The following is a 56807-nucleotide window of genomic DNA, read 5'->3' as shown; positions in this document are numbered from 1 at the left end:
AGCGGCCACGACCGTCGCCCTGGTCAGATAAGGCACCCGGTGGCGCAGCAGCGTGCGGAAATACCGTGCTCCCTCCCGCACCTTGGCGACGTTGCGGGCGACCGCGAACGGATGCCGCGCGAAATTCAGCGGCGACCCGGCCTCGAAGACGCCGACCACGTCGGCACCCGCGGTCAGCAGCCCAGCGGCCACCGCCGGCAGGAACGGTCCGGTGCCTGCCACCGCGATCCGCTTGCCCGCCAGCACGCCGTGCCCCTTGAGCAGGGCCTGTACCCCACCGGCGGTGAACACCCCCGGCAGCGTCCAGCCCGGGAACGGGAGCTGGCGGTCGTAGGCACCGGTCGCGACCACCACCGTCCGGCTTTCGACGACACGGTTCGCCTCGCCGTCGGTGGTGTGTGTGGCGAAACCGTCCGAGGTCCGCTCGACATGCCAGATCGAGTGCCCGGCGAAATGGTCGGTTCCGCCGGTTTCCAGGGCGGCCCGGAAGCGCTGGAACCGCGCCCAGTCATGCTGCCCCCTGCCCGCGTCTCCGGGACGGTGCCGCCAGTACTGGCCGCCGGCGCGCGCCCCGGCGTCGACCAGCGCCACCCGGGCCCCAGCGGACGCCGCGGCGACCGAGGCGGCCAGCCCGGCGGGCCCGGCACCGAGGACGGCGACGTCGTAGTCAGCAGGCGAGGTCGGCACGGCCGGCTCCATCCTGGGTCTCGACCCGGTCGCCTTCGGTGACCTCGATCAGGCACGCGCGGCGGTTCGGGCGGCCGTTGACGGTGACCAGGCAGTCGAAACACACCCCGATTCCGCAGAAGACGCCCCTGGGCGCGCCGGTCCGCGTTCGGCGCCAGGTCCGTCGGCCGTGCGCGATGAGGGCCGCCGCGATGCTTTGACCGGGCTCGGCGCTGACAACGTGCCCGTCGAAGGTGAACTCGAAGCTCATGCTGTGTCCTCCGCGTCCTCCGCATCCTCCGCGTCCTCCGCGTCCTCCGCGACTTTGCGCGCGACCGCGATCGCGTCGACAAGACGCTCCTTACGACGCCAGATCACCCGGCTCGAAAAGATGCCCTGCTTCCTCGACAGCGGAAAGACGCGCACGCGGTGCTCGACTTGGCGGCCGCGGGTCGACACGGACAGCGTCATGCGTTGTCCTCCGCGAAACGGCCCGGGCGGAACGGCGCGAGGTCCAGCGCGGCCGGTTCGCCCGTGATCAGCTGGGCGATCAGCTGCCCGGTCCCGGTCGACAGCCCGATCCCGGCGCCCTCGTGGCCGGTGGCGTGGATCAGCCCCGGGGCGCGCGGATCCGCGCCGATCACCGGCAGGTGGTCCGGGCAGTACGGGCGGAATCCCAGGTAGCTGCGCAACAACGCCACTCCGGCGAGAAACGGGAAGAGGCCGATGGCGCCCGCGGCGAGCTTCCGCAGCACCTTCAGGGAAACCGAGCGGTCGAAGCCGGCCCGTTCGCGGCTGGCGCCGATCAGCACCGTGCCCGCCCGCGTGCCCTCGACCACCACCGACGTCTGAAGGCCCGCATCATCGCTGACCACGTTCGCCAGGTACTCGGCGGTGTAGACCTTGTGCCGGACCACCCGCGGCAGTGGTTCGGTGACCAGGACGAACCCGCGCCGTGGCAGGACCGGGACGGATGCCCCGGCGAGTTCGGCGACCTGCCCGCTCCAGGTCCCGGCGGCGTTGACGACCCAGCCGGCACCGAGGACACCCGAACTGGTCCGCACGCCGGTGATCTTCCCGCCGCGGTCGCGCACGAAACCGGTCACCTCGGTGCCGGTCATCACGGTCGCGTGGGCATGTCGCAGCAGCCGTGCCGCGGCGAGCGCGGGCTGGACCTGGCTGTCCTGGGGATAGAACGCTCCCCCGGCCACCGCCCGGGTCAGATTGGGCTCGAGTTCGAACAACTCGTCCGGCGACACGTCGACCGCGTCCACACCGGACGCCCGCTGGTCCGCGGTCAACGCCACGAGACCGGCCGCGGCCTCGGCGGAGGTGGCAACGACGACCCCGCCCTTGCGCTGGTACTCCACGGTTTCCGGGTTTAGGTCCCGCGCCAGCTCGTGCCAGAGCCGGTTCGACAGCGCGGCCAGTTCCAGCTCGGGCCCCGGAACCTTGTCCGAGAGCAGGATGTTCCCTTCACCGGCGGCCGTGGTTCCCGCGCCGGGAGCGCCCCGGTCGACAACGGTGACGCGAAGCCCCGCGGCCGAGCAGTAGTAGGCGCACGCGGCACCCACCATCCCCGCCCCGACGATCACGACATCGGATCCACCCACGGCAGTAGTATGTCACATTGCACAAGCACTCGCGCGACGCGAGCGGGCAACTCGCGGGGGCGGCAGCAGCGACATCGACGCCGCGGATTCCGTGGCGATCCAGAAGGCACCGATCGCCATGAGCAGGAAACCAGCGCCCAGCCGCGGGTTGTAGTCGGGGATCACGCGCGCCGTGAACGGCGCGAGCACGAGGGTGAACCCGTTCAGCAGCACGAAGGCGAGCGCGGACTGCGACGGCGTGAACTCCTGGATCGCCGCGAGCCGGCTGCTCGTGGCGTACGCGCTGCCGAGACAGGCGAACACGAACATCACCGCCGACCCGCCGGCCATCGCCACGCTTGCCCGCACGTCGATGATGACCGGCCGGTTGCGCGTGCCCGAACTGAACATCACACCGTCGCCGACCAGCTCATCCCGGTCGAGCAGGAAAACCGGTACGCCCAGCGGTTTTCACCACTGGAAACGCGCCTTTGCCGCGCCAGGCCCACATCCAGGGCACCGGGCGCCGCGCTTCCAGCCGTCGGAAACCATCGCCGCCCCCGCACGCACTCGAATCCCGGATCGCGACCGGTCGGTGGGGCGACCTCGCTGAACCGGAGCGACTCAATGCCGCCGCCGGGACGGGACGCCATGTGCGGTTCTTCCCGCCGTCGCTGATCCGCGGCCGACCCGGATCGTCCTCAAGAGACAGCTGTTCTTCACGCGAACCCCAGCTGAACCGGACCGCCCCGGCCGACGTGATTCTGCTTGCGAGGAGAAGGTCACCGGCCGGGAGGTTCCTCAGTTGGGTTCAGCGGGAAGAAAGATGGCCGTGGCCACTTTCCTAGCCGTCGCGGGCGTGCTCGCGGCGGTCATGATGGTGACCGCGGCCGTGGTCATCGGGGGTACCGGCTCCCCCGCGCCGGTCGCGGCCCGGAACGCGGCCGACCTCGTCCTACCCGCTCCGCCACCGGCGACTCCGCCGAGCCAGAAAGCGCTTACCGCCCCGCCGAGGGTCAGCCGGGCCGTGCCCCAGCCGAGTACGACAGGCCGGACCCGGGACGAGCGCGCGCCCGCCACGACGGCACCACGTGCGGATCTGGTCGTGGGCAGCACGGAGCAACGCCAGGGCAGGCACATCGCGCTGACCTTCGACGACGGGCCCGACCCCGTGTGGACGCCGAAAGTGCTCGCGCTGCTGGCGCAGTACCACGCGAAGGCCACGTTCTGCCTGATCGGCCGCAACGCGCTGGCCTACCCCCAACTCGTCCGCCAGATCGTCGCGGCCGGGCACGCGTTGTGCGACCACACGATGAACCACGACGAAGGCCTGTCCAAGCGGTCACCCCGGATGCGCCAAACCGAGATCGCGAACGGCCTGCGCGCGATCCTGGCCACGGCGCCCGGAGCGCAGGTCCGCTACTTCCGCGCGCCCGGTGGCGCGTTTTCCAAGCCGGATTTCCCGGATTCCCTGCAGCGCATCGCGGCCGGTCTCGGCATGCAACCACTCGCCTGGTCCATCGACGCCCGGGACTGGAAGCGGCCGGGCGTATCATCCATTGTGGACTCGATCGAGGACGCGGGCGACCACGACGTGGTGTTGCTGCACGACGGCGGCGGCGCGCGCGGGCAGACCGTGGCCGCGCTGGGCATCGTGCTGCCCTGGCTTGCCGCACACGGCTACGAGTCCGACTTCCCGGCCTGACTCCGCGGCGGGGTGGTGCTCGATCGCAGCACCAGTTCGGTCGGTACGCGCACCGCGGTCGCGTCGGCCGTCCCGGTGGTGATCTCGTCCAGCAGCGCCTCGACGGCACGGCGGCCGACCTCCCCGAACGACTGCCGCACCGTGGTCAGCGGCGGCCAGAAGAACCGCGACTCCGCCATGTCGTCGAAGCCGACCACGCTGACGTCGCCCGGCACAGAGCGGCCGCGCTCGTGCAGGGCACGCAGCAGGCCCAGTGCCATCTGGTCGTTGGCGGTGAACACCGCCGTCACCGCCGGGTCGTCGCACAGCCGCTGAGCCAGGCGATAGCCGGACTCGGCGGACCAGTCCCCGGTCAGCGCGTCCGGGATCGGGCGGCCGTGCCGGGCGAGCGTCGCCTGCCAGGACTTCCGCCGCCGCTCGGCAGCGTAGGAGTGCGGCGGCCCGGCGATGTGCCAGACCGTTTCGTGGCCGAGTGCCAGCAAGTGCTCGGTCGCGAGCACCGCGCCTTCGGCCTGGTCGGTGTCGACACTCGGGTAGTCCGACCGCGGGTTGGCGTCGATCACGACGACCGGCAATCCCGCGGGCAACTCGATTTCGCTCTCGTCGAGCTCGCGCTCGTGGATCAGCACCAGGACGCCGTCCACGGCCTGCTCGTCGAGCCGGCTGAACGCTCCGGTGACCTCGCGCTGGGTCGGATGGACGACCGGCCTCAGCGTGATCGAGTAGCCGCGGGCCACCGCCGCCGAGGCGATCGCTTCCAGGGTGCGGCTGCCGCCGAACGTCGACAGGGTCGACATGATCACGCCGATACTGCGGAACCGCCCGTTGCGCAGGGCGCGGGCGGCACTGTTGGGCCGGTAGCCGACGCGGCGCATCGCGTCCAGGACCCGCTGCCGGGTCTCCTGATCGACGTTGTCCCTGCCGTTGGCCACCCGCGAAACGGTCTGCCCGGATACGCCGGCTTCCCGCGCGACGTCCGCCATCGACGGACCGCGCCGGCCTCGCGACAGTTGCTGGCTCACCGGCACTCCCCCCGTTGTGGACATGTTGACGTCAACACGTTACTCTTCCCGGCGTCAATGTTGACGTCAACATGGAACTTGCGGCTTACCTGATGGCCGCAACGAGCAGCGGAGAGACAATGACGTCCACGACGGCCGCAGCGCCGGCGGGCCCGGTCAGCGCCCCACGCAGCCGGCGTGCCGGATCGCCACGCCGCAGCCGGGACCGGCGCGGCTGGCTTTTCGTCGCCCCGTTCCTGATCGTGTTCGCGCTGACCTTCCTCGCGCCGGTCGCCTACGCGTTCGGGCTGAGCCTGTTCCGTGACCAGGCTTTCTTCGGCGGCACCACGTTCGTCGGGCTCGACAACTACGCGGAAGTCCTGGCGGACGCGAAGTTCTGGGAATCCTTCCTGCGGGTGCTGGTCTTCCTGCTGGTCCAGGTGCCGGTGATGCTGCTGCTCGCGCTCATCTCCGCGCTGGCCATCGACAGCGCGCGCCTGCACGCCTCGGGCTTCTTCCGCATCGTGGTCTTCCTGCCGTACGCGATCCCGGCCGTGGTGGCGGCGCTGATGTGGGGCTTCCTCTACGGCGACAACTTCGGTCTCGCCGCCGACCTCAACCACCTGGTCGGCCACGACATCGTGCACCCGCTGTCCGGCAACTGGGTCCTCACGTCCATCGGCAACGTGGTCACCTGGGAGTTCACCGGCTACAACATGCTGATCTTCTACTCGGCCCTGCGGGTCATCCCGGGCGAACTGTTCGAGGCCGCGGCGATCGACGGCGCCGGCGCGTTCCGCACGATCTTCGCCATCAAGCTGCCGGCCCTGCGCGGGGCGCTCGTGATCGCCACGATCTTCTCGATCATCGGCAGCTTCCAGCTGTTCAACGAGCCCAGCATCCTGCAGACGCTCGCGCCGAACGCGATCAGCTCCTTCTACACGCCGAACATGTACGCCTACAACCTCTCCTTCAACGGCCAGCAGTACAACTACTCCGCCACCGTCGCGATCGTCATGGGCGTCATCACCGCGATCATCGCCTACGCCGTGCAGCTGCGGGCCTCACGGAAGGAAATGCAGTGAGCTTCTCGAGGCCAGGGAGCTTTTCGAAGCCACGGAAGTCGCGGGTGCTCACCGCGGTCATGGCGCTGTATCTGGTCTACACCCTGATACCGCTGCTGTGGCTGGTCATCAGCGCCACCAAGACGCAACCCGATTTGCTCAGCACGGCGGGACTGGCGACCGGTCACTCGTTTTCGCTGCTGTCCAACATCGGCGACACGCTGACCTACAACAACGGGATCTACCTGCGCTGGCTGGGCAACACGGTGCTGTACGTCGTGGTCGGCGCGGGCGGCGCCACCCTGCTGGCGACCGCGGGCGGGTACGGGCTGGCGAAGTACCGGTTCACCGGGCGCCGCGCGGTCTTCGCGGTCGTGCTCGGCGCGATCGCGATCCCGGGCACCGCGCTGGCCGTGCCGACCTTCCTGCTGTTCTCCAAGCTGGGGCTGGCCAACACGCCGTGGGCGATCATCCTGCCCTCGCTGATCAGCCCGTTCGGCCTGTACCTGATCTGGGTCTACGCCACGGATTCGGTGCCCGACGAACTGCTCGAGGCGGCCAGGATCGACGGGGCGGGCGAGCTGCGGATCTTCACCACGGTGACGCTGCGGCTGCTCGCCCCCGGCATCGTCACGGTGGCCCTGTTCGCCGTCGTGGCGACCTGGAACAACTACTTCCTCCCGCTGATCATGCTCAACGACCCCGGCTGGTACCCGCTGACCGTCGGCCTGAAGTCCTGGAACCAGCAGGCGATCGGCCCCAGCGCCCATCCGGTCTACAACCTGGTCGTCACCGGGTCACTGCTCATGATCCTCCCGCTCATCGCGGCCTTCCTTTTCCTGCAACGGTTCTGGCAGTCCGGGCTGAGCGCGGGCAGCGTCAAGCAGTAGGCGGCCACCCCTCGTCACCCCCCTTGAACGGACGCGCGTCGCGCGGAAGAAAGGAACGCAAATGGCACGTATCTGGCGCCACGGAAAGGTGGCGGTCGCGCTGGCCACGGTGCTGGCCGCAGGGCTCACCGCCTGCTCCTCCGGCTCGCCGGGGAGCACGAGCGGCGGCGCGACCGGCACCCAGGACTCGGTCGACGCGGCGTTGAAGGCCGGCGGAACCATCACCTACTGGACCTGGACGCCCCAGGCCCAGGCGCAGGTCGACGCGTTCGAGAAGGAGTACCCGAACGTCAAGGTCAACCTGGTCAACCCGGGGAAGGCCAACGACGCCTACACCAAGCTGCAGAACGCGATCAAGGCCGGCTCCGGAGCGCCGGACGTCGCGCAGATCGAGTACAAGGCGCTCCCCCAGTTCGCGCTCACCGGCGCGCTCGTGGATCTCGGCCAGTTCGGCTTCACCTCGTTCGAAACGGAATACACCACTTCCACGTGGAACTCGGTGCACGTCAACGGCGGCCTGTACGGGCTGCCGCAGGACTCCGGGCCGATGGCCATGTTCTACAACAAGCAGGTCTTCGACCAGTACAAGCTCACGGTTCCCAAGACCTGGAGCGAGTACCTGGACGCGGCCAGGAAACTGCACGCGGCCGACCCGACCAAGTACATCGCCGCGGACAACGGTGACGCCGGCTCCACCGAAAGCATGATCTGGGACGCGGGCGGCCACCCGTTCACCTCCGACGGCAAGAAGGTGACGATCAACCTGCAGGACGAGGGCACGAAGAAGTGGACCACGCTGTGGAACCAGCTCGTCCAGAACAAGCTCGTCGCGAACATCACCGCCTGGACCGACGACTGGTACAAGGGCCTGGGCAACGGCACGATCGCCACGCTGGTCACCGGCGCCTGGATGCCGGCCAACTTCGAGTCGTCGGTGCCGGACGGCAAGGGCAAGTGGGCCGTGGCCCCGATGCCGACCTACGACGGCGGGCAGCCGGTGACCGCGGAGAACGGTGGTAGCAGCCAGGCGGTGCTCAAGCAGAGCGGCAACGCGGCGCTGGCGGCCGCGTTCGTCCGGTGGCTCAACCACGGCAACGGCGTCAAGGTCTTCGTGCAGCAGGGTGGTTTCCCCGCCACGAACGCCGACCTGCAGGACCCGTCCTTCACCGGCAAGGCGTGGGACTACTTCAACGGCCAGCAGGTCAACCAGGTGCTGACGGCGGCGGCCGGCACCGTGGCCAAGGGCTGGACCTACCTGCCCTACCAGCTCTACGCCGACAGCATCTTCAACGACACGGTCGGCAAGGCGTACCTGAACAGCTCCGACCTCAACGCCGGTCTCCTCGACTGGCAGAAGGCACTCGTGGACTACGGCAACCAGCAGGGTTTCTCCGTCAACGCGAGCTGACCTTCCTGACTCACCGACTCGGCGGGTGCCCCCAGGCGGGGTCTGGGGCACCCGCCGAGCCCTGTCCACGAAAGGACCATCACGTGCCCGAGTTCGCCATCGGCGAGCACGACTTCCTGCTCGACGGCAGACCCTTCCGGATCCTCTCCGGCGCGCTGCACTACTTCCGCGTCCACCCGGACCACTGGGCCGACCGCATCGACAAGGCCCGGCGGATGGGGCTGAACACGATCGAGACCTACGTCGCCTGGAACGCGCACGCGCCGGAGCCGGGGAAGTTCGACCTCACCGGCGGGCTGGATCTCGACCGCTTCCTGCGGCTGATCGCCGACGCCGGGATGTACGCCATCGTCCGCCCCGGCCCCTACATCTGCGCCGAATGGGACAACGGCGGTCTGCCCGTCTGGCTGTTCCGCGACCCGGAGGTCGGCGTCCGCCGGTACGAGCCGCGCTACCTCGCCGCGGTCCGCGAATACCTCGGCCGTGTGCTCGGGGTCGTGACCCCGCACCAGATCTCCCGCGGCGGTCCGGTGATCCTGGTCCAGATCGAGAACGAGTACGGCGCCTTCGGTGACGACAAGCGGTATCTGGAGGCGCTGGTGGAATACACCCGGGCCGCCGGCATCACCGTCCCGCTGACCACAGTCGACCAGCCGACCGGCGAGATGCTCACCGCGGGCGGCCTGGCCGGCCTGCACAAGACCGGGTCCTTCGGATCGCGCCCGCTGGAACGGCTCGCGACGCTGCGGGCGCACCAGCCCACGGGGCCACTGATGTGCAGCGAGTTCTGGAACGGCTGGTTCGATCACTGGGGAGCGCACCACCACACGACCCCCGTCGACCAGGCCGCCGCCGACCTCGACGCGATGCTCGCCGCGGGGGCCTCGGTGAACCTTTACATGTTCCACGGCGGCACCAACTTCGGGCTTACCAACGGCGCCAACGACAAGGGCGTCTACCAGCCGCTCGTCACCTCCTACGACTACGACGCCCCGCTGGACGAGGCCGGCAACCCGACCGCGAAGTACCACGCCTTCCGGGAGGTCATTTCCCGCTACCACGAGGTGCCCGGGACGCCCCCTCCGCCGGCGCCACCGGCTCCGGCGCTCACCGTGCCGCTGCGCGATCCGGTGCGGCTGCTCGACGCTCCCGAGCGGTGGGGCACCTGGCAGCACCACGAAGAACTGCCGACGCTCGACGAGCTGGATCCGTCGCCGCGTGTGGTGCTGCTGCGCACCCGGCTCCGCGGGACCGGCCCGGGCGTGCTGATCTTCGGCGAGGTTCGCGATCGTGCCGCGGTCTTCCTCGACGGCGAACCCGTCGGCGTGTTGCTGCGCCAGCACCATGACCGGGCGCTCGGGCTGCCGCGTACCGACGGCGAGCTGACCGTGCTCGTGGAGGATCAGGGCAGGGTCAACTACGGCCCCCGGATCGGGGAACCGAAGGGCATCATCGGTGACGCGTCGCTGCACGGCACCGCGCTGACCGGGTGGGATGTGCTGCCCATCGATCTCGAGACGGTGCCGCAGCTGTGGACGGGCGAACCCGCGGACCCGGCCGAAGCCGTCGCGGGCCCGGTTTTCCTGCGCACCGGGTTCACCCTCGACGAGCCGACCGACCTTTACCTGGACACCGGCGACTGGGGCAGGGGGATGGTCTGGGTCAACGGTTTCCACCTGGGCCGGTACTGGCGGCACGGTCCACAACGGACGCTCTACGTACCTTCGCCGGTGCTGCGAGCGGGCGGCAACGACCTGGTGGTGTTCGAGACCGAGGTGATGACCGGGCCGGTGGCGCGGTTCGTCGAGGGGCCCCTTCTCGGGCACACCGAGCCGTAGCGTCCTCACACCGTGCGGGTGATGTCGCCGCCGTGATCGTGGGTCCACGCTCGGAAACCATGGCGAACACGACGGCGACCGGCCCGGCCGGCGGGACTCCCGACGACATCTCAGCCGTCACGGCTCGGCTGAGATCCCCGGCCTATCTGCGCGTGCTGCTCGTGGCGACGCTGATCGGCGTGCCGATCTCGGCCGCGGCCTACTACTTCCTCCAGTTGGTCCGGATGCTGGATGGGTGGACCTACCACGATCTGCCGCGCGCGCTGGGTTTCCCCGCGACGCCGCTCTGGTGGCCGCTGCCCGCGCTCGCCTTGGGCGGCGTCTTCACCGCGCTGGCCATCCGGTACCTGCCCGGCCGCGGCGGGCACGTCCCCCTCGATGGGTTCAGCACCACCGAGTTGCCGGCGCCGATCACGCTGCCGGGCGTCCTGGTGGCCGCACTCGCCAGTCTCGGCGCCGGCGCGGTGCTGGGTCCCGAGGCGCCGCTGATCGCCCTTGGCGGCGGGCTCGCCTTGTGCGCCGTTCGCCTGGCGCGCCGTGACGTCTCGCAGCAGGCTCTCGCGCTGATCGCGGCAACGGGTTCCTTCGCCGCGATCAGCGCCTTGCTCGGCTCGCCGATCATCGGCGCCTTCCTGTTGATGGAGGTGTCCACCTTCGCCGGCCCCGCCCTCGGGCTGGTGCTGATCCCCGGCCTGCTGGCGTCCGGGATCGGCTCGCTGGTCTTCACCGGGCTGGACGCGCTGACCGGCCTGGGCAAGGTTTCGCTGACCCTGCCGGCGGTGCCGCCCCTGGGCCGCCCCCAGCTCAGCGAGTTCGGCTGGGCACTGGTCATCGGCGCGCTCGCCGCGGTGGCCGGTGCGGCGATCCGGTGGCTCTCCAGCCGGTGGCGCACGCCGGCCGAACAGCAGCCGCTCCTGCTGACACCGATGGCCGGGCTCATCGTCGCCGGACTCGCCATCGCGTACACCACCACCACGAGCCGTGACTTCGCCGACGTGCTCTTTTCCGGCCAGTCGGCGCTGGGGCCGTTGCTGACGCACGGGGCGGAGTATTCGGTGCCCGCGTTGCTCCTGCTCGTGGCCTGCAAGGGGCTGGCCTACAGCCTGTGCCTGAGCAGCTTCCGCGGCGGCCCGGTCTTCCCCGCCATGTACCTCGGCGCGGCCGGGGGCGTCGCGCTGTCCCACCTCCCCGGCCTGCCGCTGGTCGCGGGCGCGGCCATGGGCATCGGCGCGATGTGTGTGGTGATGCTGAAGCTTCCGCTCACGTCGGTCCTGCTCGCCACGCTGCTGCTCTACTCCGACGGGGTCGCCGTGATGCCGCTGGTGATCGTGGCCGTCGTCGTCGCATACGTGGTCTCGGCGCGGCTGGCGCCCGTCGGTCGTGGCTCTCGTTGAGTCGGTTGTGGTGCAGGGCAGCCTTCGGCTATGCCTCGATGAAGACGATGCGTTCCGGCTCGACGGTGAGTTTCAGCGTCTGCCGCCGCACCTCGACGAAGGTTTCCAGTTCGGTCGCCTGCCCGTCGGGTGTGGTGAAAAGCCGGTCGTCGCGGGTGTCGAGGTAGTGCGAGAAACCGGTGAGCGACACCCCGCCGGTCTCGTCCATCGCGAGATAGTCGACCAAACGGCGGAACAGCTTCGGCAACAACACCGCCTGATCACGCAACTGCTGCCGCGACCGGAGCCGGAGCCCGGTGGTGGTCACGTCCTCGGCCCACACGCCCTTCCGCGCCTCGCGGGCCGCCACCGCGGTCCCTGCCATGGCTTGCCGAAGGTCCACGTAGAGCAGCGAATAGAACGTCGGATACACCAAACCGGCCTCGAGCAGGGCGTAGTTGGCCGACGATTTCAGCGATTTGACATCGAGGTGGACCGGACCACCATCGCTCCCGCGGCCCGGCCGCAGACCGGGAAAGGCGAACGCCACGGCTCGGCCGTACTTGTCGGCGAACCGGGTCAGGATATGGCCCGGCACCCGTTCCGGGGTGGCGGACGTGACCGTGCCCTCCTCGTCGCGCTCCACCTTCTTGAATCCCAGACGACTCAGCAGTCCCGAGGCCGCGGCCGAGCCGAGCTCACGGGGCTGGCGCCACATGCCGCCGTGGTTCTGGGCCTGGTAATGGGTTTCCAGCGCGTCGATCCCGTCGAGCCGCAACTGCACCCCGCCGCGGGAATTCAGCCTGGCCTTGATACCCGCCTTGCGGAAGATCGCCGGATCGTCCGGATAGAACCGCACCGAGTCACCGTCCGGCGACGTGCCGGCGATCTGAAAGCTGCCCTTGACCAACGTCAGCGGCACGACTCCACCACCCTTTCCTCTCCACCGATCGGCGTCTCGAAGTCGGCCGGGACCCGCGTGGCGTTACCGGGCACCTCAACGCTGCCCGAAGGTGCGGACCGTTGCTCACCCGGTGACCGTCGGGGCCTTACCCAAAACGGTAACCGGTTCGAAGGGGCCGCGCGATTACCTGAACAACGCCGTATGACGAGGCCGGGCTTACCGCTACGCCACGCGCGTTCGTCGGGCGAGAAGGTAACGCACCGGTAATTGTTCAGGGCCTGGCGCGAGTTTGGTGTCTGCCACGGAACACCGTGGCAGACACCGACGGAAAGAGTGGCACCAGATGCGCACTCGCACCGCCCTGCAGGCTTCCGGCGAGACCTTCACCGCGACGCGGGAACCATGGCAGGCCTCCGCAACCTCGCTATCAGCGCCCTCCGTCACCACACGGGATGCGTTCGGTAGTGGAACCGTATGGTCGGTGGTGCTGCCGACTGCGCGAAGTGGCGTGGCCACGGCGATCTTCCTCGGCATCGCGAGAGTGGTCGGCGAGACCGCGCCTCTGCTGTTCACTTCGTTCGGGTCACCGGCGCTGAACGCCGATCCGTTCAGCGGGCCCAGGAAAGCCTGCCCCGGTTCGTCCACCGCTACCTCGAGGAACCGCTGGAATCGGCGCAGCAACGCGGTTACATCGGTGCGCTCCTGCCCGTCCTGGTGATCTTCGCGCTGTTCGCACTCGACGACTTCGTCGCACATACCGCTCCCGCCGCCTGCGACCAATTCATCGCCAGAAGCGTCGCCAACGGCGTCGGAACCTTTCGCCGGGCGCAGAACATCGCCGCCGCGCTGAAGCCGGCGAACCCGCGACCCGACCTTTCGCAAGAAACTCAGCGGCGTGTGTCCCATTTCCGCGTACTCCTACCTGATGGTGCCCTGTGCCGCCGGAACACCCGCAAAGGAGGTTACCCGGACCCGGCGAAGGCGGACACCATAACCGCGTTCATCCGGCACATCGCGTGCGACGGTCATCCCTGAAGGAGCGACCCGCGTCGGCTATAGGCCGTTACCCCCCAACCTTTCCCAGGAGATGATGAACTTCGTGACGCGGCTCACCGGTCAGCCGGCCGTACAGTTCAACCCGGACAACTGTGGGAACCCGACCTTCCACGGCAGCCTCGGCGCCGGCGCCACCTCGCCCCCCGATCCCTTTGACACGCTCGGCGGCGTCGACAAGCTCACGCACGGTGGCACCGCAAGCACCGGCAAGTGATCCCAGCCCGGTGCGCTGGAAACCGGGAACGCGTCGACCACCACGGGACCGGACAGTTCCACCGCCGACGCCTCGCTCGCGAACGGAGGCTCCACGGACTGGCGCAACGCGGAATTGGGCGCCTACGACCGCGACGGCTTCACCGGCTTCGGTTCGCTGGCCGCGCTGGTGCTTCTCGGCGCCATCGTCACCCCACCGCTCCTGCGCACTCGTCCGCCGGATCCGGCGCTCATGAACTGTCTCGTTCCAGAGTGGACCCTGGTCGGCGAGCGGCCCCTCGCCGACCCTGAACACAGCCCGTGTTAATTTCAGCCGTCGGTTTGCCCGTTTCGGCCCCGGCGGAAACGGACATCCCGGAGGTGATGGTGCAGACCAGGAAGGTGGATCCGAACCACGCCTTTCCCCTGGGCATACCGCCCCTGCGGACCTGGGCGCGGCGCATGGCGGGGCAGGTACTGTCGGCGGAGCTTCCACGCCGGTGGGCACACACGCAGGGGGTCGCACGCCGGGCCACTGAGATCGCTCGGGCGTTTTCGCCCGCCGACGGTGAGGTGCTGGTCGCCGCCGCGTGGCTGCACGACATCGGCTACGCCCGCGAACTGGCCGACACGGGGATGCACCAGGTCGACGGGGCACGGTTCCTGGCCCGGCGCGGTGTGCCACACCGGGTATGTGCTCTCGTCGCGCATCATTCCGGCGCCGCCGCCGTGGCCGGGTTGTGCGGATTGTCCGGTGCGCTGGCCGAGTTCGCGGACGAGCACACCCCGGTGCGGGACGCGCTCTGGTATTGCGACATGACCACGAGCCCGGGCGGGGAACCGGTGTCCTTCCCGGATCGGCTGGCCGAGTTGCGCACCCGCCGGGGGCCGGACGACGCGGTGGTGCGAGCGCTCGCGGTCAACGAACCGGAACGCGCGGCCGCGGTGCGCCGCACCGAGGACCTGCTCCGCCGGGAGGCCGCTACAGCAGCCCGGTGCGGACCCCGATGGCCACCCCGATGGCCACGAACACGGCGGGTACCAGCCACGCGCCCGCACGCCGGATCGCCAGAATGACGGCCTTCTGATTCGCGATCGTATAGGCGACGGCGCACCACAATGCCTCGAGCACGGCGAAAACGGTGATGCTGACCGCCGATTCGGCCGTGGTTTGCGAACGAAACAGGACAATATAGACAGAAAGATTGTCCACGCACACCGACAGGATCAGGGTGACGATCACCGGGAGGCTGTCGGTGATTCGCGGGTCCTCGACTTCCTTGCGCGCCTCGAGCAGTCCGCGAATTCCCATGACGAGCGGAAAGAGGCCCAGCAGGCCGACCCACTTCAGGGGCACGGACGCGAAAACGAACGCGGCCGCCACACTCACGCCGACGAGCATCACGTAACCGACGAACTGGCCGAGTACGACACGCCAGGCCCACGTTCCCCCGGCGCGAGCGGCGGCGAACAGCACGGTCAACAGGATGAACGCGTCGACATTGGTCGCCGCGAACGCTCCGGCCGCGGTAACGATCGTGCCGGTAAGCGAGTGCATCGCCCGATCGTCGCACTCATCGGGCCGAACGGACCTAACACGGTTGCAACAAACAGTTCAGTTGATATTCGACCGAACGTAGCATTAGAGGTCGCGAGTCACTGAGGAGGGAGCGACGATGCCCACCAAGTCTCCGCGGACCCAGGCCCGCCGTGACGAGCCGACGCAAGAGGAAGAGCAGCGTCCGACGACCGAAGAGACGCGGGCCGCGGAGCACGAAGGCAGGCGCACCGCGACCGTCAACCTGCCGTTCGTCACCGCCCAGTTCCGCGCCCCGCGCATGCGCATGCCGTCCATGCCCGTCGGGCGGGGAGAGGTCGCGGCGGCGGCGCAGACCGCACGTTCCTACCTGCCGTCGGCGCGGGACACCCTGTACTACGGCGGCCTGGCGACACTGGCCGCGTTCGAGGTGATCGAGTGGCCGGTAGCGGCCGCGATCGGCGTCGGCACGGCGCTGATGGGACGCGGCCGCGGCGAACAGCGCGAGCGGGAGGCCGAGTCCGGCGAGAAAGCACGCGAAGGCGCCTCGCGGCGCTAGAGGATGCTCTCCGGCCTACTCGACGCCGCCGCCCGGTTGGCCACGCCCCTCGCCGGCACGCTGAGTTCGATCGTTGGCGGCCGCCGGGTGTGGGCGCGCGACGACCGGCTGCATGTCGAGGTCCGCGGTGTGCACCGGCCCGGCACCGACGAGGCGGCGGCCGCGCTGCGCCAGCGACTGCTCGCGCTCGACGGGGTACGGGCCGTGGAGATCAATGGGCACTGGGGACGCGCGGTCGTCCGGCGTGATCCGGACATGGCCGGCCAGGCCACGATTCTCGCCGTGGTGGCGGAGGTCGAGCGGGACTTCGACCTGCGCGGGCAGGCACCCGCCGGCGCCACGCATCCGGCGAACCGGGCGCCTGCGCTGCGGCAACTGGCCGGAGCGGGCCTGAGCCTGGCCGGCGCCGGATACGCCTTCGCCGGAAGGGCACTGCCCGGGCGCCCCCTGCCGGTCGTCTGGCCGACGCTGGTGTCCCTGATCGACTCGTCGCCCCAGTTGCGGGGACTGGTCAAGCGGTGGCTGGGTCCCGCCGCGACCGAAGCGCTGTTCGCGGTGGCCGGCCCGGCCGGTCAGGCACTGGCGCGGCGGCCGATGGGGCTGCTGGCCGAGGCGGGCCACCGGCTGCTGATGCACCGGGAGGCCGTGGCGCGCCAACAGGTCTGGCAACGCTGGGAAAGCGCGGTCGCCGACCGGCCGGGCCTGCACGAAGCCGGCCCCATGGACTATCCGCCGCGCCCGGCGGGACTTCCCGGCGGCCCCATCGAAAAATTGTCGGGCTCCTCGGCGGCCCTCGCCCTGGCCGCGTCGGGGACGGTGCTGGCGGCGAGCCGCAACGCCGAGCGCGCGACGGCGATGCTGCTGGCCGGCGTCCCGCGGGCAGCGAGACTCGGGCGTGAGGCCTTCGCCGCCCGGCTCGACACCGATTTCGCGCGGGCGGGCAACCTGGTCCTCGAACCCGAGGTCCTGCGGCGGCTGGATCGCGTCGACACGGTGGTGCTCGACCCTGGCGTCCTCCTGACCGGGCGGCACATGCTGGACGCCGTCGAGCCACTAGGACCCCCGGGCGAGGCACCCGACGCGGCCGAGTTGTCCCAGCGCGCCCACGACCTGGTGGATCCGCGGCGGCCGACGACCCGCCGCGAACACGACGGCTGGAGCGTCGCCGTCGCCGGCGCCACACTGCCCGCCGAGGTTCGCCGCCGCGCCGGCCGACTGTCCGAACCGGACACCGTGGTCCTCGCCCTGTCCCGCGAATCCACTCCGGTCGGCCTGCTCCGGGTGGCGCCGGAGATCGATCCGCTGGCCGACGCGCTCCTCGAAGCGGCCCGGCAGGCGGGCTCGGTGCTGCTCGGCGGCGCTCGCGCCGGGCTGGACAGGCGGCTTCCGGTCGACGGCGTCCTGACCGGCGACCGCGGGCTGGCTGACGAGGTTCGCCGGCTGCAGACCGAAGGCCGGGTCGTGGCGGTGGTCAGCCGCATTGACCGTGCCGCGCTGGCGGCGGCCGATGCCGGGCTCGGCCTCTTCGGCCGCGCCGGTGCGCTGCCGTGGGGCGCCGATGTCGCGTGCGCCGGCATCGGACAGGCCTGCCTGCTGCTCACGGCGACCGTCATCGCCCGCAGGACCAGCACCGACGTCACCCGGATCTCGGTGGCGGGCTCCCTGGTCGGCGCGCTGCTCGGCGGTCTCGGCCCGGCGCGGGGTGCCATCGCGCGAACCTCGGTGCCGGTCTTCGGCGCGACGGTACTGGCGCTGGCCGTCGGTACCTGGCGCGGTGTCACCGCGGGCACCCGGCCGGCCCCGCAACCCGTGGAACGCACGCCCTGGCACGAAATGTCGCCGCGCTCCGTGTTGCACCTGCTGTCCAGCTCACGCGCCGGGCTGGCCGACGACGAGTCGGCACGCCGTCATCGCGGGGTGACCGACGATGAGGACGTCACCGAGACCGGCCTGGCCCGGGCCTCGGCCGAGGAGATGGCGAACCCGCTGACGCCCGCGCTCGCGGCGGGCGCGGGCATTTCCGCCAGCGTGGGATCGATCAGCGACGCGGCGCTGATCACCGGCGTGCTCGTGATGAACGCGCTGATCGGCGGGGCGCAGCGGGTCGGCGCCTACCGGGAGTTGCGGCGGTTGCTGGAGATCGCCTCGGTTCCGGTGCGGGTGCGGCGTCTGGGAACGGTGCGCCGGGCACGCTCCGGCGAACTCGTCCCGGGTGACGTGATCGAACTGCGCGCGGGCGACGCGGTGCCGGCGGACGCCCGGTTGCTGGAGGCCACCGGACTGGAGGTCGACGAGTCCAGCCTCACCGGCGAATCCCAGCTGGTGACCAAGACGGTACGCGCCACCACCGCGGCCGAGATCGCCGACCGGTCGTCCATGGTCTATCAGGGCACCGTGATCGCCGCCGGTCGCGCGCTCGCCCTCGTGGTGGCGACCGGATCACGCACCGAGGCCGGGCGTAGCGCGCGGACCGGCGGAGAAGCGCCCAAGACGGGTGTCGAAACGCGGCTGAGCACGCTGGCCGGCCGGACCCTGCCGGTGGCCTTCGGTGCCGGATCCGCGTTGCTGGGCCTGGACCTGTTGCGCGGGCGGGGAATCAGCCAGGCACTCGGCCGTTCGGTCGGCCTGGCCGTCGCGGCCGTCCCCGAGGGGCTGCCGTTCGTCGCCACGGTCGCCGAACTCGCCTCCGCCCGGCGCCTGTCGCGGCACGGCGTGCTGGTCCGCAGGGCCAGCACGATCGAAGCGCTCGGCCGGGTCGACGTGCTCTGCTTCGACAAGACCGGAACCCTGACCGAAGGCCGGATCGCGCTGCGCCGGGTGTCCGACGGGCTTGGCGACGAAAAGATCTCGGACCTCACGCCCGGGCTGCGCGAGGTGCTGGCGGCCGCCGTGCGGGCCAGCCCGTGGCACGACAGTGACTCCGGCGTGCCCCATCCCACCGATCGCGCGGTGCTCGACGGCGCCGAATCGGTCGGCGTCACGCCGGACGATCTCGAATGGATCGCCGAGATCGCGTTCGAGCCCGCCCGCGGTTATCACGCCACGCTGACGCGGTATTCCGGCAAATTCCTGCTCAGTGTCAAAGGAGCGCCCGAGGTCGTGCTCACCCGGTGCACGAGCTGGCGCGACCGGCCCTTCGACGCGGACGCGCGGCGTCAGGTGGAAGCCGAATTCGAGCGACTGGCCAACCGGGGCTACCGGGTCCTCGCGGTCGCCGAACGCACCGCCTCGGAGCGGCCCGGCCTCGACGACGAGCGCATCCATCGCCTCGACTTCCGTGGCCTGGTCGCCCTCGCCGACCCGATCCGGCCCACCGCCGCCGAAGCGATCACCCAGCTCCAGCAGGCCGGGGTCGAGGTGATGATGGTGACCGGCGACCATCCCAGCACCGCGGCCGCGATCGGGGCCGAACTCGACATGATCAACGGACGGCGAATCCTGACCGGAGCCCAGCTGGAAGCGCTCGCCGACGAACAACTCGACGCCGAACTCCCCCGCACCGCCGTCTTCGCCCGGGTCAGCCCGGCCCAGAAGGCGGACCTGGTGCGGAAACTGCGCGAGCGGGGCCGCGTCGTCGCGATGACGGGGGACGGCGCCAACGACGCACCCGCCATCCGGCTCGCGCATGTGGGGATCGCGCTGGGCAGCCGGGCCACCCCGGCCGCCCGCGAGGCCGCCGACCTCGTCGTCACCGACGACCGGATCGAGACGATCACCGCCGCGCTGCTGGAAGGCCGCGCGATGTGGTCGTCGGTCCGCGACGCGGTCGGCATCCTGCTCGGCGGCAATCTGGGAGAAATCGCTTTCACCCTGATCTCGGGCCTGTCCGGCACCGCTGACGCGCTCAACGCCCGCCAGTTGCTGCTGGTCAACCTGCTCACCGACGTCCTGCCCGCGATGGCCGTCGCCGTGCGCCCGCCGCCGGACGTGACCCCCGGCGAACTGCTCGCCGAGGGGCCCGAGACCTCCCTGGGCGGCGCGCTGCTGCGGGAGGTCTACCGGCGCGCCGCGATCACCGCGGGCGCGGCCACGGCCGCCTGGCTGCTGGCCCGGCCGGTGTCCACGCCGGGCCAGGCCGGCACCGCCGCGCTCGCCGCGCTCGTCGGCGGGCAACTGGCTCAGACCATTGCGGTCCGTGGCCGGACCCCGCTGGTCGTCGCGTCGGGGCTCGGCTCACTGCTCGCTCTCGCGGCCGTGATCCAGACGCCCGGGCTGAGCCAGTTCTTCGGCTGCCGGCCGCTCCTGCCTCACCAGTGGGCGATCGTCGCGGGTGCCGGCGCCGGGGCCGCCGCCGCGGAACTGCTTTGGCGGCTCATCCGTAAGTGATCGCGTCCTTGGCGGAAAACGCCGGGTCGCTGGTGCTCGCACAGCCCGTTTCCACGTGGCCGGCCAGGCGCCGCAGGAACGCGGGATCCGAGTCGGAGGTCACCGAGACGTCGTACCAGTTGTTGCTGTTCCGCCCGGACACCGCGTAGACCACGCGCGCGCCCGGGGGGAGCACGAACGTCTTGGGCCGCTCGGCGCGGTAGTCGTCGGTGACGGTGAGCCGGACGACGACCTTGCCCCCGTTGGACAGGACCAGCCGCACCTGCCCCGCGCCGTCGTGCCGGGCGGTCACCTCGGGGCCGGCGGCACTTCCCGTGAACTGACGCACCAGGCCGTTGGGCCCGTGCACGCTGAAGTCGTACACCCGCGCGCCGCCCAGGCTCAGCTCGCCGGACAGGCTCTGTCCGGATTGCACGGTGTAGGTCCACGGTCCGTCCGCATTGGACCGGGAGGTCACGTGGAAGTTCGCACCGGCCTTGCCGTAGCTGACGAAGGTGAGCACCAGTTTCCCGTCCGCGACCACCGCGTCGGCCGCCAGGTCGTAGGGAAGCGGGCGAGCCGGGCGCAGGCCAGTCTCCTGCTTGGGCAGTGCGGGTTCCGCCGGCACCGTGGGCACGTAGTCGGGGTGACGGTTGTGGTCCGGCGGCAGGTAGCCGGAGGTGTCCGGCAGTACTGGGAAAGCGCTGTCCGTGCGGCCGAAGTCGAACGCCGAGGTGAGGTCACCGCAGACGGTCCGCCGCCACGGCGAGATGTTCGGCTCGTGCACGCCGAAACGCCGCTCGACGAACCGGATGATCGAGGTGTGGTCGAAGACCTCGGAACAGACGAACCCGCCCGTGCTCCACGGCGAAACCACCAGCATCGGCACCCGCTGGCCGAGACCGTACGGGCCGGTGGGATGCGCGGCGGAGCCCGCGAACAGTTCCGCGGAGATGTCTACTGTGGACTTTCCTTTGCCCGCCGCCGGGTAGGGCGGGACGACGTGGTCGAAGAACCCGTCGTTCTCGTCGTAGGTGATGAACAGCGCCGTTTTGCTCCACACGGCCGGGTTGGCGGTGAGCGCGTTCAGCACCTGAGCGATGTACCAGGCGCCGTAGTTGACCGGCCAGTTCGGGTGCTCGCAGAACGCTTCCGGGGCAACGATCCAGGACACCTGCGGGAGCTTGCCCGCCCGCACGTCGGCGGCGAAGACGTCGAAGAACCCGTCCCCCTGCTGGGCGTTCGTGCCCGTGCGCGCCTTGTCGTACAACGGATTTCCGGGCTTGGCGTCCTGGTACTGCCTGAAGTACAACAGCGAGTTGTCGCCGTAGTTGCCCCGGTAGGCGTCGGGGATCCAGCCCCACGATCCGGCGGCGTCCAGGCCGTCGCCGATGTCCTGGTAGATCTTCCAGGAAACCCCGGCCTGCTCGAGCCGTTCCGGATAGGTGGTCCAGGAGTAGCCGGCCTCGTCGTTGCCGAGGACCGGGCCGCCGCCGGCGCCGTCGTTGCCGGTGTAGCCCGTCCACATGTAGTAGCGGTTCGGGTCGGTGGAACCCATGAACGAGCAGTGGTAGGCGTCGCAGATCGTGAAGGCGTCGGCCAGTGCGTAGTGGAACGGGATGTCCTCGCGCGTGAGGTACGCCATGGTGGTGGAGCCCTTGGCGGGCACCCACTTGTCGTAGTTGCCCTGATTCCACGCGGCGTGCGTGTCGTTCCAGCCGTGCGGGAGGTCCTGAATGAACTGCAGGCCCAGGTTGTCCGCGTCGGGCCGGAACGGCAGGACGTCCTTCGTGCCGTCCGGCTGGTACCAGACCGGCTTGCCGCTGGGCAGCGTGACCGGCCGGGGGTCGCCGAACCCGCGCACCCCGCGCAGGGTGCCGAAATAGTGGTCGAACGACCGGTTCTCCTGCATGAGCACCACGATGTGCTCCACGTCCCGCAACGTTCCGGTCCGGCGGGATGCCGGGATTTCCGCGGCACGGGCGATGCTGGCCGAGAGCATGGACGTGGCGGCCGTGCCACCGGCCAGGTGCAGGAAACGCCTGCGGTTGACGTGCGTCATGGGCCTGCCTTCAAGGTGTTCGAGGTGCGGCGAAGTGCGGAGACAGTATGTGCGACAGATCGAGAAGGCTCCGCCGTCGGCCGGGAAACACCCGGGGAATCTCTCGTTAACGCCGCTGGTCCCCCTCTTGCGCACCCTCACCAAACGAAGGTGGCGGCCGGCCGCGAATTTTCGCGGTATCACGATGGTTCCGGCGTGCCCGCCGGGCCAGACTCGGATGCACGCCACCCGGGCAAGGGGGTGGGTGGACACCGGAAGGGAGGTTTTCGGGGTGAAGAAGATCAAGGTCCGCAAGGCGGGACCGGTGCGGCTGACCAGTGCCGCCCACGCGCTGTACTCGGTGTGCGGAAAACCCAACTGACTCCCAAGGAGTGAACCATGAAGAAAATGAAGAAGATGAAGGTTCGCAAGGTCGGGCCGGTGCGGCTGACCAGCGCGGCGCACGCGCTGTACGCGTCCTGCGTCGCCAACGCCTGACAATCCGTTTCCGGCGAGGGGCCGGGACGCCCGATCGGCCCCGGCCCCCGCCTCGCCTACCGCCAAGGACCGCGACGTGGACGACGTACTCGACCGGCCGGTGCACCTGTACCCACTGGCCTATTTGGACAGTGACGGCGAGGTGACCGTCGGCAGGCCGGAAATCGACTCCTACGCGGTGCTTCCGGCCGACGGCGCGGCCGTGGTGCGCAGGCTCGAGGAGGGCATGACCCCGCGGGCGGCGGCCGGCTGGTATGCCGAAACCTACGGTGAGGACCTCGACATCGGCGACCTGCTCGGCGCGCTCGAAGAACTGGGTTTCGTGCGCGCCGACGCGGAATCAGCGGAGCAGGCGGAGAAATCCGTGCGGTGGCAACGATCCGGCCGGGCGATGTTTTCCTTGCCCGCCTGGATCTGTTACGGGCTGCTCGTGGCGGGCGGGATCGTCGCCATGGCGAAGTCACCGCGACTCGTCCCGCACTTCCGGCACGTCTTCTTCACCGATTCCTACACGGTGATCGAACTGGTCCTGTTTCTCGGCCAGTTTCCGCTACTGCTCGTGCACGAGTCCTTCCACGCGCTGGCGGGCCGCCGCCTCGGCCTGGCCTCGCGGTTGTCCGTCGGCCGCCGCCTGTACTACATCGTGTTCGAGACCTCGCTCGACGGTCTGGTGATGGTCCCCCACCGGAAACGGATCCTGCCGATCCTGGCCGGAATGCTGGCCGACGTGCTCGTGGTGGCCCTGCTGACCCTGATCGCCGCGGCGAGCGCCCCGGCCCGCGGCGTGTGCCTGGCACTGGCCTACCTGACGCTGCTGCGCCTGGCCTGGCAGTTCTTCTTCTACCTGCGCACCGATCTGTACGTGCTGTTCACCACCGTACTGGGCTGCGTGGATCTCCACACCGCGGCCAAGGGCGTGCTGCGCAACGCTTTCCGGCGGCTGCTCGGCAGGCCGCCGCTGGACGAGTCGCGGTGGCATCCCACCGACCGCCGGGTGGCCCGGTGGTACGCCTGGCTCATGCTCGCCGGGTACCTGGCGACCTGGGCGGTTTTCGGAGTCTCCGTGCTGCCGATCGCCTACCGCTTCCTGTCGGGCGTGCTGAGCCGCTTCACCGGCAGCGGTACGGGATTCGCCGGGCTGCTCGACTCGGCGGTGTTCGTCGGGCTCAACGTGGCGCAGTTCGTCGTCATCGCCGTGCTCGTGCTGCGGGACCGCCGGCGCCGCCGCGAGGCCACCCCGTTCCAGCATGTTCTCGCCTGAGGGAGGAAACCATGCCCGCACACCGCTGGATTCGCGCTTCCCGCCGGGCCGAGCGGGTCGCCGGGCGATCCGCGTTGGCCGTGCCGCCCACGCTGGCGGTCGTGCCGGCCCATCGCCGGCTCCGTGGCCCCTACACGGCGGTCGGCACGCTGCTGCGCGCGATCGTGCCCGACGCGCTCGACCGCTGTCCCGATCTGGTCGCGCGGCACAACGTGGAGATCCTGGCGACCACACCGGAGTTGCGGGGCGTGGTGCCCGCGACACGCGAAACGCTGACTTCGCTGGCCGTCCCGTCCGAACGCACCCGGTTCCACTCCCGGCTGCGCACCCTGCGGATCACCCACGGACTGATCGACTTCCTCACCGGTTACCTGCGCGTCCTGGGCGGCGGTCACGCGCTGATCGTCGACGACGCCCACGAAGCCGATCCCACCGATCGCGAATTCCTCGCCGTCGGAGTCCGGCGGCTCGATCCGGCTCTGCTGACGGTCGTGGTGACCACCGGAACCGGCCCCCTCACCGAACCTCCGGGTCCGGTCGCCGTGCCGCTCCACGCTGAGCTGGAAGCCCACTGTGTCCCGGTGGATGCCGTATCGGCGGGCCCCGGCCTGACCGCCCTCGACCTGGCGCGGGAATACGTATGCGGGGACGGCACGAGCGACGACCCGGCGGTCGTCGCGGCCTATGAGCGGCTGGCGACGAAAGACCGGGCGCGGCTGCACGACGAGCGCGCCGCCGAACTGGAGACGCTCGCTGAGCCCTCGCTCCGCCTCGGCGCCGTTCCCTACCACCGCGAACGCGGCAGCGACCGGGCGGGCACCGGAGTGCGGGCACTGCTGGACGCCCTGAACACCTGCCTGGACCTGGGTTTCTACCACGCGGTCGTCGATTTCGGCCGCCGCGGCCGGGCCCTGGCCGGCCAGCGGACGGACGAGGAGCGGTGGTGGACCTTCACCACGAAGACGACCACCGCGCTGGCCGCGCTCGGGCGGCCTGAGGAAGCGCTTTCTCTCTACGACGAGGCGCGCAGGCTCAGCACCTCTCCGGGGGTCCACATGCAGGCCGCGTACGCCACCGCGATGATCTACACGCGCCACCTCGACGAAGATCGCCGAGACCACGAGGCGGCGCGTGCCTGGTCCAACCAGTCCATCGCCATCGCGAACCTGCTGCCGGACCGCAAGCAACGCGCGTTCCACAGTGCGTTCAACCGCAACGGGCTGGCCTTGATCGAGGTCCACGAGGGCAACCCGGCCGAAGCGCTGCGGCTGCTCGACGACGGCCTCGAGCGGCTCGACGAGGACCTGGATGCCGGCGAATACGCCCTGCACCGCTCGGTGCTGCGGGTCAACCGGGCGCAGGTCCACGCCTCGCTCGGCCGGCTCGACCACGCCCTCGCGGATTACACGGCGGTCATCGCCATGGACCCGAACTACGCCGAGTACTATTTCGACCGGGCCGCCCTCCTTCGCCGGCTCGGCCGGAACGAAGACGCGTTGGCGGACTACGACGACGCGATTCGCCTGTCACCGCCGTTTCCCGAGGCGTATTACAACCGCGGCGACCTCCGCCTCGAACTCGGCGACATCGACGGCGCGCTCGCCGATTTCGGTTACACGCTGGACCTGGACCCGGATTTCGTCGATGCCTACGTCAACCGCGCCGGTCTTCACCTCGACCTCGGTGACCTGGCGGACGCCGCACGCGATGCCGAGGCGGGGCTGGCGCGTGATCAGGACAATCCGCACCTGCACGTGGTCATCGGCCAGATTCACGTCGAGCACGAGGAATATCCCGCGGCGAGTGCCGCTTTCGACCGGGCACTCGCCGTAGATCCGGACCTGATTCCCGCGCTCTCCGGCCGCGCCGCGCTGGCCTGCCGGCTCGGCGAGGCCGACCTCGCCCTCACCGATCTGCGGCACGCGGTCGACCTGGCGCCCGGCGATCCGCTCCTGCGCTACAACCGGGCGTTCGCCTATCAGCACAAGGGCCAGTGGGACCAGGCGCTCGCCGATCTGAAGATCGCCCGCGAACTGTCCCCCGGCGACCCGGAAATCGCCGAAGCCCACGAAACCTGCCTGCGCCACACGACGGCCGCCACCCTCGGATCGTGATCGGCTCCCGGATGGTCAGGGCAGGAGAACGACCTTTCCGCCGGGGTGGCCGCCGGCGACCAGCCGGTGCGCCTCGGCCGCTTCCGCCAGCCCGAACGTACGCGAGATCGGGATCTCCAGCCGTCCCTGCGCGGCCAGCGGCAACAACCGCTGCCACGCCTGAGCCCGGATCTCGGTCCCGGGATCGCCGCCCGGGCCGCCCCCGATCAGCTGGATGCCCGTGTCACCACGGCCGAACGCGACCGCCGAAACGATCTTCTTGGGGTCCGGCACCAGTTCCAGTGACGCGTCGATGGCCTCGTCCGTGCCCACCGCGTCGAACACGGCGTCCACTCCGGACGGCGCGGCCTCGCGCAGGCGTTCGAGCAGGCCGGGGCCGTAGGCGACGGGCACCGCGCCATGCTCACGCAGCAGCTCATGACGGCTTTCGCTCGCGGTGCCGAGCACCGTGGCGCCCGCCGCGACCGCCAGCTGTACCGCGATGAAACCGACCGCACCGGACGCCCCGTGTACCACGAGCGTGTCACCCTCCCCCACGTTGAGCAGCGTCAGGCCGTGCACCGCCGTGCCGCCCGCGAGAAGCAGTCCGGACGCCGTCTCCCAGGACACCTCCGGCGGTTTCGGCACCACCACCGCCGCGTCCGCGACGACCTCGGTCGCGTAACCGCCGGTCACCGAAAAGGCGACGACCTCGTCTCCGACGGCCAGCGGACCCGCCGGCCCGGCCGCCTCTTCCCCGACCGCGGTGATCACTCCGGCGACCTCGAGCCCCACCGGCATCGGCAGCATCGCGGGATCGCTGCCGAAAGCGCCGCTGTAGCGCTTGTAGTCGATCGGGTTCACCCCGGCCGCCCTGACCTGAATCACCACCTGCCCGGTGCCGGGGGCCGGCACCTCGCGCTCCACAACGGACAAATTCTCTGGTCCACCAAAACCGGTGGCAACAACTGCGATAGCCATGCCGCTGACAACCGGCTCCCGTCCCGCGATATTCCGTTAGCGGGCATTCAGGTGCACGATTTTCATCCTGGTCATCTCGTCCAGCAGTTCGGGGCCATAGCCGAAACCGTCGCCGCTGGCCTTGCGCGGCTGCGCCGCACCGCCCGGCGCGCCGCCGAACACCGCATTGACCTTCACGGTGCCGACCGGCAGCTCGCGCCACGCACGCTGGGCGTGTTCCATCGAGTCGGTCAGCACGGTCGCGGCCAGCCCGTAACGGTCGTCGCAGGCCTCGCGCAACGCCTGATCGAAGTCCTCGACCACACGAACCGGCGCGACCGGGCCGAACGTCTCCTCCCGCATCACCCGCATCCACGGCGTGCAGCCGGTGAGGACCGTCGCCGGGTAGAAAGGACCTTCGTCCGGGACTTCCCCGCCGGTGAGCAGCTCCGCGCCCTTGTCCAACGCGTCGACGACGTGCTCGTGCACCTGATCGCGCTGGCGGCGGTCCACCAGCGGGGGCATCGGCACCTCGTCCGGGCGCTTGCGGGCCTCGCCGGTCAGTGCGGCCAGGAATTCCGGCGCGAGATCGCGATGCACGTAGATCCGTTCCACGGACACGCAGATCTGGCCGGCGTTGGCGAAAGCCCCCTGGGCGGCCTGCCCGGCGGCCCACCGAGGGTCGACGCCGGCGTCCACGATCAGCGGGTCGTTCCCGCCGTTCTCCAGCAGTGCCTTCGCCCCGGTACGCGCCGTGGCCACCGCGATCGAACGGCCGGTGGCGGTGCTGCCGACGTGTGCGACCACGTCCACGTCCGGGTGCGCCGCCAGCTTCGTCCCGGTCCGGCCGTCGCCCGGGACCCAGCGCAACACGCCGGGCGGCAGGTGCCGGGCGAGGATGCCGGTGAGCGCCTGCCCCGTTCGCGGGCAGCGTTCGCTGGGCTTGTGGATCACCACGTTGCCGGTGGCCAGCGCGGCCCCGAGCAGCCCGCAGGCGACCGCGACCGGGTCGTTCCACGGCGTCAGCGCGACCACCACCCCACGCGGTTCGGGCACCATCAGGTCCGTCGCGCCCCAGTCACCCCGGAGAGTGCGCCCCCGGTGCACCGGCCCGAGCTCCGCGTACTGCTCCAGCGTTCCAGCGCCCGCCAGCACGCCGCCCACACCGTCCTCGACCAGCTTGCCGGTCTCGCGATTGTTCAGTTCGGCCAGCTCGCCGGCACGCTCGCGCAACTCGGCGGCGGCGGCACGCAAAGCCGAGGCCCGTTCGCCCGCCGGTGTGCGAGTCCAGCCGGGGAACACCCGGCGGGCGGCCATGACCGCATCGCCGGCCTCTCCTTCGGCCGCCACCGGCACATCGCGCTCGATCAGGTCTGTCATGTACCGACGAGTACCCGGCCGAACTCGATCGACACCTGCGGAAAACGGGTTGGCGATCCGGCAGCCCACCGCCATCGCCGACGCGGTACTCGCGTGGTTTTCCGGGGTCGCGCAGACCGCTCAGCGGGCAGTGACCGTTCTGGACACGGAGACGCATCTGATCGCCGCACTGGAACGGCACGGATTCATGCGCCAGAACCGCCCTTGGTTCCACAGCTAGATGTCGCGTCCGCTGACCGACCTGCCGCAACCGGCGTTGCCGGCGGGATACCGGGCGCGACCGATTCGAAGCGAGGAGGATTTGCCTGGTCGGGTAGCCGTGCACCGGGCAGCCTGGCACCCTTCCCGGGTCACCACCGGCAGCTATCGCGACGTGATGGCCGCCTGGCCCTGTCGTGCTGATCTGGACTGGGTCGTGAAAACTCCCGACGGCAGTCTCGTGGCCAATTGCCTGATCTGGCTGGACGAACGGAACCGGGTCGGGGAGTTGGAGCCGGTCGGCACGGACCCACGGTTCCGGCGCAAGGGCCTGAGCCGCGCGGTGTGCCTGGCGGCCCTGCACGCTCTGCGCGCGACCGGCGCGCCACGAGGGCGATCTGTATCCCGTGCAGGGCCATCCGGACCACCCGGCGGCCGTTCCCCGCTACCGGAGCATGGGATTCCGGCCGGATGCCCGCACCATCGCCTTCACGAAGGTAGTCCCGGCATGACATGGATCTTGGGGCCGGGACCGGCGTCCGCCGGTCCCGGCCGTCCGATGTGGATAACCGGCGGCCGGGCTCGACCACGTTCGCCGTGAGGCTCGCCGCGTTGCACGCGTCGATTACGGCGTCATACGCCTGGACCTGGCGAGGTCGGAGGTCCAGGTGGTGCCGCCGTCGGGGTTTGGGTTACTGTCCAAAAAGGACTCTGCTCCACGCGGTGGTGCCCGCGGCAGTGGCCGTTGTCCTCGCCGGTCGGTCCGTCCTGGCGATACGGCTGGGTGTGGTCGACGTGCGCAGGATGCCGATCGTGGCGTGGCACCCTCTACGACGCGGTGAACGGACACGCGCGTTTACGGGAACCATGTGGCGGCACAACGGTTACCGAGGTCGGCGGACGGCCGTATCGTGCTGGCGGTGGAGGTGTCGCCGACACATCAGCGGCGCCGCGACTGCTCCGCCAGGCTCCACAGCAACGGAATGCCGTCGTCCTCGCCGGAGTAGTCGTCCGCCCGGGCGTGCATCGGCCCGACCGTCGCCTGCCATCGGATGTTCGCGGGGTGGTCACGAAGAGCTTGGCGCATCGCGCGGTAGTCCTCGACGTCGATCAGGTGGAACAGATGCCGGCCGTCGCGCCAGATCCGCCAATCCTTCACGCCGTTTTCCGCCAGCGCCGCGGCGGCGTCCGCGGGGACTGTCCCGTGAATGGCCTCGTAGTCGGCCTCCCGGCCGGGGGCCAGGACGGTGTGGAGTGCGATCTCGGGCATGCGCAGACGATACATCGGATCTTTAGTTGTTCAAGAACAACGAGGCCGCCGGATCGGAGCGGGAAGCGTCCACCCCGTCGCCGTGCGTGAAGTCGGCCTGCTCGTGGCCCGCCCAGTCCGCGATCGGCCGGCCTCCGGCGCTGAGGTGATGGTAGGCCGAGCCAGCCCAGCCGAACTGGTACACGGTGTGGTGATCCGGGTAGAAGTCGGCGTAGGGACCGCCGTCGACGAGTTGCTTGGACATCGTGTTGTCGAAGAAGACGTTCTGCGGCCCGGTCGCCCCCGACCATTTCACCGCCTTCTGCCCCGCACCCCACCAGATCGGGTACCAGGCGGAGTCGTCGGGACCGTCCGAACCACCCTCGTCGCCGCAGTTCGTGCGGCAGTTCCCCGGCCGGTGACCGGCGGGCACCCGGACGGTGTTCCGCTCGAACAGGTTGCGCCGCTCCCAGCCGCCGTGGAGGTTGAGATCGGCGTCGAAGTCGTTGCCGATCACCACGTTGTCCGAGGCGGACCACTGGAACGTGAAGTGCCGCAGGTTGCGAGACACGTTGCCGACGTAGAGGGAATCCCACACCCGGGAGCCGCGCAGGTAACCGTTGCCGCCCTTGCCCTTGTTCCACGAGCCGTTGAAGTTGTTGTGCGAGATCTCGATGTTCTTGGCTTCCTCGGTGGCGATCGGATGCGACCCGGTCAGGTAGGTGGCGATCCCGCGCACCCAGCAGTCGACCGCCCACTTGAAGACAATGCCGTTCAGGGCGTCGGCCGGCGACATGTTGCCGTAGTTGTGGACCGCCTGGGCGGCATCGAGGCCCGGAACGTCCTCGCTGAGGTGGAAGTTCTCCAGCCCGACCCCGACCACGGGATCCACCAGCGGCGAGGCCTTCGAATCGTAGGTCTTCCCGTCGATCGGCGCCGAGCCGTCCGAGGTGGAGTCGACCGGCACGTCGAACTCCAACGGCTTGTCGAGCGTGATGGTGTGCGCGTCCTCGTCCACCGCGGCGATGCCGAAGATCTGCTGGCGCATGTGCAGGTTCTGCAGTTTCTGGTCCGTGGGTAACGCCTGCTGCCGACGGTAGAACTCCATGGTGTTCGCCGCCCTGATGGTGACGTTGCCGCCCACCTTGAAGTTCTTCATGCCGGCCTTGGCCAGGTAGACCACGGTGTCCCCGGTCCGCGCCGAGAAACCCGCGCCGCCCGGCTTTTCCCGCAGCTTCACGCCGGCCTTCCAGTGCACGTTGACGGAGCCTTCGAAGATGTCCTTCCGGTTCGCCGGCGCGGACTCGTAGTCCTCGCGGTAGCCGGGGTCGACCTCACGCGACTGGACCCGGAACAGGGCCCGCCCCGGCCACAGCCACCCGCCGCTGCCGTCACCGGAGTCCATCCCGTCGGGGTCCCAGGTGCTCCCGTCCTGGGTGAGCTTGTCGTACCGCGTGTTGTCGTCGGGGTGAAAGACCAGCCGGGTGCCGGTGGCCGGATCCGCACCGGCACCGCGAATGATCAGGTAGTCGGCGTCGACGCTGAGCTGCCGAGTCACGTCGAGCACCCCGGCCGGCAGGGTGATCAGCGACAACCTGGTGTAGGACGCCGACGGCGAGCAGTCCTTCTTGATCCGGTCGATGGCCGCCTGCAGCGCGCCGGTGTCGTCACGGTCGTCGTTGGGCGTCACGGCCGGCGTGACTCGGCATTTCGGATCCGGGTTGAGGTCCTGCTCAGTCGGCAGCCCCGCGCCCTGCCGGTACCCGGCCTTCGACCAGTCGGGCAGGCCAGGGATCGGCGCCCGCCGGTTCCCGGCGCTGGTGTCCACGACGGGCAGGGCGGCCCGGGTCGGCGGCGGCGCCGCGGGCACGCTCCATGGAGCGTGGGTCTTCCCTCCCGAATTCCCGCCGGACGGCCAGACGAGGAACGTGACCACGCCGGCGACCACGGCCACCACCGCAGGCACGCCGAGCAGCAACCGCTTGCGACCATCCACCCACCGCACGGTACCGGTTCCGGTACGTGAAGACTTCCCGTTCCGGTTGGAAACCCCGGTAAACTTCCGCGGTACCCGCAGCCGCGACTCACCTTCTTCGGGTGGTGCCGGGCGCGCACCCCGGCTTCGACGCTATCCCTTGTGGCGCGACCGATCCTGAGCGGGTACACCTCGGTGCAGCGCAGGCGTTTCCTGGTGCTCGCCGTGTTGCGCCCGATGCTGACGGTGGCGGTGCTGGTGCTGTTGTACTACGTGCTCCCGGTCGACCGGCAGCTGGACGTGTGGACGCTCGTGCTGCTGGTCGGCGGTTTGTGCCTGGTGGTGGCGGTGGTGGTGTGGCAGGTGATGGTGATCGTGCGGTCGCGGCATCCCCTCCTGCAGGGCGTCCAGGCCCTGGCCATCGTCGTGCCGCTCTTCCTGCTGGTCTTCGCCGACGTCTACTACCTGCTGTCGCTGGGCAGGCCGGGCAGCTTCAGCGAAGGGCTCACCCGGACCGACGCGCTCTATTTCGTGGTGACGGTGTTCGCCACGGTCGGCTTCGGTGACATCACGCCGGTCACCACGACCGCCCGCGTCCTGGTCACCTTCCAGATGGTCGGTGATCTGCTCGTGCTGGGCGTGGTGCTGAAGGTCATCGTCAACGCGGTTCAGCAGGGCCGGCAGCATCCCCATCCGCCGGAATGAGTTCTCCGGTCGCGATGACGACCATGCCGGTCGAGGTCCGGGGATCGAACGATTCCCGCGCCCTCCCTCGGTGCCGTGGACGGCCACCGGCGTCAGCCCGCCCCGCATCATCGCGGTGACTTCGGCCGCCTCGTGGAATGGAGGAAGTGGTGGCACCAGCCGGCCGGGCCGTCGGGCCTGACCAGTGAGATCGAGGTCATGGCTGACCATTTGTCGCCGATCCTGATCGGCATGACGCTGCTGGGGGCAGGCCGGATGGAACATGTCGGGGTCGAGTGTGTCCATCGGTATTCCTACGGTAGTCAGATACCTTCGAAAGTAGCCAGTTTTTCATGGATACCTTCGCGGCCGCGGGCGCGCTCCTGGCGCCTGTTTCCTGTCATCGAGATGCGAAGGGGCACCGCATGCGTGTCGTCAGGTTTCGTGACTACGGTCCACCAGAGGTGCCGCAAGTGGACCGGCTGCCTGATCCGGAGCCAGGCCCCGGCGACGTGCCGGTCCGCGTCACGACCGCGGGGATCGGGTTCGCCGATGTGCGGATCCGGGCGGGCCTGACGCGCTCGTCCGGTCCGGATCCGCCGTTGCCGTTCGCCCCACCTCGAACGCTCCCTCGACGACGACGCGCTACCAGCGCAACCAAATCCGGTGACAGATACCGACAGATACCGTGACTCGTCACACTCCCCCTGCTGGAGGATCACACGCCGACTACCGTGGACCATAATCGAACACGTGATCGATAGGGGTGGTTTGTCTGTTTCTCAGGGCGAGTTCGGGCACGCGGTGCCGGTCCGGCCCGCCGTGGGCAGCGGCAGCGCGCAGGTTCCCCGGTGCTGCCCGCGCGGGCACCAGCTCCGGATCGGCGGCGCCGGGAACGGCTGGTCCCATTTCTACGACCTTCCCGACGTCACCTGCCGCGTATGCGCGGCGTTGGGGAACGGCCCGGCAACCTGGTGCCTGATCAACCCGACCAGCCAGTATCCGGCGGACGCCGCGCCGGTGCGCGGGCTGGCCCTGGTCGTGTTTCCGCCCTCGCGGCGGGGCGGCATCGGCCGGATCGAGCTGCGGCTGAACACGCGCGTGACCGGTGAGGTGCACCTGGCGGCGTGCGGACCTTGCCGGCGGGCCGTCATCACGCGGGTCGAGGTGGCCGAGGCGCCGGTCAGCTTCCGGCGCCTCGGCTACGGCCGGGTGCTGGTCGCGGCGGCGCTGGCGCGGGCCCCGGCGACTCGCTACCGCTGGTCCACGGCCGCCCTACCGGACACGGTCGAAGCCCGGGCGTTCTGGGCCGCGATCGATTTCCCCGGCGAAGTCGGCCGCCCCGGCTACTGTTCCGACATGTAGCGCCGACACACCGCCGTCGGTCCCGACCGCCCGCTGAACCCGCGAGTCGCCCTTCCACGACACCCGAGTCGCCCCTCCACGACACCCGAGTCGCCTTTTCGCGACACCCGAGTCGCCCTTCCGCGGCACCCGAGTGCGGGACTCGCGCACCGCCGACGTGGGACTCGCGGGGCCGGGGAAAACCGGGAAAGCACGGCCCGTCACGAATGGTGATGTTCGGGCGAGCCACCCATCATGCGCAGCATCGCCACCCCACCGGTGCGCACGAACCGCACGACGAGCACGGCGGCCAGCGCGAGGAACACGATGTTGAGCCAGGTCGTGTAGTTCCACGAGACGCTCGCCTCCAGCACCTTCGCGGAACGCTCCGCCGGGATGAGACCGGTGACGCCGAACACCAGCTCGACGAGGTAGCCCGCGACCACCATCGCGAGGTAGAAGACGCCGAAGATCACGAGCGCCATGCGGGTGCCGTAGTACTTCCGGTAGATGTTGAGGATCGGCAGGATGATCAGGTCGGCGAAGATGAACGCGAGCACGCCGCCGAAGCTGATCCCGCCGTTCCACAGCACCGCCGCCAGCGGCACGTTGCCGATCGAGCAGACGAACGACAGGATCGACACGATCGGGCCGACGATCGGTCCCCACAGCGCGGACAGCACCGGGTGGTCGGTGAAGAAGAACGCCCGCCAGAACTCCTCCGGCACCCAGGCACCGACGGCGCCGGCGATGAGCAGGCCGATGACCAGGTCCCGCAGGATCGCGGCCCACTCCATGACGAACACGTGCGAGACCGACGTGAACCCGTCACCGGAAAGCAGCCGCCGCCAGAACGATCCCGCTCGCCGGACCGACATGTCCATCGCCGCGTGGCCCTCCATCGACCCGGCCAGCCCACGCTGTGCCTGCACGCGGGCGTCGTCGAGCAGCCGTCGCCGGACGAACAGCCGGAACAGCAGGGCCACGCCCACGATCATCAGCGGCCCGCCGATGAACTCCGCGGCGGTGAACTGCCAGCCCAGCAGCAGGGCCATGATGATGCCGAGTTCGACCACCAGGTTCGTGGAGCTGATCTCGAAGGCCATCGCCGCGATGAAGTTCGCGCCCTTCCGGAACAACGACCGCGCCAGCGCCACCGCCGCGTAGGAGCAGGACGAGGACGCCGCCCCCAGTCCGGTCGCGACGGCGAGCGTGCGTGGCCGGTCGTCGCCCAGCAACCGTACGATCGTCGACTTCCTGACGACCGACTGAACCACCGCGGAGAGCGCGAATCCGATGATCAACGCCCAGAGGACCTCCCAGGTCATCGATCCCGCCAGCGCGAGCGCACGGCCGATCTCGGCCATTCCGACCACCTCCAATACCCCTAAGGGGTATTAAGAACACGACGGTACCGCTCAGCGCCGCGGCTGTCACGCGTATTCCCGTGATCACGGAAATGATTCATGGCGTCAGGAGCAACGAGACGTGCGTGCCACCCAGCGACGAACTGTTGACCAGAACGGACCACGCTCGGCACCCGTGGCCCACGCGTTCAGGACGAGTGCGACCGACAGCTGCGCACCCGCACCGGACGCAGGTCGACCAGGTCGGGCGCGATGTCCAGCGGGTACCCGCCGAACGCACGTTCCAGCACCGGATGTCCGGCCTTTGCCAGCGCTCACCGCAGCCGGGCGAGATAGACCACACCGCGCGCGCTGGCCGGAGGTGATTCACCCAGACGCGGTCGATCAGCCCGTCCGGCGAAACCGGATGGCCGAGGTGCACGAGCAGCACGGCCAGGATGGCGCGCCGCCTGGCGGGCCCGATGTCCACCGGCCTGCCCGCCTCCCGCATTCCGATGGTGCCCAGCGCGCTGAACCACATCCGGTACCCCACGGCTCGCCCACTGCCCCCCTGCATGGACCAGCCGGAGCAGAAACTCATCGGCTGTTCGTGTGCAGGCCCGCCGCGACCGCGTGGCAGGCGCCCTGGCCTTCCGCGCGCGCGACGACATGGCCGCCTTCGACGCGGACGGCCGCCTCGGTTTCGTCGCTGACCGCGAGCACGCCCGCCGCCGCGGAGAAGGCGCCCGAGGAGTCACACACGATTTGCACGCGCGGCCATGCCGACGGCGGTACGGCCTGCCGCAGACAGCCAAAAAACTCGGCGACGGCCAGGCGGGCCAGTGGCGCGAACTCGCCCGGATCACTGGTGACCAGGACGGCGGTGACCTCGGCCCCGGCACGGACGGCCTGTTCCACGGCGGCGAGCCGGTGCAGGCCGAGGACGGCCACCACACCGTCGTGACCCGGCCGCGCGAATTCGGCACGCGCCATGTCGATCTCGCGCGGCGGAGCCCACGGCCGGCCCACCGGTTGTACCGGGGGAACGGCGGCGGGGGGAGCCCAGAAGTCGTTGAACGCAAGCCCGGCGAGCTGTTCGCAGGCGCTGACGACATCGAACGGTTCGACGAAACCCGGCGCGGCCGCGGCCAACTGGCTCGCCCCGTGCAGGGTCGTGAGCACGGTTCGGGCCAGGCGCACCAGCCGGCCGGGTGGCGCCCCGGCGGGCGTTTCCGGCGGCTCCAAGTGCTCCAACGCCAGCGCGAGCAGCAGCGCGTCCAGCTTCATCAGCTGTGTGAAAGGGCGTCTCACCCGTTCGTCGGCGAGGATCTCCGGGATAACGTCCCGGCCGAGCCGGTCGCGTTCGCTCACCGGCAACCGGGCGACCCAGGCGCGGGCGAACGCGCCGAGGGCGTCCCGGACGCTGCGGCCTCGCTCGGGGTGCGGCGCCCCGGGTGCCCGCTCGGCGAGGTCGGCCAGGACCGCGAAGTAGAGGGCGCGCTTACCCGGGAAGTTCGAGTAGACCGCGCCACGGGTGAGCTCGGCACGCTCGGCGATCGCGTCGATCTTGGCCTCCCGGAAGCCGCGTTCGGCGAACTCGTCCCGGGCGGCGGCCAGCACCTTCGCGCGGTTGCACTCCTGCATCTCCGCCCTGGTCAGCCGGGCCATCGTCCTCCTCCGCTCGGTCGTCATCAAGATATCGGCACCCCGCGTCGCCAGAAGTGCCGGCCGCATTCGTATGATTGCATCATCTGTTCACATCATCTGAATTTCGGAGGACTCCATGGCCGACATCCCCGAGATCGACCTGACCGGCGCCGAAGTGCTGCGCGACCCCTTCGCCGCCTACGGGCGGGTGCGCGAGGCCTCGCCGCTGGCCCGGATCCGGATACCAGGCATGGGCCCGGTCTGGGTCGTCACCCGGCACGAGGACGCCAGGGCGATGCTGAGCGACCCGCGGTTCGGGCTGCGCGGCGCCAGTTTCCTCCGGCCGGACGTGCCCGGGGAGTACCTGCCCTACCTGCGCACGATGTCCGAAATGGAGGGATCCGGCCACCGGCGGCTGCGCAAACTTGTGGCACCGGCGTTCACACCGCGCCGGGCCGCCGAGTTCCGGCCGCGGATCGAGCCGATCGTGGACGACCTCCTCGACGGCCTGGCCGGCCACGCCGGGCACGGAACCGTGGACCTGCTGCGGCATTTCGCCCGGCCGTTGCCGATGGACGTGATCTGTGAGCTCGTCGGCATTCCGGAGGCGGACCGCCCGCGCTGGCGGGAGTACGGCGCCACGGTCGTCGCGGGTTCGGGCCCGGGTTTCGCCGAAGCGGTGCCGGGCATCGTCGACGACGCCAAGGCCGCCATCGCGAGCCGTCGGGCCGAGCCGGCCGACGACCTGCTCACCGATCTCATCCGCGCCCACGAGGACGGCGACCGGCTCAGCGACGACGAACTGGTCACGATGGTCTTCCACCTGGTCATCGCGGGACAGACGCCAACGAACCTCATCGCCAACTCCGTGGCCGCCCTGCTGTCCCACCCGGAGCAACTCGCCGCCCTGCGCGTGGGCGCCGGAGGCCCGCCCCAGGCCGTCGACGAGCTGATTCGCTGGTGCGGTCCGACCTTGCTGACGATCCCGCGCTATGCGGAGGAGGACGTCGAACTCCACGGCACACTTGTGCACAAGGGTGAGCCGATCACCGCCGCGGTCGCCGCCGTCAATCGCGACCCGCGCGCCTTCACCGAACCCGGCCGGCTCGACCTCACCCGCGGCAACGCGTCAGCGGGTCATCTCGGCTTCGGCCACGGCCCGCACTTCTGCCTCGGCGCGTCCCTGGCCCGCGTGCAGACGGAAGTCGCGCTCACCGCCATCCTGCGCCGGTTCCCCAGCCTGTCGCTCGCGACTCCCGCCGAGGACGTGCGCGCCCCCGACCCCGGCACCTGGCGGCTCACCGAACTGCCCGTGACCCTCCGATGAGGTGTGCGTTCACGGCAAGATCAGTAACGCAGGCACGGGAGCGAGGGAGGTGGACCGTGACGACGAGTAACGACGACGAGTAACGCGGAACAGCCCTCGCACGAGGGACCGGCTGGTCCGGCCCTGCTGGAAGCGTTGCTGGAAGGCAAGCGCGTCCGGCCGATCGAGCCGGCGGGTGAGGGCATCTTCGACACGGATGAGGAGCTGGGCGAGTTCCTGTCCTGGGTGTCGGCTGAACGGAAGGCTCATCTCGCGTAGTGGCTCCGGCGGGCACCGACGTGTCCTCGCTGGTGTTCAAGCAGAAGCTCCCGTCGTGGCTCGCGACTCAGTTTGTGGGCCGCCGGCCCGCGATCGCGTTCGTCGAACATCTCGGGGTTCGGTGTCGAGGATTGGGCGGGCTGGAGACCCGTTACCAACCGTGTCGAAGCCCTTGTCTACCGCGCCGAACTCGCGTCCGCCGGCTCGACGATCCCGAGAAGGAGGACGAACTCCTCGCGCGGATCCGCGCCTTCGAAACCACCGAGGCCTCCGGGACGCGCCGACCCGGAGCCAACGTCACTGCTGATAGGACTCGATCTCGCGGACGGGCCGGGCATCCGCGCCGTCCGGGTCCTCGCCGAATTCGCGCCGGGCCCGGCGCCGCCGGAGCAGGTCCCAGCACTGGTCCAGTTGCTCCTCCAGGTGCCGGATCCGCGCCTGCTCGACGTCGCTGAGCCCGCCGCCCACGGCGCGGGACCGCAGCCGGTGCTCCTCGGCGATCAGCTCGTCGATGTCGGCGATGATGTCCTTGTCGGCCATGCCGCTCAACCTACGCTCGGCCACGCGGCGAACGCCTTGCCCAGCGCGACGTCCGCGCCGATTTCCCGCCAGAACCCGGCCTGTTCAGGGGTGTCGACGCCGTCGACACTCACTTGCACATCGGATCGGTGGCAGATCTCGACCATGCTCCGCAGCACCCGGTCGATCACGTGGTCCGCGCCCTGCCTGGCCGCCCGCCGCGCGACGAGCTCCGGGGCGATCCGGATCGCCCGCAACGGCAGGCCTTCCAGGAAAGCCACGTCACCGGCCGCACCGAAACCGTAGGCCGTGGTCGCGACGCCGATGTCGGCCAGCACCATGATGTTGTCCATGGTGTCGCCGCGCTCCCCGTCAAGCGTCCGGGTGGGAAACAGCAGCTCGAGCCGGTCCGGGCGGAAGGCGGCCTGGTCGAGCATGCCGCGCACCGCGCCGACCAGGTCGGGGTCGGCGGCTTGGCCCGCGGTGAGCTTGACGGACAGCCGCAGGTCGCCGGCGCCGGAGCGGACATGTTCGCCCGCCGAGGAGAGCAGCCATTTACCCAGCGGCACCATCAGCCCGGTCCGCTCGGCGAGCGCCACGCACTTCTCGTGTGGCAGCCTGCCGTGGCCGGGGTGGTTCCAGCTCAGCGCGGCCTCGACACCGACCTGCCGGTCATCGGCCAGCCGGACCACCGGCCGGTAGACCACGCCGATCTCCCCGTTCTCCCACGCGCCGGGCATGGACGCGGCCAGCCTGAAGGTCTCCTTGTCCCGCACGTCCTGGGGCGGGTCGAACAGCTGCCACTGCCCGCGGCCGCCGCATTTCGCCCGGCGAACCGTGATGTCGGCGGCACGCAGCAGCTCGGTGGCCTTGGTCCCGGGGGCGGGCCGGTGCACGACACCGACGCTGACGGAAGCGGCCAGACCGTGCTCGCCGTCGACGTAGACCGGTTCGGAAAGCGCGTTCTGGAAGCGCTCGACCATCGACATCACGTCCGGGGTCGCGGGCGTGTTCGTCACCACGATGCCGAACTCGTCGCTGCCGAGCCGGGCCACGATCGCGTCCTGGTCGGCGACCGCCGCCTTCAGCCGATCGGCGACGGTCTTGAGCAGCAGGTCCCCGATCTCGTGACCGAGGCCGTTGCTGGTCAGGGAAAAGCCGTCCAGGTCCAGGTGGTACAGGGTGATCCCGGTCTTCGGGCCGACCTGCCTGAGAGCGCTTTCCAGCCGCGTACGGAAAAACTGCCGGTTGGGCAGACCGGTCAGCGCGTCATGCAGTGCCTGGTGGGTCAGCCGCCGCTGCAGGAGCGACACTTCGCTGTCCGCCTCGACCACGAGGACGAAATGGTCGGCGTGCCCATCGGAGTCACGAATCAGCGAAGCCGTGACGGAAACCCAATCCTCGTCGTCGCTGCCGTGCGCGAGCCGACAGGTTTGCCGAAAGCGCGCGGAATTTCCGGCGACGACATCCTCGTACGCCTCGCGAAGAAGCCCGGCGCTTTGCTGGTCGACGACGTCGAACACGGTGAGGTCCGCCAGTTCGGCGGCCGATCGCCCGAACATCCCGGTCAGCGGTTCGTTGACCCGCAGGAACGCCCCGTCGAGATCGACGAGCGCGATTCCGTTCGGCGAGGACGCGAACACCTCGTCGAACCGCGCCTGGCCGATCAGCCCCGTGCGCCACGTGGTCTCGGAAACCTGGTGCAGCGACTGGTTCAGGCCTTCCTGGCGACGCTGCGTGACCTGGCGGAGGGTCTCGCTGTATCCGGCCATCATCGCGCCCAGCACGACCACGACCCGCTCGGCGAGCCGGTCGAGCCCGGCGAATTCCGGCTGATCCAGCAACGATTTGCCGAGCACCTCGACCGAACGGCGGATACTGTCCCGGCCGACGCACTGCATCTCCACCAGCCGGGCGCCCACCCTGGCCGCCGGCGCGGGCTCGAAGGGATCGCTGAGCATCGCGTCGAAGAGCCGGTTGACCAGGTGCAGCAGGTGCTGCTCGATCTCGGCGTGGGTGAGCGGAAGGTAGGCGGTCGTGCTGATCACATACGCCCACTTGCGGGCGAGCAGGAAGCGTCCCCGCTCGGCCTCGGCGGCCGAAATCAAGGCGCCAGACAGCGGCGGAGAACCGTCACCCGCAGGGGCAGTCATAAGTCATCCCGATCTGGAAACCGACGGCCGGCGACGCGGTGAGCCCCAGATCCCCCGCGCCGCCGTGAAGTCTACTGGTGATCTCCCGTGGAGTTCCACTGTGCGGTCGTTTGCGTTCTGTCGCGTCCCGCGCCCGGCATTTTCGTTCAGAAATGGAAGATTCCGACCACGTTTCGCATCGACCCTGCCCGTACACTCGCCGCGTGACCGCAGACTGGATGCCCCCCGAAGTCGACCTGCGCATACCCAATTCCGCCAGGGTGTACGACTATCTGCTCGACGGTGACCACAATTTCCAGGCCGACCGCGAGCTGGCCGACAAGATCATGCGGATCATGCCGGGTGCCCGCGAGGTCGCGCGGATCAACCGGGCGTTCCTGCGGCGGGCCGCGCTGTTCCTGGTCTCCACCGGGGTGCGGCAGTTCCTTGACATAGGTTCGGGCATCCCCACCGTCGGCAACCTGCACGAAATCGTGCAGCAGGCCGATCCCACGTGCCGGGTGGTCTACGTCGACAAGGATCCGGTGGCCGTCGCGCACAGCCGGTTGCTGCTCAAGGACAACGATCGCGCCACGGTGCTCCACGCGGATCTGCGCGATGTCACGGAAATCTTCGCCGGGGCAGCCGAACTGCTCGACTTCGGTCAGCGGGTCGGCCTGTTCATGTTGCTGCTGCTGCATTTCGCTCCGGACTCCTGGGATCCGTTCGGGATCGTGGCCCGCTACCGGGACCACCTCGCCTCGGGCAGCTACTTCGCGCTGAGCCACGGCTCCGCCGACAGCCAGGTGCCGGGGCAGCCGGAGGCCAGCGAGGAGTACCGGAAGACCCAGACCGACACCTTCACCCGCACGCACGACGAGGTCCTGCGGTTCTTCACCGGATTCGAACTGGTCGAACCGGGACTGGTCGGCAGCGCGTTGTGGCGACCCCAGGGCGTCGGCGACATTTCCGACAATCCGGACCTGAACGCACTGTGCTACGTGGGTGTCGGGCGCAAGCCCTGAAACCCGAGCGAGCTCGATAGGTCGTTGTACATCCGGTCGTCGTGGCCGAATTCCGGAGCGGACTCAACATCCGCCGGGCCCCACCGCGTTTGGAGTGCGCATCTGCCCGAACCACGGAAGGGAGCGACGAGTGCCGGACGGTTTCGACGAGTTCGTCACCGAACGACTCGATCGGCTGCTGCGCTACGCGACCGCGCTGACCTGCGATCCGCACCTGGCCCAGGACGTCGTCCAGGAGGTGCTGCTGCGGGTCCAGCGGCGCTGGCCGAAGATCGCGTCGTTGCGGGCGCCGGACCTCTACGTCCGGCGGATGGTGACGAACGAGTACCTGTCCTGGCGCCGCCGTCGCGCCGCCCGGGACATCGCCTCCGAACACCACACGCTCGACGCGCTCGGCCGGCCGGCCGTGGACCCCGCCGTGGCCTACGCCGAGCGGGACGCCATGCGCGCCCGCATCGCCGTGTTGCCACGCAAACAGCGGGCCGCGCTCGTGCTGCGCTACTACGAGGACCGCACGGACACCGAGATCGGCGAAGTCCTCGGCTGCTCGGCGGGCACCGTCCGCAGCCACATCTCCCGCGCGCTGGGCACCCTGCGGGCGGCGAGCAGTCACGTCACGGAGGTCCTGTCGTGAGTTTCGATTTCACCGAGCCGCTCATCCGCGAGGCGGTGGCCGCCGAGGCCGACCGCGCCCCCCACCCCCAGGCCGTCCTCGACGAACTCCACCGCCGGGCAGGCCGGGTCAGCCGGCGCCGCGGGCCGCTTTTCGCGGTGGCCGCCGCCGTGGTCGTCATCGCCGCGGTCGCCGGGGTGATCGTTCCCCGGCTGTCGCATCGCGGCGCGACGACCGGCCCCGCCACCGGCGCCGCGGCTCCGATCAGCCAGAACGTGCTGCTGGTCGGCGTCGACGACAACGGCTACGCCGATTCCATCGTGCTGGCGCACCTCGGCGAAAACGGCACCGGAGATCTCGTCTCGCTCCCCCGGGACTCCTGGGTGGACATCCCCGGTTCCGGCGAGGACAAGCTGAACGCGGCCTACCGCCTGGGCGGCATCGACAAGCTGGTCGCCACCGTCGGGGAACTCACCGGCGCGCACATCGACCATTACGCCACCGTCGAGATGGCCGCCTTCGGCCGGTTGAGCACCGCCGCCGGCGGCGTCCCGGTTTGCCTGCGGTGGCCCGTCCACGACGGCTTCTCCGGCGCCTCGTTCCCGGCGGGTGAGCAGACCCTGACCGGCCCCTCGGCGCTGGCGTTCCTGCGGCAGCGGCACGGCCTGCCCAACGGCGACCTCGACCGGGTCGTCCGGCTCCAGGCCTTCCTGGCGTCGTTGGCCCGCCGGCTGACCGGGAGTCCGGCCTTGAACGACCCCCAGGCGCTGAACGCCCTGCTCACCGTGGTGCGCGAGAACGTGCGCGTCGATCCGGGCTGGGACCTGCTCGCCTTCGCCGGGCAGCTGCACGGGCTGCGCACCGACCAGCTACGGGCGGCCACCATCCCCATCACCGGCTCCGCGATGCGCGGCCCCGGCCGCGTCGACGCGATCGGCGTCGATCCCGCCCAGGTCCGCTCGTTCGTCCAGGGCCTGATCGCGGGCACGGCGCCCGCTCCCACCACGCCCCCGGAGACGGGCAGCGCCCCGCCGTCCGGCAAGGACGGCTGCGTGAACTGACGGCCGGCCCCGGCCAGGGAAGTGCCCGCACTTCCCTGGCCGGGGCAGCCGAGGGAGCGCACGAGTTCCACGGCCGGTGTCGAGCGGGGAACCCACGCAGGCCCTCGACCAGCCCGCCGACCTCGCCCTCCGGCCGCACGGCGACCCGCGGGAACTGGTTGGTCATCCCGATCTTGTCGCCGCACTCGCGGACCAGCAGCGCACGCTCGGCGAACGGATAGTCGGCGAGTTCGGAGCCATTCACCCCGGCGGGCAGCTTCACCAGCAGGAAGCCGGCCTGCGAGGAGTAGACCGTCAGCTCGGGGAACCGGCCCAGCTCGGCCGCCACCATGAACCAGTCGCGCACCAGCAGTTTCAGGCTCTCCTCGTATTCGGCGCGGTGCTCGGCGAACAGGAAGACGACCGCCTCGGCCAGCGCGTTGAGGTTCCACCGGGGCAGCGCCGCGCCGATCCGCTGGGCCAGCATCGGGTTGGCCACCTGATAGCCGAAGCACACCCCGCCCAGGCCGAACGGAAGGGCGTCAGATCCTCCCCTCCGGCGCCCGGCACCCTCGCCACCGAGATGCCTGCGGGACCGTGTTCCTGCCGTGCCGCATTCCGTACTCCTCCAGACGCAGGTTCTTTCGCCTGTCAAGGACCGACACGATCCGATCTCACGCTCGGTTCACGCCTGCGTTCCCGGTGATGTCATGCTGACTCCCATGATCCGCCTGATCACGCTCGTCGGGACGCTCGCGCTCGTCGCGGCATGCTCGCCGGCCGCCGCACCGGCGCCCCAGACACCCGTCACCACCGGCGAGCCGGCCGACCCCGGGTTCAGCCTCGTCGCCGGCGGCGATGTGCTGGTCCACCCGGAGCTGACCGACCAGGCGTCCTCGGACGGCGGCGGCACGCGCGACTACCGGCCCCTGCTCGCCGGCGTACGCCGGGCGGTCAGCGCGGCCGATCTCGCCATCTGCCACCTCGAAACCCCGCTGGCCCCCGCGTCCGGGCCATTCAAGGGGTATCCGGACTTCAGCGCCCCTCCCGAGATCGTCGGCGCACTCGCCGACACCGGCTACGACGACTGCTCGACGGCGTCGAACCACACCCTCGACATGGGCCCGGCCGGCGTGACCCGCACGCTCGACACCCTGGACGCCGGCGGCATCAGGCACACTGGTTCAGCCCGGTCGGCGGCCGAGGCCGCCACGCCGCTGATCCTCGACGTGCACGGCGTGAAGGTCGGGCACGTGGCCTTCTCGTTCGGCTTCAACGGCAGGAAAGTACCCGCCGACAAGCCGTGGCTGGCCAACACCCTGGACGCGGACAGCGTGCTCGCGGCGGCCCGCAGGGCAAGGGCCGCGGGTGCCGAGATCGTCGTGGCGAGCCTGCACTGGGGCACCGAGTACCAGCAGGAGACCACGGCGGAGCAGCGCGGGATCGCGCAGCGGCTGCTGGCGGACCCCGCCGTCGACCTGATCATCGGGCATCACGCGCACGTGGTGCAGCCGTTCGAGAAGATCAACGGGAAATGGGTGGCCTACGGGATGGGCAACCTCGTGGCCCGGCATTCGGAACCGCGGGGCACCACCGAAGAAGGTGTGCTCGCCCGCTTCCATTTCACCCGCTCGGGTCCGGGATGGACGGTCGACCGCGCCGAGTACCTGCCCACCTTGATCGACCTCGGCCCGCCCATCCGGCTGCTCGACCTCACCGACGCCCCCGGCGCCGACCCCACCCGCACCCGGCAGGCGCTCTCCCGCACGGACGGGATCGTGCTCAGCCGTGGCGCGGGCGCGCAAGGCCTCACCCGTCCCTGACCAAGACAACGACACCGAAGAGCTGGTGCTGGTGAAATTCAGCCCGCCGGACGACGAGGTGATCTCGAAGCCGATCGTGCGTTCACCGCGTCGTTCGCGGGACCGTCGAAGACCAGGTAGACGTCGTGCCTGCCCCGCGCCTTCGCGGGCGCCGCCGTCACCGGTGACGTAGCGGTACTTGTTCCCGGTGCCGGGCACGGTCGCGGTGCCGAGCACCGTGCCGCTGACCGGATCGTCCAGCCGGACGGTCAGGTGCGCGACCCTACTGTCCGCTTTGGACAGCGAAGTGGTCAATCCGGCTGGGCAACGGCAGTTTCGGATCACGGAACAAGTAGTCCGCGGCGATCGCGGTCACCGGTGCCACGAGCAGTGCCGCGATGATCGCGAGGACGAGGCGGCGCAGCGTGGACAACGGGTTCTTCCGCATCGAAGGACCACCTCCAGCCGAATCGATTCGACGCATCCCCACACCCTCGGCGAAGCGTGGTCAGCGGGATGATGACGGACTGTTCCAGGCCGGTTCCGGACTCGTCAATCCCTCCGATTCAGTCAGGACACGGGTGCGGATACGTGACCTCCGTGCGGGTCTGACGTTTTCAAGGACCTTCGCTCCACATTGAAGTCGTATTCGACGATTCGGTTTCCGGAAATCGTATTCCCAGAGCCTTGTCATGCTTCGGTTCGTCGTCTGACGTTCGTAACCTGCGGTTCCGGCCGGGGCCAAGCGGAGGTGGCCAACCTCTGTCCCATGGCCAACGCGCGGGCCTTCCACGAAAGCATCCGCGCCGAGGGCGACGACGAGGTGGTGGTGGTGGTGGTGCTGTGCCGGTCGGCGTGGGCGGGCAGCCAGCGCTACGGCGCGGCCCTGTGGTCCGGGGACATCGCGGCCACCTGGGACTCGCTGCGGGCCCCTGGCCGCGGGCCTCAACGTCGCGCTGTCCGGGATTCCGTGGCGAACCCACCGACATCGGAGGTTTCCACGGCGGTGACCCGGAATCGCCGGCCTACCGGGAACTGATGGTCCGCTGGTTCCAGTACGGGGTGTTCTGCCCGCCGTTCCGGTTGCACGGCCACCGCGATCCGCGCACCCCGTTCGGCCCGGACATGCTGGGCGGCCAGAACGAGGTCTGGTCCTATGGCGAGGAGGCGCTGGCGCTGATCGAGCAGAGCCTCCGGCCGCGCGAACGCCTGCGGCCGTATCTCGCCGAACGGATGCGCGTGGCGCACGAACGGGGCATCCCGCCGATGCGCCCGCTGTTCGTCGACTTCCCCGAAGACGCGCGCACCTGGACCACGGAGGACCAGTTCATGCTCGGGCCCGACCTGCTGGTGGCCCCGGTGCTGTTCCCCGGCGCGGCCTCCCGCGCGGTCTACCTCCCGCTCGGCGACCGGGTCGGCGCCTGGACCGGCGAAACCCACCACGGCGGGCGGGTGATCACCGCGGACGCGCCACCGGAGCGCATTCCGGTCTTCGCCCGCGCCTCGAGAACCTCCTGGGCTGAAACGTCACGAAGCGGTAGCCTCGTCCGCGCGGTAAGGCAAGTTTTCACCAGGTCACTCGTTTGACCGGCAGGGAGAAACGTGCGCGGAACGGGCAGAGCGGTCGCTTTGGTGGCGGCCGTGACACTGGCGGTGGCCGGACTCACCCCGGCCGCCGCCTCGGCGGCACCGGACGACCACACGACCACCGGGGGTTTCCGGCCGGAACCCGTTGACTGGCAGCCCTGTCCCGAAAGCCCGGGGGACCCGGCGGTACGGTGCGGGGCGCTCACCCTTCCGATCGACTGGTCGGATCCCGGCGGCCCCACCTTCTCCCTGGCGGTCGCCCGCCGGGCGGCCACCGACCCGGCGGCGCGGCGGGGACCCCTGGTCATCAACCCCGGCGGGCCCGGTGGTTCCGGTGTCGACTTCACGCTGGAGGCCCAGGGCCACCTCAGCCCGGGCATCCTGAAGTCGTTCGACATCATCGGCTTCGACCCCCGCGGGGTGCGCCGCAGCAATCCCGTCCAGTGCTCGGCGGAACTGGCCGCACAGCAACCGTTCCTGGTACCGGACACCGAGGCGGAATACGCCGCGCTGCTGTCCTTCAACGCCCGGTTCGGCGCCGACTGCCGCGCCCGCACCGGTCCCCTCTTCGACCACGTGGACACGCTCAGCGTCGACCGCGACATCGACGCGATCCGGGCCGCGCTCGGCGAGCGGCAGATCAGCTACTTCGGCATCTCCTACGGCACCCTGATCGGCCAGGAGTACGCCGAACTGTTCCCCGACCGGATCCGCGCGATGGTGGTCGACTCCAATATGGACCACAGCCTCGGTACCGAGCCGTTCCTGCTCACCGAGGCCGCCACCGACGAGGACTCCTTCCGTGAGTTCATCGCCTGGTGTGACCGTGACACGAGTTGCGCATTGCACGGACAGGACGTCGCCGCGGTGTGGACGGACCTGATGCGCCGGGCGGACGCGGGAACGCTCACCGTCCCCGGGTCTTCGACGAAGCCGACCTGGTGGGACCTCACCCGGAGCGCGATCTCCGTGCTGTACGGGCCGAACTGGTCGACACTGGCGAACGAGATCGCCCTGTTGTCCACCGGCGGCAGCGCTTCCTCACTCACGGCGGTCGGGCAAGCGGTGTTTTCCGGGGGCCCAGCGCACCGGTTCCAGCCGGGAGGAGGTCCCCAGGCCCCCGCCGAGCTGGTGCCCAATCCGCTCGCGATCTTCTGCGAGGACTGGTCGCTGCCGGTGTCCGGCTTCGGCCAGCTCAAGCGGTATTTCGACGAATCGCGCGGGGTCGCGCCCCTGCTCCGGACCTCCACGCTCGGCTGGAGCGCCTCGGTGTCCTGCCTCGGCTGGCCCGCGAAGGTCAACAATCCCCAGCACCCGCTCCGCGTCCGGGCCGGCATCCCGTTGCTCGTCCTGAACGCCGTGCACGATCCGGCCACCCCCTACGCGTGGGCGCTCGACGCCGCCTTCCAGCTGGGCTCGCACGGCCGTCTCGTCACCTACCAGGGCTGGGGCCATGGCGCGTACGGTCACAGTGACTGCACCGCCGGGACGGTCGACGAGTACCTGATCGACCGCACACTGCCCGCGTTCGGCGCGACCTGCCCGGCCGTGCCCCCGCAGGACCCGGCGTTCAGGACACTCGCGGTGCCCGTCCCGGCGCCGGGTTCCCTCGGCTGGACGTACTGAAGCTGTCGTGGCCGCCCCGGGCGCTCCCGGGGCGGCCCTTCACGCTCCCGTATGAGGAGCTGTTCCGGCCAGGCCGAAACGAGGTCACCGGGCCGCCGGACCACGGTCTCGGGCTTCCTGCCCCGCGCGGTACCGGAAACCGCTCTCGCCCGGCACGAAGCCGGGCACGCGCACCGCGCCGCGCATGAGCGCTGCCAGGTCGTGATCGTCGAACCGGCTGTAGATCCCAGCTACGGAGATGATGACGAACGCGACTCTCGGCGGAGCTTCGCGAACTGTCCGTAGGCTCGGTCCCATGAGCACCAGGATCGAGCCGACGACCCCCGCGCCCAGCCCGGTCCCGGGGCAGGGCCGCGCCCCCGGCCTGTCCGGCATCGCCGGTGTCCTCGCCGTCGTCGCCGGCGCCGCGCTCATCCTGCTGCTGCAGTTCATCCCGCCCACGGACGCGATCAGCCCGCTCCGCCGCACCATCAGCGAATACGGGCTGTCCACCCACAAGTGGATCTTCGACACGGCCGTGGTGCTGGTCGCGGGTGGCTCGGCCGTCCTGTTCGCCGCGCACGTCCTCCGGCGAGCGCTGCCGCCGCTCCCCGCCGTCGCGGGTGCGTTGTGGACGGTCAGCCTGCTGGTGATCGTGGCCTTCCCGAAGACCAACTGGGCGGTCGGGCCCAGCGTGGGTGGCGTGGTGCACCGGATCGCCAGCGTGGTCGGGTTCGTCTGCCTGCCCATCGGGATCCTGCTGGCCTCGCGGCGGATCTTCCCGCACTCCTCGATCTGGCGCCGGATGGCGCAGGGTCTCGCCGTCGCTTCCCTGCTGTGGTTCGGGCTGGTCCTCGGCGCGATCGTGGTCTTCGCGGCGGGTGGTGGGTTGCCCTGGTGGCAGGCGATCCCGCTCGGCCTGGTCGAGCGGGGGATGGCGCTGACCGAGATCCTGACGATCATCACGCTGGCGGTGCCCCTGCTTCGCCGGGAATGACCTACGTCACACCACCGAGCTACGCTGGTGCGGGTAACTTCCTAAGCGCTCGCTTAGCCACTCAACGTCCGAGGAGGAAAGCACGTGACCGACTCCCACTCGCGTGTCGCAATCGTCACCGGGGCCGCCCGGGGCATCGGCGCCGCGATCGCCCGGAAGCTCGCGGACGACGGATTCGCCGTCGGGCTGCTGGATCTGGACGAAGCGGGCGTCAAGCAGGGCGCCGAGGCCATCGTTTCGGGCGGCGGCAAGGCCATCGGGGTCGGGCTCGACGTCAGCAACACCGAGCAGGCCGAAGCCGCGGTCACCCGGGTCGCCGAGGAGCTCGGCGCGCCCACCGTACTGGTCAACAACGCCGGCATCACCCGTGACAACCTGCTGTTCAAGATGTCCGACCAGGACTGGGACGCGGTCATCGGAGTGCACCTGCGCGGCTCGTTCGTGATGACCCGCGCGGCCCAGAAGCACATGACCGGGCAGAAGTGGGGCCGCATCGTCAACCTGTCCAGCACCTCCGCGCTCGGCAACCGCGGCCAAATCAACTATTCGGCCGCGAAGGCCGGCCTGCAGGGGTTCACCAAGACCCTGGCCATCGAGCTGGGCAAGTTCGGCGTGACCGCGAACGCGATCGCCCCCGGCTTCATCGAGACCGAGATGACCGCGGCGACGGCCGAGCGGCTCGGCGTGCCGTTCGAGGACTTCAAGGCCGCCGTGGCCCGGGAGATCCCGGTGCAGCGGGTCGGCCGGCCGGAGGACATCGCCAACGTGGTGTCGTTCCTGGTCAGCGAGGGGGCCGGGTTCGTCTCCGGCCAGGTCGTCTACGTCGCCGGCGGACCGAAGGCATGACGCGAAGCCTTGCCGGATCGCGGCACCCAAACCAGCCCCAGAGCGCGCCCGAGGCCGCCAGGCCCGCGATCGAGACGGCAGGGCGCCGTAACACACCACGCGACCCACACCCCCGAACAGCGCCCTGGCGACACGATCGCGGTGGCGCGCCAACCCGGCGGAAGGTCGAGCGGCCCGGCCCCGCCTTCCCAGCCCCGGCAGTCAGCGCAGCAGACGGGAGCTTCTGACATGACGCGCGTCTTTTCCAGCCTCGACGAATTCGCCGCCGCCACCGGGCAGCATCTCGGCCACAGCGACTGGCACACCATCACTCAGGACCAGGTGAACACCTTCGCCGACGCCACCGGCGATCACCAGTGGATCCATGTCGACATCGAAAAGGCCGGCAAGGGCCCGTTCGGCGCCCCGATCGCGCACGGCTTCCTGACGTTGTCGCTGATCCCGCTGCTGGCCCAGCGCACCTACCGGGTGGACGGGCTGTCGATGGGCATCAACTACGGCCTGAACAAGGTACGTTTCCCACAGCCGGTGAAGGTCGGCGCGAAGGTCCGCGGCGGCGCGGAACTGGTCGAGATCACCGACGTGCCGGGCGGTAAGCAGGCGGTGGTGCGCTGGAGGATCGAGATCGACGGGGAACCGAAGCCGGCCTGCGTCGCGGAGTTCGTCGGACGGCTGCTCGCCTGAGCCGGGCGCGCGAAACCCGCACCCGGGCGCTGTTTGAAGACATACCGACTGGTCGGTACCCTGACCGGGCACGACACCGCAAGGAGGCGATGTGAGTTCCCCCGACCCGCCCGGCCTCGACACGGGCCGGCTGCGCGCCTACCTCGACGAGCACGTTCCCGGCCTCGTCTCCGGGCCGTTGACCGGGCAGGTCGTGCCAGGCGGGCGATCGAACCTGACCTACATCGTCGGCGACGGGCGTTCGCGCTGGGTGGTCCGGCGGCCACCGCTGGGCCACGTCCTGCCCACCGCGCACGACATGACGCGCGAGCACCGGGTCATCAGTGCCCTGGCACCGACCCCGGTTCCCGTGCCGGAGGCGATCGCGCTGTGCCAGGATCCGGACGTGCTCGGCGCGCCGTTCTACGTCATGGAGTTCGTCCCCGGCACGCCTTACCGGTCGGACACCGAACTCGCCGGCGTGGGTTCGGAGCGGACCAGGGCGATCGCCGACGCGCTCATCGACACCCTGGTCGACCTGCACGCGGTCGACCCGGGTTCGGTGGGCCTGGCGGATTTCGGGCGACCGCAAGGGTTCCTGGCGCGGCAGCTGCGCCGGTGGAAGAAGCAGCTCGACGCCTCCCGCAGCCGCGACCTGCCCGGGATCGACCGCCTGCACGACCGCCTCGCCACAGCGGTCCCGGCCTCCGGGGGCGCGGCGATCGTCCACGGCGACTACCGCCTGGACAACGTCCTGGTCCAAGGCACGCGGATCACCGCCGTGCTGGACTGGGAGATGTCCACGCTCGGGGATCCGCTCACCGATCTCGCCCTCCTGGTCGCCTACGCCGAACGCGACAAGGTCGACCTGAAGGTCGTGTCCAACGTCTGCTCGGCGCCCGGCTACCCCGCCATTGACCAGGTGATCAACCGCTACGCCCAGCGGTCCGGGCGGGACGTCTCGGCCCTGAACTGGTACGTCGGGCTGGCGTTGTTCAAGCTCGCGGTCATCCTCGAAGGCATCTACTACCGCTTCAGCCAGGGCAAGACGGTCGGCGCCGGATTCGACGAGATCGGCGCCGCGGTCGTCCCCCTCGCGCGGCTCGGCAACGAAACCCTTAAGGACTAGGATGCATTTCGCCTTCGACGCCAGGACCGAGGAGCTTCGAGCGAAGCTCGCGGAATTCCTGGACGAGCACATCTATCCCGCGGAGCCCGTCTTCGAAAGACAACTCGCCGAGCGCACCGACCCGTGGGCCACGCCGCCGGTCGTCGAGGACCTCAAGGCGGAAGCGCGCCGTCGGGGTCTGTGGAACCTCTTCCTGCCCGGCGAACACGGTGCCGGTCTGACGAATCTCCAGTACGCGCCGCTGGCCGAGCTGACCGGCCGCAGCCCGCACCTCGCGCCGGTCGCGCTCAACTGCGCCGCGCCGGACACCGGCAACATGGAAGTGCTCGCCATGTTCGGCACGGAGCGGCAGCGCAAGCAGTGGCTGGAACCGTTGCTGGACGGCGAGATCCGGTCCGCGTTCGCGATGACCGAACCCGACGTCGCCTCCTCCGACGCCCGCAACATCGCCACCAGCATCACGCGGGACGGCGATTCCTACGTGATCAACGGACGCAAGTGGTTCACCTCCGGAGCGATGAACCCGAACTGCCAGATCTTCATCGTGATGGGCAAGACCGATCCGGACACCGAAGCGCACCGGCAGCAGAGCATGATCCTCATCCCCCGGGACGCGCCGGGCCTGGAGATCAAGCGGGGCATAACGGTGTTCGGGTATGACGACAGTTCGCACGGCGGGCACGCGGAAGTGATCTTCCACGACGTCCGGGTTCCGGCCGAGAACCTGCTCGCCGAGGAGGGCGCCGGGTTCGCCATCGCCCAGGCCCGGCTCGGTCCCGGCCGGATCCACCACTGCATGCGGCTGATCGGGATGGCCGAGCGGGCGATCGAGCTGATGTGCCGCCGGACGCTGGGCCGGAGCACGTTCGGCAAGCCGATCGCCGAGCAGGGCGTGGTGCAGGACTGGATCGCCGAGTCGCGGGTGCGCGTGGAACAGTTGCGCCTGCTGGTGCTCAAGACCGCGTGGCTGATGGACACGGTCGGGAACAAGGGTGCGCACACCGAGATCCAGGCCATCAAGATCGCCACCCCGGCCTCGGTGGAATGGATCCTGGACAAGGCGATCCAGGCACACGGCGGGGGCGGGGTCAGCCAGGACTTCCCGCTGGCCGGGCTGTGGACGCAGGCCAGGATGCTGCGGCTCGCCGACGGCCCGGACGAGGTGCACAAGCGCTCGCTGGCGTTGTGGGAGCTCAAGAAGTACCGGGGAGAGGCGAAATGAACGCCGAAGAGCTGCGCTCGCGGGTCCGGGACCTGCTGACCGCCCACCATCCGGCGACCACCGACCGGTTGGAGTTCCTTCGTGCCCGGTTCGACGCGGGCCTGGCCTGGGTGCACTATCCAGCCGACCTCGGCGGCCGCGACGTGCCGCGTGAACTCCAGTCCGTTGTGGACGACGAGCTCGCCGCCGCAGGCGCGCCGGACAACAACCCGTACCGGATCGCGATCGGCCTCGGCATGGCCGCGCCCACGATCCTGCGGTTCGGCACGCCCGAACAGCGAAAGCGCTTCCTACGTCCGCTGTGGACGGGCGAGGAGGTCTGGTGCCAGCTGTTCAGTGAGCCGGGAGCCGGTTCCGACCTGGCCGCGCTCGGCACCCGGGCGGTCCGGGACGGCGACGACTGGGTCGTCACCGGGCAGAAGGTGTGGACGTCGGCCGCGCATATCGCCCGGTTCGCGATCCTGGTCGCCAGGACCGATCCGGACGTGCCGAAGCACCGGGGCATGACGTACTTCATCTGCGACATGACCGGTCCCGGGGTCGACGTGCGCCCGCTGCGGCAGCTGACCGGGGAAGCCGAGTTCAACGAGGTGTTCCTGAGCGGGGTGCGGATCCCGGACTCCTACCGGCTCGGCGAGGTCGGGGAAGGCTGGAAGGTCGCGCAGACGACGCTGATGAACGAGCGTGTCGCCATCGGTGGCCATGCCCTGCCGCGTGAGGGCGGGCTGGTCGGCATCGTGGCCGGCACCTGGCGCGAGCACCCGGAGCTGCGCACCCCGGAACTTCGCGACCGGCTGCTGCGGCTCTGGGTGGACGCCGAAGCGATGCGGCTGGCCGCGACACGCCTGCGCCAGCAACTCGCCTCCGGCCAGCCCGGCCCGGAGGGGTCGGCCATGAAGCTCGCGTTCGCGCGGTTGCAACAGGCGCTGTCGGGGCTGGAAGTGGAACTGGCCGGGGAAGACGGGCTGCGGTACGACGACTGGACCCTGCGCCGCCCGGAGAAGGTGGACATGCTCGGCCGGGGACCGGGCTACCGCTACCTCCGCGCGAAGGGCAACTCGATCGAGGGCGGCACCTCCGAGGTGCTGCGCAACATCATCGCCGAACGTGTGCTCGGCCTGCCGTCGGAACCGCGGACCGACAAGGATGTCGCCTGGAAGGACCTGCCACGGTGAGTGGCGGCACCTGGATGACCATCGAGCGCGCAACGCCGAAGGCGACGCGATCGCGGCGGCAGGGCGCCCCACGCCGGAAACCGGCACCGCGAACTGATCGCGCCCTGGTGACGCGATCATGTGAGCGCGCAAGCCCGCCAGAAACACGGAAGGACCCGCCGAGGTGAGCGATCTGCTTTATTCCGAGGTCGAGGACGACCTCCGGGCCAGCGTGCGCGCCCTGCTCGCCGATCGGGCGCCCGCGACGGCGGTGCTCGCGCGGACGGAAAGCGCGGAGCCCTACGACCTCAAGCTGTGGCGCACGCTGGCCACCGAGCTCGGCGCGGCCGGGCTGGCCGTGCCGGAGAAGCTCGGCGGCCACGGTGCTTCGGCGCGTGAGGTCGCCGTGGTGATGGAGGAGCTGGGACGCGGTGTGGTGCCGGTGCCGTTCCTGGGCAGCGCCGTGCTGGCCACGTCGGCGCTGCTGGCGGCGGGGGACATTGAACTGCTCCCCCGGCTCGCCTCCGGCGAGGTGATCGGTGCGCTCGCGGTGCCGCTCACCACGTGGCCGGGCGCCGCGTTCCCGTCCTCGGTGAGCTTTTCCGACGGTGTCCTCAATGGACGGACGGGCACGGTGGCCGACGCGACGGCCGCGGAGGTGCTGGTGGTTCCGGCGGCAGGCCCGGACGGTCCCGGACTGTACACAGTGGAGGCTTCCGCGGCGACGATCACGGAGATCACGCCGCTGGACCTCACCCGCAGGCTCGCTGACGTCGCCTTCGACAACGCGCCCGCGCGGCCGATCGCCGGTCCCGGCCGCGCGCCGGCCGCGCTGGAGCACGCGCTCACCTTCGGCGCCGGCCTGCTCGCTTCGGAACAGCTCGGCGTGGCGCAGTGGTGTCTCGACGAGACGGTCGCCTATGTGAAGCAGCGGTACCAGTTCGGCCGGCCGGTCGGGTCGTTCCAGGCGCTCAAGCACCGGCTCGCCGAGGAGTACCTGGAACTCGTCGCCGCCCGCGCGGCGGCCCGCTACGCGGCCGACACACTGGCCACCGGGGACGCCGACGTTCCGGTCGCCGTGGCGGTCGCACAGTCGTCGTGCGCGCCGGTCGCGGTGCACGCGGCGGAGGAGGCGGTCCAGTTGCACGGGGGCATCGGGATGACCTGGGAGCACCCGGCGCACCTCTACCTCAAGCGGGCCAAGGCCGACGAACTCGCCCTGGGCACCCCCGGCCGCCACCGCACCCGCCTCGCCACCCTCGTCAACCTCCCCTGACCCCGCGAGTCCGGCCCCCGCGACCCGCGAGTCGGCCCTTCGCGACCCACGAGTCGGGCCTTCGCGACACGCGAGTCCAGCCTTCGCGACCGGCGAGTCCTGCCTCGCGACGCGGTTCACAGGCTGTGGCGACGACCACCGATGACCTGTTCGCGAACACACGCTTCGGACCCCGCCGAGAGCGGGTCCCGGTAGGCGGCGACCGCCTGTCGGGCCTCCTCGGTGACCAGGTCGGCGTTGATCTGGGCGGCCACGGCAGCACCGGCCGCGCGGCGCCACCGACCTGGGCGGTCAGATCGGTGACGTTGCCCGCGGCCCAAACCCCGGCCACGTCGGTACGGCCGGTCACATCGGACGGGATGTGCTCACCCATTCCCCGACTGTGCCACCGGCCAGTCGAGTTCCTCGGCCTGTTCGGCAAGCAGGGCGAACGCGCGCACCTCCGTGCCCGCCCCAAAGAGGTGAAACGCCGAGACTGAACGGCACGTTTTCACACCTTCGCGCGAAACACCGAGTGCATCGTCGACAACTACGAACACAGGTTCGATAATTGACGGAGACAACAGACGCGTTCCTCGTCGAGGAGGGTCGGGAGCTGGCGCGATGACATCCACTGACGGAAGGACCCGTAGCCTTATGTTCCTGCGGTTTCCCGCGAGGCTGTCCCACTACGGTGGCCATGGCCCGTGTTGTCTCGTTTCCAGCTCCCGCCCGTTAAACCGTGCGTGCGGTTCTCCCGCACACGGCTTACCGACGCCGTTCACCACCGGCATTCGGTCTTTCCCGCCAGGGCTTGCCCGCCCTGGGTGCGACAACGGTTCCTACCAGGCTGATCAGTCCGCATTG

General features: G+C 70.1%; 55 protein-coding genes (1 of these 55 running past the window's edge). 33 read left to right on the top strand and 22 right to left on the bottom strand.

The annotated features are described in order from the left end of the window. The 5 genes in view from VJT49_RS31900 to VJT49_RS31880 are tightly spaced (at most 12 nt apart) and all read right to left on the bottom strand, a layout consistent with a single transcriptional unit that may run on beyond the window. A protein-coding gene (locus tag VJT49_RS31900; RefSeq protein ID WP_324168692.1) for an FAD-dependent oxidoreductase crosses the window boundary here: on the bottom strand, positions 1-687 show its beginning. It extends 711 nt beyond the left edge of the window; the window shows 687 of its 1398 coding nt (coding positions 1-687); it begins with the start codon at positions 685-687; the stop codon falls past the left edge of the window. Beyond that, the gene (locus VJT49_RS31895; protein ID WP_324168691.1) at positions 668-937 is read right to left on the bottom strand and encodes a (2Fe-2S)-binding protein; all 270 of its coding nucleotides are present in this window, start codon (positions 935-937) and stop codon (positions 668-670) included. Before VJT49_RS31895 ends, VJT49_RS31900 begins: the two co-directional genes overlap by 20 nt. After that, positions 934-1137, bottom strand: a complete 204-nt coding sequence (locus tag VJT49_RS31890) for a hypothetical protein (RefSeq protein WP_324168690.1) — start codon at positions 1135-1137, stop codon at positions 934-936. Before VJT49_RS31890 ends, VJT49_RS31895 begins: the two co-directional genes overlap by 4 nt. After that, positions 1134-2279 (bottom strand): NAD(P)/FAD-dependent oxidoreductase, encoded by a 1146-nt coding sequence (locus tag VJT49_RS31885; RefSeq protein ID WP_324168689.1) that lies wholly within the window; start codon positions 2277-2279, stop codon positions 1134-1136. Before VJT49_RS31885 ends, VJT49_RS31890 begins: the two co-directional genes overlap by 4 nt. 12 nt (positions 2280-2291) lie before the next feature. Continuing rightward, positions 2292-2669: a hypothetical protein gene (locus VJT49_RS31880; protein WP_324168688.1), complete on the bottom strand. Its 378-nt coding sequence runs from the start codon at positions 2667-2669 to the stop codon at positions 2292-2294. A gap of 421 nt (positions 2670-3090) precedes the next feature. On the opposite strand from VJT49_RS31880, the gene VJT49_RS31875 reads away from it, so the two are divergent. Continuing rightward, positions 3091-3963: a polysaccharide deacetylase family protein gene (locus tag VJT49_RS31875; RefSeq protein ID WP_324168687.1), complete on the top strand. Its 873-nt coding sequence runs from the start codon at positions 3091-3093 to the stop codon at positions 3961-3963. Here the strand turns inward: VJT49_RS31875 and VJT49_RS31870 are convergent. Beyond that, complete coding sequence (locus VJT49_RS31870) at positions 3939-4946, bottom strand: LacI family DNA-binding transcriptional regulator (protein ID WP_324168715.1); 1008 nt, start codon at positions 4944-4946, stop codon at positions 3939-3941. The genes VJT49_RS31875 and VJT49_RS31870 overlap by 25 nt on opposite strands. Before the next feature lie 158 nt (positions 4947-5104). Here VJT49_RS31870 and VJT49_RS31865 point away from each other — a divergent pair, with 158 nt between their 5' ends. The 5 genes from VJT49_RS31865 (at position 5105) to VJT49_RS31845 (ending at position 11558) form a co-directional block, all read left to right on the top strand. Beyond that, positions 5105-6049 (top strand): sugar ABC transporter permease, encoded by a 945-nt coding sequence (locus tag VJT49_RS31865; protein WP_324168686.1) that lies wholly within the window; start codon positions 5105-5107, stop codon positions 6047-6049. A 59-nt stretch (positions 6050-6108) separates the two neighbouring features. Next, on the top strand, positions 6109-6918 hold the full coding sequence (locus VJT49_RS31860) for a carbohydrate ABC transporter permease (protein WP_324168714.1): 810 nt from the start codon (positions 6109-6111) through the stop codon (positions 6916-6918). A 61-nt stretch (positions 6919-6979) separates the two neighbouring features. After that, complete coding sequence (locus tag VJT49_RS31855) at positions 6980-8326, top strand: sugar ABC transporter substrate-binding protein (protein ID WP_324168685.1); 1347 nt, start codon at positions 6980-6982, stop codon at positions 8324-8326. Between the two features lie 83 nt (positions 8327-8409). Then, positions 8410-10164 carry a glycoside hydrolase family 35 protein gene (locus VJT49_RS31850; protein ID WP_324168684.1) on the top strand — a complete coding sequence of 585 codons (1755 nt, stop codon included), beginning with the start codon at positions 8410-8412 and terminating at the stop codon, positions 10162-10164. A 59-nt stretch (positions 10165-10223) separates the two neighbouring features. After that, the gene (locus VJT49_RS31845; RefSeq protein WP_324168683.1) at positions 10224-11558 is read left to right on the top strand and encodes a chloride channel protein; all 1335 of its coding nucleotides are present in this window, start codon (positions 10224-10226) and stop codon (positions 11556-11558) included. A 28-nt stretch (positions 11559-11586) separates the two neighbouring features. On the opposite strand, the gene VJT49_RS31840 is transcribed toward VJT49_RS31845, so the two are convergent. Further along, on the bottom strand, positions 11587-12459 hold the full coding sequence (locus VJT49_RS31840) for a nuclease (protein WP_324168682.1): 873 nt from the start codon (positions 12457-12459) through the stop codon (positions 11587-11589). A gap of 204 nt (positions 12460-12663) precedes the next feature. Continuing rightward, the gene (locus VJT49_RS35530; protein WP_414636130.1) at positions 12664-13347 is read right to left on the bottom strand and encodes a hypothetical protein; all 684 of its coding nucleotides are present in this window, start codon (positions 13345-13347) and stop codon (positions 12664-12666) included. Positions 13348-13540: 193 nt separating this feature from the next. Here VJT49_RS35530 and VJT49_RS31830 point away from each other — a divergent pair, with 193 nt between their 5' ends. From VJT49_RS31830 to VJT49_RS31820, 3 genes are all read left to right on the top strand, one after another. Next, on the top strand, positions 13541-13711 hold the full coding sequence (locus VJT49_RS31830) for a hypothetical protein (protein WP_324168681.1): 171 nt from the start codon (positions 13541-13543) through the stop codon (positions 13709-13711). A gap of 114 nt (positions 13712-13825) precedes the next feature. Beyond that, on the top strand, positions 13826-14017 hold the full coding sequence (locus tag VJT49_RS31825) for a hypothetical protein (protein WP_324168680.1): 192 nt from the start codon (positions 13826-13828) through the stop codon (positions 14015-14017). 14 nt (positions 14018-14031) lie between these two features. Next, a complete protein-coding gene (locus VJT49_RS31820) occupies positions 14032-14766 on the top strand; it encodes an HD domain-containing protein (protein WP_324168679.1) in 735 nt (244 codons plus the stop codon). On the opposite strand, the gene VJT49_RS31815 is transcribed toward VJT49_RS31820, so the two are convergent. Continuing rightward, positions 14672-15166, bottom strand: coding sequence for a cadmium resistance transporter (locus tag VJT49_RS31815; protein ID WP_324168678.1), 495 nt, complete (start codon positions 15164-15166; stop codon positions 14672-14674). The genes VJT49_RS31820 and VJT49_RS31815 overlap by 95 nt on opposite strands. A 199-nt stretch (positions 15167-15365) precedes the next feature. Here VJT49_RS31815 and VJT49_RS31810 point away from each other — a divergent pair, with 199 nt between their 5' ends. Together VJT49_RS31810 and VJT49_RS31805 are read left to right on the top strand one after the other, a co-directional pair. After that, complete coding sequence (locus VJT49_RS31810) at positions 15366-15785, top strand: hypothetical protein (protein ID WP_324168677.1); 420 nt, start codon at positions 15366-15368, stop codon at positions 15783-15785. A gap of 3 nt (positions 15786-15788) precedes the next feature. Then, positions 15789-20111, top strand: coding sequence for an HAD-IC family P-type ATPase (locus VJT49_RS31805; protein ID WP_324168676.1), 4323 nt, complete (start codon positions 15789-15791; stop codon positions 20109-20111). Here VJT49_RS31805 and VJT49_RS31800 read toward each other — a convergent pair. Further along, the gene (locus tag VJT49_RS31800) at positions 20098-22152 is read right to left on the bottom strand and encodes a phosphocholine-specific phospholipase C (protein WP_324168675.1); all 2055 of its coding nucleotides are present in this window, start codon (positions 22150-22152) and stop codon (positions 20098-20100) included. The genes VJT49_RS31805 and VJT49_RS31800 overlap by 14 nt on opposite strands. Before the next feature lie 553 nt (positions 22153-22705). Between VJT49_RS31800 and VJT49_RS31795 the strand changes: the two genes are divergently transcribed. Both VJT49_RS31795 and VJT49_RS31790 read left to right on the top strand, forming a co-directional pair. Then, entirely contained in the window at positions 22706-23890 is a 1185-nt protein-coding gene (locus VJT49_RS31795) for a hypothetical protein (RefSeq protein WP_324168674.1), read from the top strand. Between the two features lie 11 nt (positions 23891-23901). Further along, positions 23902-26004, top strand: a complete 2103-nt coding sequence (locus VJT49_RS31790) for a tetratricopeptide repeat protein (protein ID WP_324168673.1) — start codon at positions 23902-23904, stop codon at positions 26002-26004. A 15-nt stretch (positions 26005-26019) separates the two neighbouring features. Here the strand turns inward: VJT49_RS31790 and VJT49_RS31785 are convergent, their stop codons facing one another. Together VJT49_RS31785 and VJT49_RS31780 are read right to left on the bottom strand one after the other, a co-directional pair. Continuing rightward, positions 26020-26898 carry an NADP-dependent oxidoreductase gene (locus tag VJT49_RS31785; protein ID WP_324168672.1) on the bottom strand — a complete coding sequence of 293 codons (879 nt, stop codon included), beginning with the start codon at positions 26896-26898 and terminating at the stop codon, positions 26020-26022. Positions 26899-27000: 102 nt separating this feature from the next. Beyond that, complete coding sequence (locus tag VJT49_RS31780; RefSeq protein WP_324168671.1) at positions 27001-28323, bottom strand: aldehyde dehydrogenase family protein; 1323 nt, start codon at positions 28321-28323, stop codon at positions 27001-27003. A gap of 49 nt (positions 28324-28372) precedes the next feature. On the opposite strand from VJT49_RS31780, the gene VJT49_RS31775 reads away from it, so the two are divergent. Beyond that, positions 28373-28543 (top strand): hypothetical protein, encoded by a 171-nt coding sequence (locus VJT49_RS31775; RefSeq protein WP_324168670.1) that lies wholly within the window; start codon positions 28373-28375, stop codon positions 28541-28543. Continuing rightward, positions 28544-29122, top strand: a complete 579-nt coding sequence (locus VJT49_RS35525) for a GNAT family N-acetyltransferase (RefSeq protein ID WP_414636129.1) — start codon at positions 28544-28546, stop codon at positions 29120-29122. A gap of 339 nt (positions 29123-29461) precedes the next feature. Here VJT49_RS35525 and VJT49_RS31770 read toward each other — a convergent pair whose 3' ends face one another. After that, a complete protein-coding gene (locus VJT49_RS31770; RefSeq protein ID WP_324168669.1) occupies positions 29462-29791 on the bottom strand; it encodes an L-rhamnose mutarotase in 330 nt (109 codons plus the stop codon). A 22-nt stretch (positions 29792-29813) separates the two neighbouring features. Beyond that, the gene (locus tag VJT49_RS31765; protein ID WP_324168668.1) at positions 29814-31766 is read right to left on the bottom strand and encodes a hypothetical protein; all 1953 of its coding nucleotides are present in this window, start codon (positions 31764-31766) and stop codon (positions 29814-29816) included. Between the two features lie 141 nt (positions 31767-31907). Here VJT49_RS31765 and VJT49_RS31760 point away from each other — a divergent pair, with 141 nt between their 5' ends. Together VJT49_RS31760 and VJT49_RS31755 are read left to right on the top strand one after the other, a co-directional pair. After that, the gene (locus tag VJT49_RS31760) at positions 31908-32450 is read left to right on the top strand and encodes a potassium channel family protein (RefSeq protein ID WP_324168667.1); all 543 of its coding nucleotides are present in this window, start codon (positions 31908-31910) and stop codon (positions 32448-32450) included. Positions 32451-33182: 732 nt separating this feature from the next. Next, positions 33183-33794, top strand: coding sequence for a GNAT family N-acetyltransferase (locus VJT49_RS31755; protein WP_324168666.1), 612 nt, complete (start codon positions 33183-33185; stop codon positions 33792-33794). 200 nt (positions 33795-33994) lie between these two features. Here the strand turns inward: VJT49_RS31755 and VJT49_RS31750 are convergent, their stop codons facing one another. The 3 genes from VJT49_RS31750 to VJT49_RS31740 all read right to left on the bottom strand — a co-directional run bounded on the left by VJT49_RS31750 (position 33995) and on the right by VJT49_RS31740 (position 36787). Continuing rightward, entirely contained in the window at positions 33995-35140 is a 1146-nt protein-coding gene (locus VJT49_RS31750; protein ID WP_324168665.1) for a permease, read from the bottom strand. Between the two features lie 97 nt (positions 35141-35237). Further along, the gene (locus VJT49_RS31745) at positions 35238-35720 is read right to left on the bottom strand and encodes a hypothetical protein (RefSeq protein WP_324168664.1); all 483 of its coding nucleotides are present in this window, start codon (positions 35718-35720) and stop codon (positions 35238-35240) included. Next, positions 35717-36787 (bottom strand): helix-turn-helix domain-containing protein, encoded by a 1071-nt coding sequence (locus VJT49_RS31740; protein ID WP_324168713.1) that lies wholly within the window; start codon positions 36785-36787, stop codon positions 35717-35719. Before VJT49_RS31740 ends, VJT49_RS31745 begins: the two co-directional genes overlap by 4 nt. Before the next feature lie 115 nt (positions 36788-36902). On the opposite strand from VJT49_RS31740, the gene VJT49_RS31735 reads away from it, so the two are divergent. Both VJT49_RS31735 and VJT49_RS31730 read left to right on the top strand, forming a co-directional pair. Next, the gene (locus tag VJT49_RS31735) at positions 36903-38093 is read left to right on the top strand and encodes a cytochrome P450 (RefSeq protein WP_324168663.1); all 1191 of its coding nucleotides are present in this window, start codon (positions 36903-36905) and stop codon (positions 38091-38093) included. A gap of 135 nt (positions 38094-38228) precedes the next feature. Then, the gene (locus VJT49_RS31730) at positions 38229-38351 is read left to right on the top strand and encodes a hypothetical protein (protein WP_324168662.1); all 123 of its coding nucleotides are present in this window, start codon (positions 38229-38231) and stop codon (positions 38349-38351) included. 297 nt (positions 38352-38648) lie between these two features. Here VJT49_RS31730 and VJT49_RS31725 read toward each other — a convergent pair whose 3' ends face one another. Beyond that, positions 38649-38891: a DUF2630 family protein gene (locus tag VJT49_RS31725; protein WP_324168661.1), complete on the bottom strand. Its 243-nt coding sequence runs from the start codon at positions 38889-38891 to the stop codon at positions 38649-38651. A gap of 5 nt (positions 38892-38896) precedes the next feature. Next, positions 38897-41023, bottom strand: a complete 2127-nt coding sequence (locus VJT49_RS31720; RefSeq protein WP_324168659.1) for a putative bifunctional diguanylate cyclase/phosphodiesterase — start codon at positions 41021-41023, stop codon at positions 38897-38899. A gap of 218 nt (positions 41024-41241) precedes the next feature. Here VJT49_RS31720 and VJT49_RS31715 point away from each other — a divergent pair, with 218 nt between their 5' ends. From VJT49_RS31715 to VJT49_RS31700, 4 genes are all read left to right on the top strand, one after another. After that, complete coding sequence (locus VJT49_RS31715; protein WP_414636132.1) at positions 41242-42027, top strand: SAM-dependent methyltransferase; 786 nt, start codon at positions 41242-41244, stop codon at positions 42025-42027. A gap of 130 nt (positions 42028-42157) precedes the next feature. Next, positions 42158-42661, top strand: a complete 504-nt coding sequence (locus VJT49_RS31710) for a SigE family RNA polymerase sigma factor (RefSeq protein WP_324168657.1) — start codon at positions 42158-42160, stop codon at positions 42659-42661. Beyond that, positions 42658-43701, top strand: coding sequence for an LCP family protein (locus VJT49_RS31705; RefSeq protein ID WP_324168656.1), 1044 nt, complete (start codon positions 42658-42660; stop codon positions 43699-43701). The genes VJT49_RS31710 and VJT49_RS31705 overlap by 4 nt, the downstream gene beginning before the upstream one ends. 689 nt (positions 43702-44390) lie before the next feature. After that, positions 44391-45503, top strand: a complete 1113-nt coding sequence (locus VJT49_RS31700) for a CapA family protein (RefSeq protein WP_324168655.1) — start codon at positions 44391-44393, stop codon at positions 45501-45503. 262 nt (positions 45504-45765) lie between these two features. Here VJT49_RS31700 and VJT49_RS31695 read toward each other — a convergent pair whose 3' ends face one another. Then, positions 45766-45930 (bottom strand): hypothetical protein, encoded by a 165-nt coding sequence (locus tag VJT49_RS31695; RefSeq protein WP_324168654.1) that lies wholly within the window; start codon positions 45928-45930, stop codon positions 45766-45768. Positions 45931-46251: 321 nt separating this feature from the next. Here VJT49_RS31695 and VJT49_RS35520 point away from each other — a divergent pair, with 321 nt between their 5' ends. The 3 genes from VJT49_RS35520 to VJT49_RS31685 are packed head-to-tail and all read left to right on the top strand — an operon-like array spanning position 46252 to position 48695. Beyond that, entirely contained in the window at positions 46252-46521 is a 270-nt protein-coding gene (locus VJT49_RS35520) for a TIM-barrel domain-containing protein (RefSeq protein WP_414636128.1), read from the top strand. After that, a complete protein-coding gene (locus VJT49_RS35515; RefSeq protein WP_414636127.1) occupies positions 46521-47069 on the top strand; it encodes a TIM-barrel domain-containing protein in 549 nt (182 codons plus the stop codon). The genes VJT49_RS35520 and VJT49_RS35515 overlap by 1 nt, the downstream gene beginning before the upstream one ends. A gap of 54 nt (positions 47070-47123) precedes the next feature. After that, a complete protein-coding gene (locus VJT49_RS31685) occupies positions 47124-48695 on the top strand; it encodes an alpha/beta hydrolase (RefSeq protein WP_324168653.1) in 1572 nt (523 codons plus the stop codon). An 84-nt stretch (positions 48696-48779) separates the two neighbouring features. Here VJT49_RS31685 and VJT49_RS31680 read toward each other — a convergent pair whose 3' ends face one another. Next, a complete protein-coding gene (locus VJT49_RS31680) occupies positions 48780-48992 on the bottom strand; it encodes a hypothetical protein (RefSeq protein WP_324168652.1) in 213 nt (70 codons plus the stop codon). Here VJT49_RS31680 and VJT49_RS31675 point away from each other — a divergent pair. The 7 genes from VJT49_RS31675 (at position 48991) to VJT49_RS31645 (ending at position 55961) form a co-directional block, all read left to right on the top strand. Continuing rightward, positions 48991-49671, top strand: coding sequence for a DUF998 domain-containing protein (locus tag VJT49_RS31675; RefSeq protein ID WP_324168651.1), 681 nt, complete (start codon positions 48991-48993; stop codon positions 49669-49671). The genes VJT49_RS31680 and VJT49_RS31675 overlap by 2 nt on opposite strands. 84 nt (positions 49672-49755) lie before the next feature. After that, positions 49756-50517 carry a 3-oxoacyl-ACP reductase FabG gene (gene fabG / locus VJT49_RS31670; RefSeq protein WP_324168650.1) on the top strand — a complete coding sequence of 254 codons (762 nt, stop codon included), beginning with the start codon at positions 49756-49758 and terminating at the stop codon, positions 50515-50517. A gap of 228 nt (positions 50518-50745) precedes the next feature. After that, entirely contained in the window at positions 50746-51201 is a 456-nt protein-coding gene (locus tag VJT49_RS31665) for a MaoC family dehydratase (RefSeq protein WP_324168649.1), read from the top strand. 91 nt (positions 51202-51292) lie between these two features. Beyond that, entirely contained in the window at positions 51293-52309 is a 1017-nt protein-coding gene (locus VJT49_RS31660; RefSeq protein WP_324168648.1) for a phosphotransferase family protein, read from the top strand. 1 nt (position 52310) lies between these two features. Continuing rightward, the gene (locus tag VJT49_RS31655) at positions 52311-53531 is read left to right on the top strand and encodes an acyl-CoA dehydrogenase family protein (protein WP_324168647.1); all 1221 of its coding nucleotides are present in this window, start codon (positions 52311-52313) and stop codon (positions 53529-53531) included. Then, a complete protein-coding gene (locus VJT49_RS31650; RefSeq protein WP_324168646.1) occupies positions 53528-54706 on the top strand; it encodes an acyl-CoA dehydrogenase family protein in 1179 nt (392 codons plus the stop codon). Before VJT49_RS31655 ends, VJT49_RS31650 begins: the two co-directional genes overlap by 4 nt. Positions 54707-54869: 163 nt before the next feature. After that, positions 54870-55961 carry an acyl-CoA dehydrogenase family protein gene (locus VJT49_RS31645; protein WP_324168645.1) on the top strand — a complete coding sequence of 364 codons (1092 nt, stop codon included), beginning with the start codon at positions 54870-54872 and terminating at the stop codon, positions 55959-55961. A gap of 116 nt (positions 55962-56077) precedes the next feature. Here the strand turns inward: VJT49_RS31645 and VJT49_RS31640 are convergent, their stop codons facing one another. Continuing rightward, positions 56078-56215 carry a hypothetical protein gene (locus VJT49_RS31640; protein WP_324168644.1) on the bottom strand — a complete coding sequence of 46 codons (138 nt, stop codon included), beginning with the start codon at positions 56213-56215 and terminating at the stop codon, positions 56078-56080. Between the last annotated feature and the right edge of the window lie 592 nt (positions 56216-56807).

The sequence above is a fragment of the Amycolatopsis sp. genome (assembly GCF_035276945.1).
Lineage (GTDB): Bacteria > Actinomycetota > Actinomycetes > Mycobacteriales > Pseudonocardiaceae > Amycolatopsis_E.
This window is presented reverse-complemented; position numbering and strand designations above follow the sequence as displayed.

Coding starts and splice junctions, on each gene's coding strand:
- VJT49_RS31895 (WP_324168691.1), bottom strand. CDS start 937: ATGAGCTTCGAGTTCACCTTCGACGGGCACGTTGTCAGCGCCGAGCCC.
- VJT49_RS31890 (WP_324168690.1), bottom strand. CDS start 1,137: ATGACGCTGTCCGTGTCGACCCGCGGCCGCCAAGTCGAGCACCGCGTG.
- VJT49_RS31880 (WP_324168688.1), bottom strand. CDS start 2,669: ATGTTCAGTTCGGGCACGCGCAACCGGCCGGTCATCATCGACGTGCGG.
- VJT49_RS31870 (WP_324168715.1), bottom strand. CDS start 4,946: ATGGCGGACGTCGCGCGGGAAGCCGGCGTATCCGGGCAGACCGTTTCG.
- VJT49_RS31865 (WP_324168686.1), top strand. CDS start 5,105: ATGACGTCCACGACGGCCGCAGCGCCGGCGGGCCCGGTCAGCGCCCCA.
- VJT49_RS31860 (WP_324168714.1), top strand. CDS start 6,109: ATGGCGCTGTATCTGGTCTACACCCTGATACCGCTGCTGTGGCTGGTC.
- VJT49_RS31855 (WP_324168685.1), top strand. CDS start 6,980: ATGGCACGTATCTGGCGCCACGGAAAGGTGGCGGTCGCGCTGGCCACG.
- VJT49_RS31845 (WP_324168683.1), top strand. CDS start 10,224: ATGGCGAACACGACGGCGACCGGCCCGGCCGGCGGGACTCCCGACGAC.
- VJT49_RS35530 (WP_414636130.1), bottom strand. CDS start 13,347: ATGGGACACACGCCGCTGAGTTTCTTGCGAAAGGTCGGGTCGCGGGTT.
- VJT49_RS31810 (WP_324168677.1), top strand. CDS start 15,366: ATGCCCACCAAGTCTCCGCGGACCCAGGCCCGCCGTGACGAGCCGACG.
- VJT49_RS31805 (WP_324168676.1), top strand. CDS start 15,789: ATGCTCTCCGGCCTACTCGACGCCGCCGCCCGGTTGGCCACGCCCCTC.
- VJT49_RS31800 (WP_324168675.1), bottom strand. CDS start 22,152: ATGACGCACGTCAACCGCAGGCGTTTCCTGCACCTGGCCGGTGGCACG.
- VJT49_RS31790 (WP_324168673.1), top strand. CDS start 23,902: ATGCCCGCACACCGCTGGATTCGCGCTTCCCGCCGGGCCGAGCGGGTC.
- VJT49_RS31780 (WP_324168671.1), bottom strand. CDS start 28,323: ATGACAGACCTGATCGAGCGCGATGTGCCGGTGGCGGCCGAAGGAGAG.
- VJT49_RS35525 (WP_414636129.1), top strand. CDS start 28,544: ATGTCGCGTCCGCTGACCGACCTGCCGCAACCGGCGTTGCCGGCGGGA.
- VJT49_RS31770 (WP_324168669.1), bottom strand. CDS start 29,791: ATGCCCGAGATCGCACTCCACACCGTCCTGGCCCCCGGCCGGGAGGCC.
- VJT49_RS31750 (WP_324168665.1), bottom strand. CDS start 35,140: ATGGCCGAGATCGGCCGTGCGCTCGCGCTGGCGGGATCGATGACCTGG.
- VJT49_RS31745 (WP_324168664.1), bottom strand. CDS start 35,720: ATGAGTTTCTGCTCCGGCTGGTCCATGCAGGGGGGCAGTGGGCGAGCC.
- VJT49_RS31740 (WP_324168713.1), bottom strand. CDS start 36,787: ATGGCCCGGCTGACCAGGGCGGAGATGCAGGAGTGCAACCGCGCGAAG.
- VJT49_RS31735 (WP_324168663.1), top strand. CDS start 36,903: ATGGCCGACATCCCCGAGATCGACCTGACCGGCGCCGAAGTGCTGCGC.
- VJT49_RS31725 (WP_324168661.1), bottom strand. CDS start 38,891: ATGGCCGACAAGGACATCATCGCCGACATCGACGAGCTGATCGCCGAG.
- VJT49_RS31720 (WP_324168659.1), bottom strand. CDS start 41,023: ATGACTGCCCCTGCGGGTGACGGTTCTCCGCCGCTGTCTGGCGCCTTG.
- VJT49_RS31715 (WP_414636132.1), top strand. CDS start 41,242: ATGCCCCCCGAAGTCGACCTGCGCATACCCAATTCCGCCAGGGTGTAC.
- VJT49_RS31700 (WP_324168655.1), top strand. CDS start 44,391: ATGCTGACTCCCATGATCCGCCTGATCACGCTCGTCGGGACGCTCGCG.
- VJT49_RS31695 (WP_324168654.1), bottom strand. CDS start 45,930: ATGCGGAAGAACCCGTTGTCCACGCTGCGCCGCCTCGTCCTCGCGATC.
- VJT49_RS35520 (WP_414636128.1), top strand. CDS start 46,252: ATGGCCAACGCGCGGGCCTTCCACGAAAGCATCCGCGCCGAGGGCGAC.
- VJT49_RS35515 (WP_414636127.1), top strand. CDS start 46,521: ATGGTCCGCTGGTTCCAGTACGGGGTGTTCTGCCCGCCGTTCCGGTTG.
- VJT49_RS31675 (WP_324168651.1), top strand. CDS start 48,991: ATGAGCACCAGGATCGAGCCGACGACCCCCGCGCCCAGCCCGGTCCCG.
- VJT49_RS31680 (WP_324168652.1), bottom strand. CDS start 48,992: ATGGGACCGAGCCTACGGACAGTTCGCGAAGCTCCGCCGAGAGTCGCG.
- VJT49_RS31665 (WP_324168649.1), top strand. CDS start 50,746: ATGACGCGCGTCTTTTCCAGCCTCGACGAATTCGCCGCCGCCACCGGG.
- VJT49_RS31655 (WP_324168647.1), top strand. CDS start 52,311: ATGCATTTCGCCTTCGACGCCAGGACCGAGGAGCTTCGAGCGAAGCTC.
- VJT49_RS31650 (WP_324168646.1), top strand. CDS start 53,528: ATGAACGCCGAAGAGCTGCGCTCGCGGGTCCGGGACCTGCTGACCGCC.